The organism is Candidatus Hydrogenedentota bacterium (assembly GCA_012730045.1).
In the GTDB taxonomy this organism is placed as follows: domain Bacteria; phylum Hydrogenedentota; class Hydrogenedentia; order Hydrogenedentales; family CAITNO01; genus JAAYBR01.
Window position 1 is genome coordinate 1 of record JAAYBR010000062.1, and the last position, 57,671, is coordinate 57,671.

General features: G+C 68.5%; 48 protein-coding genes (1 of these 48 running past the window's edge). 27 read left to right on the top strand and 21 right to left on the bottom strand.

The window, feature by feature from the left end:
* Positions 1-197: 197 nt before the first annotated feature.
* The 7 genes from GXY15_06190 (at position 198) to GXY15_06220 (ending at position 12,675) form a co-directional block, all read left to right on the top strand.
* On the top strand, positions 198-884 hold the full coding sequence (locus tag GXY15_06190) for a hypothetical protein (GenBank protein ID NLV40801.1): 687 nt from the start codon (positions 198-200) through the stop codon (positions 882-884).
* A gap of 227 nt (positions 885-1,111) precedes the next feature.
* A complete protein-coding gene (locus GXY15_06195) occupies positions 1,112-2,098 on the top strand; it encodes a glycosyltransferase family 2 protein (protein NLV40802.1) in 987 nt (328 codons plus the stop codon).
* A gap of 33 nt (positions 2,099-2,131) precedes the next feature.
* Positions 2,132-3,226: a hypothetical protein gene (locus GXY15_06200; GenBank protein NLV40803.1), complete on the top strand. Its 1,095-nt coding sequence runs from the start codon at positions 2,132-2,134 to the stop codon at positions 3,224-3,226.
* 4 nt (positions 3,227-3,230) lie between these two features.
* On the top strand, positions 3,231-4,325 hold the full coding sequence (locus GXY15_06205) for a metallophosphoesterase (GenBank protein NLV40804.1): 1,095 nt from the start codon (positions 3,231-3,233) through the stop codon (positions 4,323-4,325).
* 199 nt (positions 4,326-4,524) lie between these two features.
* Positions 4,525-6,624, top strand: coding sequence for a CoA-binding protein (locus GXY15_06210; protein ID NLV40805.1), 2,100 nt, complete (start codon positions 4,525-4,527; stop codon positions 6,622-6,624).
* Between the two features lies 1 nt (position 6,625).
* On the top strand, positions 6,626-8,506 hold the full coding sequence (locus GXY15_06215; protein NLV40806.1) for a GNAT family N-acetyltransferase: 1,881 nt from the start codon (positions 6,626-6,628) through the stop codon (positions 8,504-8,506).
* Between the two features lie 395 nt (positions 8,507-8,901).
* Entirely contained in the window at positions 8,902-12,675 is a 3,774-nt protein-coding gene (locus tag GXY15_06220; protein NLV40807.1) for a hypothetical protein, read from the top strand.
* 60 nt (positions 12,676-12,735) lie between these two features.
* Here GXY15_06220 and GXY15_06225 read toward each other — a convergent pair whose 3' ends face one another.
* Genes GXY15_06225 through GXY15_06235 form a run of 3 tightly spaced genes read right to left on the bottom strand, consistent with a single transcriptional unit; the run spans position 12,736 to position 15,182 of the window.
* Entirely contained in the window at positions 12,736-13,440 is a 705-nt protein-coding gene (locus tag GXY15_06225) for an HAD family phosphatase (GenBank protein ID NLV40808.1), read from the bottom strand.
* Positions 13,441-13,486: 46 nt separating this feature from the next.
* A complete protein-coding gene (locus tag GXY15_06230) occupies positions 13,487-14,653 on the bottom strand; it encodes a hypothetical protein (GenBank protein ID NLV40809.1) in 1,167 nt (388 codons plus the stop codon).
* A 4-nt stretch (positions 14,654-14,657) separates the two neighbouring features.
* On the bottom strand, positions 14,658-15,182 hold the full coding sequence (locus tag GXY15_06235) for a hypothetical protein (protein ID NLV40810.1): 525 nt from the start codon (positions 15,180-15,182) through the stop codon (positions 14,658-14,660).
* 220 nt (positions 15,183-15,402) lie between these two features.
* On the opposite strand from GXY15_06235, the gene GXY15_06240 reads away from it, so the two are divergent.
* From GXY15_06240 to GXY15_06275, 8 genes are all read left to right on the top strand, one after another.
* Positions 15,403-15,606: a hypothetical protein gene (locus tag GXY15_06240; GenBank protein NLV40811.1), complete on the top strand. Its 204-nt coding sequence runs from the start codon at positions 15,403-15,405 to the stop codon at positions 15,604-15,606.
* A 78-nt stretch (positions 15,607-15,684) separates the two neighbouring features.
* Positions 15,685-16,911, top strand: coding sequence for an MFS transporter (locus GXY15_06245; protein NLV40812.1), 1,227 nt, complete (start codon positions 15,685-15,687; stop codon positions 16,909-16,911).
* Between the two features lie 113 nt (positions 16,912-17,024).
* Positions 17,025-19,550, top strand: coding sequence for a hypothetical protein (locus tag GXY15_06250; protein ID NLV40813.1), 2,526 nt, complete (start codon positions 17,025-17,027; stop codon positions 19,548-19,550).
* Positions 19,551-19,791: 241 nt separating this feature from the next.
* Positions 19,792-20,673: a lipoyl synthase gene (lipA, locus tag GXY15_06255; protein NLV40814.1), complete on the top strand. Its 882-nt coding sequence runs from the start codon at positions 19,792-19,794 to the stop codon at positions 20,671-20,673.
* Between the two features lie 3 nt (positions 20,674-20,676).
* Positions 20,677-20,934: a hypothetical protein gene (locus tag GXY15_06260; GenBank protein ID NLV40815.1), complete on the top strand. Its 258-nt coding sequence runs from the start codon at positions 20,677-20,679 to the stop codon at positions 20,932-20,934.
* 24 nt (positions 20,935-20,958) lie between these two features.
* A complete protein-coding gene (locus GXY15_06265; GenBank protein NLV40816.1) occupies positions 20,959-22,233 on the top strand; it encodes a homoserine dehydrogenase in 1,275 nt (424 codons plus the stop codon).
* Positions 22,234-22,258: 25 nt separating this feature from the next.
* Positions 22,259-23,080 (top strand): endonuclease, encoded by an 822-nt coding sequence (locus tag GXY15_06270; GenBank protein NLV40817.1) that lies wholly within the window; start codon positions 22,259-22,261, stop codon positions 23,078-23,080.
* Positions 23,081-23,123: 43 nt separating this feature from the next.
* Complete coding sequence (locus tag GXY15_06275; protein NLV40818.1) at positions 23,124-24,812, top strand: alpha-L-fucosidase; 1,689 nt, start codon at positions 23,124-23,126, stop codon at positions 24,810-24,812.
* A gap of 49 nt (positions 24,813-24,861) precedes the next feature.
* Here GXY15_06275 and GXY15_06280 read toward each other — a convergent pair whose 3' ends face one another.
* Together GXY15_06280 and GXY15_06285 are read right to left on the bottom strand one after the other, a co-directional pair.
* Positions 24,862-25,800, bottom strand: coding sequence for a DUF1559 domain-containing protein (locus GXY15_06280; GenBank protein ID NLV40819.1), 939 nt, complete (start codon positions 25,798-25,800; stop codon positions 24,862-24,864).
* A 192-nt stretch (positions 25,801-25,992) separates the two neighbouring features.
* Positions 25,993-26,316: a hypothetical protein gene (locus GXY15_06285; protein ID NLV40820.1), complete on the bottom strand. Its 324-nt coding sequence runs from the start codon at positions 26,314-26,316 to the stop codon at positions 25,993-25,995.
* 241 nt (positions 26,317-26,557) lie between these two features.
* Between GXY15_06285 and GXY15_06290 the strand changes: the two genes are divergently transcribed.
* The 3 genes from GXY15_06290 to GXY15_06300 all read left to right on the top strand — a co-directional run bounded on the left by GXY15_06290 (position 26,558) and on the right by GXY15_06300 (position 28,902).
* Positions 26,558-27,193 carry an adenylate kinase gene (locus GXY15_06290; GenBank protein ID NLV40821.1) on the top strand — a complete coding sequence of 212 codons (636 nt, stop codon included), beginning with the start codon at positions 26,558-26,560 and terminating at the stop codon, positions 27,191-27,193.
* A gap of 105 nt (positions 27,194-27,298) precedes the next feature.
* Entirely contained in the window at positions 27,299-27,745 is a 447-nt protein-coding gene (locus GXY15_06295) for a hypothetical protein (protein NLV40822.1), read from the top strand.
* 26 nt (positions 27,746-27,771) lie between these two features.
* Entirely contained in the window at positions 27,772-28,902 is a 1,131-nt protein-coding gene (locus GXY15_06300) for a lactonase family protein (GenBank protein ID NLV40823.1), read from the top strand.
* 15 nt (positions 28,903-28,917) lie between these two features.
* On the opposite strand, the gene GXY15_06305 is transcribed toward GXY15_06300, so the two are convergent.
* From GXY15_06305 to GXY15_06340, 8 genes are all read right to left on the bottom strand, one after another.
* Positions 28,918-29,163 carry a hypothetical protein gene (locus tag GXY15_06305; protein NLV40824.1) on the bottom strand — a complete coding sequence of 82 codons (246 nt, stop codon included), beginning with the start codon at positions 29,161-29,163 and terminating at the stop codon, positions 28,918-28,920.
* A gap of 16 nt (positions 29,164-29,179) precedes the next feature.
* A complete protein-coding gene (locus tag GXY15_06310) occupies positions 29,180-29,971 on the bottom strand; it encodes a hypothetical protein (protein ID NLV40825.1) in 792 nt (263 codons plus the stop codon).
* Positions 29,972-29,974: 3 nt separating this feature from the next.
* A complete protein-coding gene (locus tag GXY15_06315; protein NLV40826.1) occupies positions 29,975-30,994 on the bottom strand; it encodes a transketolase family protein in 1,020 nt (339 codons plus the stop codon).
* 3 nt (positions 30,995-30,997) lie between these two features.
* On the bottom strand, positions 30,998-31,828 hold the full coding sequence (locus tag GXY15_06320) for a transketolase (GenBank protein ID NLV40827.1): 831 nt from the start codon (positions 31,826-31,828) through the stop codon (positions 30,998-31,000).
* A 16-nt stretch (positions 31,829-31,844) separates the two neighbouring features.
* The gene (locus tag GXY15_06325) at positions 31,845-33,095 is read right to left on the bottom strand and encodes an aminotransferase class III-fold pyridoxal phosphate-dependent enzyme (GenBank protein ID NLV40828.1); all 1,251 of its coding nucleotides are present in this window, start codon (positions 33,093-33,095) and stop codon (positions 31,845-31,847) included.
* A gap of 18 nt (positions 33,096-33,113) precedes the next feature.
* On the bottom strand, positions 33,114-33,875 hold the full coding sequence (locus GXY15_06330; GenBank protein ID NLV40829.1) for a hypothetical protein: 762 nt from the start codon (positions 33,873-33,875) through the stop codon (positions 33,114-33,116).
* A gap of 262 nt (positions 33,876-34,137) precedes the next feature.
* A complete protein-coding gene (locus GXY15_06335) occupies positions 34,138-36,096 on the bottom strand; it encodes an ABC-F family ATP-binding cassette domain-containing protein (protein NLV40830.1) in 1,959 nt (652 codons plus the stop codon).
* Positions 36,097-36,481: 385 nt separating this feature from the next.
* Complete coding sequence (locus GXY15_06340) at positions 36,482-37,456, bottom strand: alpha/beta hydrolase (GenBank protein ID NLV40831.1); 975 nt, start codon at positions 37,454-37,456, stop codon at positions 36,482-36,484.
* Positions 37,457-37,641: 185 nt separating this feature from the next.
* On the opposite strand from GXY15_06340, the gene ligA reads away from it, so the two are divergent.
* Genes ligA through GXY15_06365 form a run of 5 tightly spaced genes read left to right on the top strand, consistent with a single transcriptional unit; the run spans position 37,642 to position 43,237 of the window.
* Entirely contained in the window at positions 37,642-39,681 is a 2,040-nt protein-coding gene (gene ligA, locus GXY15_06345) for an NAD-dependent DNA ligase LigA (GenBank protein ID NLV40832.1), read from the top strand.
* Positions 39,678-40,763, top strand: a complete 1,086-nt coding sequence (locus GXY15_06350) for an STAS domain-containing protein (GenBank protein ID NLV40833.1) — start codon at positions 39,678-39,680, stop codon at positions 40,761-40,763. The genes ligA and GXY15_06350 overlap by 4 nt, the downstream gene beginning before the upstream one ends.
* A 3-nt stretch (positions 40,764-40,766) precedes the next feature.
* The gene (locus GXY15_06355) at positions 40,767-41,552 is read left to right on the top strand and encodes an ATP-binding cassette domain-containing protein (GenBank protein NLV40834.1); all 786 of its coding nucleotides are present in this window, start codon (positions 40,767-40,769) and stop codon (positions 41,550-41,552) included.
* A gap of 24 nt (positions 41,553-41,576) precedes the next feature.
* Complete coding sequence (locus GXY15_06360) at positions 41,577-42,569, top strand: MCE family protein (protein NLV40835.1); 993 nt, start codon at positions 41,577-41,579, stop codon at positions 42,567-42,569.
* Between the two features lie 41 nt (positions 42,570-42,610).
* Complete coding sequence (locus GXY15_06365; protein NLV40836.1) at positions 42,611-43,237, top strand: hypothetical protein; 627 nt, start codon at positions 42,611-42,613, stop codon at positions 43,235-43,237.
* Between the two features lie 4 nt (positions 43,238-43,241).
* Here GXY15_06365 and GXY15_06370 read toward each other — a convergent pair whose 3' ends face one another.
* The 7 genes from GXY15_06370 to GXY15_06400 are packed head-to-tail and all read right to left on the bottom strand — an operon-like array spanning position 43,242 to position 51,297.
* Positions 43,242-44,006 (bottom strand): 4Fe-4S binding protein, encoded by a 765-nt coding sequence (locus GXY15_06370; protein NLV40837.1) that lies wholly within the window; start codon positions 44,004-44,006, stop codon positions 43,242-43,244.
* A 16-nt stretch (positions 44,007-44,022) separates the two neighbouring features.
* Entirely contained in the window at positions 44,023-45,555 is a 1,533-nt protein-coding gene (locus tag GXY15_06375; protein NLV40838.1) for a hydrogenase, read from the bottom strand.
* On the bottom strand, positions 45,545-47,035 hold the full coding sequence (locus GXY15_06380; GenBank protein ID NLV40839.1) for a hydrogenase 4 subunit F: 1,491 nt from the start codon (positions 47,033-47,035) through the stop codon (positions 45,545-45,547). Before GXY15_06380 ends, GXY15_06375 begins: the two co-directional genes overlap by 11 nt.
* Before the next feature lie 6 nt (positions 47,036-47,041).
* Entirely contained in the window at positions 47,042-47,686 is a 645-nt protein-coding gene (locus tag GXY15_06385) for a hydrogenase (protein NLV40840.1), read from the bottom strand.
* A 4-nt stretch (positions 47,687-47,690) separates the two neighbouring features.
* Positions 47,691-48,599, bottom strand: a complete 909-nt coding sequence (locus tag GXY15_06390) for a hydrogenase (protein ID NLV40841.1) — start codon at positions 48,597-48,599, stop codon at positions 47,691-47,693.
* An 8-nt stretch (positions 48,600-48,607) separates the two neighbouring features.
* Positions 48,608-50,584: a hypothetical protein gene (locus GXY15_06395; protein ID NLV40842.1), complete on the bottom strand. Its 1,977-nt coding sequence runs from the start codon at positions 50,582-50,584 to the stop codon at positions 48,608-48,610.
* Positions 50,585-50,595: 11 nt separating this feature from the next.
* Positions 50,596-51,297, bottom strand: a complete 702-nt coding sequence (locus GXY15_06400; protein NLV40843.1) for a PTS transporter subunit EIIA — start codon at positions 51,295-51,297, stop codon at positions 50,596-50,598.
* 354 nt (positions 51,298-51,651) lie between these two features.
* Between GXY15_06400 and GXY15_06405 the strand changes: the two genes are divergently transcribed.
* Together GXY15_06405 and GXY15_06410 are read left to right on the top strand one after the other, a co-directional pair.
* Entirely contained in the window at positions 51,652-52,866 is a 1,215-nt protein-coding gene (locus tag GXY15_06405; GenBank protein ID NLV40844.1) for an aminotransferase class I/II-fold pyridoxal phosphate-dependent enzyme, read from the top strand.
* Positions 52,867-52,890: 24 nt separating this feature from the next.
* Complete coding sequence (locus tag GXY15_06410; protein NLV40845.1) at positions 52,891-54,153, top strand: ADP-ribosylglycohydrolase family protein; 1,263 nt, start codon at positions 52,891-52,893, stop codon at positions 54,151-54,153.
* A 156-nt stretch (positions 54,154-54,309) separates the two neighbouring features.
* Here GXY15_06410 and GXY15_06415 read toward each other — a convergent pair whose 3' ends face one another.
* Positions 54,310-54,825 (bottom strand): PaaI family thioesterase, encoded by a 516-nt coding sequence (locus GXY15_06415; GenBank protein NLV40846.1) that lies wholly within the window; start codon positions 54,823-54,825, stop codon positions 54,310-54,312.
* 879 nt (positions 54,826-55,704) lie between these two features.
* On the opposite strand from GXY15_06415, the gene GXY15_06420 reads away from it, so the two are divergent.
* Positions 55,705-56,703 (top strand): DUF1559 domain-containing protein, encoded by a 999-nt coding sequence (locus GXY15_06420; GenBank protein NLV40847.1) that lies wholly within the window; start codon positions 55,705-55,707, stop codon positions 56,701-56,703.
* Positions 56,704-56,808: 105 nt separating this feature from the next.
* Positions 56,809-57,671, top strand: partial view of an MFS transporter gene (locus GXY15_06425; protein NLV40848.1) — the 5' portion only. It continues 358 nt past the right edge of the window; the window shows 863 of its 1,221 coding nt (coding positions 1-863); it begins with the start codon at positions 56,809-56,811; its stop codon lies beyond the right edge, outside the window.

Genomic DNA, 57,671 nt, shown 5'->3' on the forward strand with positions numbered 1-57,671 from the left:
CGGCGGCCTTGTCTTTGGGTTTCGCGCCGGCCCGGTGTTTGAAAGGAAGACAAGGCCAGCGGGACGCTGGCGGTACGGGGGGCAGAAGACAGGGCCAGCGGGACGCTGGCGGTACGGGGGGCAGAAGACAGGGCCAGCGGGACGCTGGCGGTACGGGGGCGGTCAGGCGGGGGGTTATACTATGCGGGAGGGCGCTTATGGACGACAATCTGGACATCGCGTATCCCAGAGACAGTGAAGACGCCTCGAAACGCGGGCGCAAGAAACTGCCGCATTGGGAGTTGGAAGGGGGCTGTTACGCAGTCACGTTCCGGCTGGGGGACTCGTTGCCACGGGCGGTGCTGGACTCTTTTCTTCAGGAGCGGAACGCCCTCGCCGCAGCCCTGCAGGAGAAGGGGGAACTGACCCGCGCCGAAGAACTGTCTCTGGCGCGCGTGATGAATGACAAGGTGGAGTCCTGGCTGGACGCGGGGCGCGGGGCCTGTCCCCTCCGGAAGCCGGAGGTCGCCGCCGTGGTGGCGGAGGCGCTACGTTCCTTTCACGGAGAGCGATACCGGCTTGTGGCCTGGTGTGTCATGCCGAACCATGTGCACGCCGTGGTGCAGCCGCTCGGACAGATCACCCTTGAGCGGGTGATGCACTCGTGGAAGTCGTATACCGCACACAGGTGCAACAAGGTCCTCGGGAAGTCCGGCGGTTTTTGGCAGCGGGAGAGTTATGACCGACTGCTGCGAAATGCCGAAGAGTTGGAGCATGCCGTTGAATACGCGCTCACCAATCCGGAGCATGCCGGATTGACGGGGTGGCCGTGGCGGGGGCTGATGAGGGGGCTGGAATTGAGGATGGGGCTGCGGCCTTGGCCGACGCCGCTGCAGCGGTATTGATTGGTGCGGAGAAGACGAGGCCAGCGGGACGCTGGCGGTACGGCAGGGCGAAGACGAGGCCAGCGGGACGCTGGCGGTACGGTAAGGCGGAAGACAGGGCCAGCGGGACGCTGGCGGTACGGGGGTGGGCAGGCGGGGCTGTTCCGTACCGCCGCCGTCCCGGCGGCCTTGTCTTTGCCTTTCTTTCGGGCTTTCGCCCGTGGGGGCGCGCTGGTATAATGCCTCCCATGAAACTGATCATCCAGATTCCGTGCTACAACGAGGAGGAGACCCTCGGCGTCACGCTGGACGCGCTGCCGCACAGCCTGCCGGGGGTGGACACGGTGGAGTGGCTGGTGGTGGATGACGGGTCCACGGACCGGACGGCGGAGGTGGCGCGGGCGCGCGGGGTGGACCATGTCATCCGGTTCCGCACGAACCGGGGACTGGCGCGGGCGTTCATGGCGGGGCTGGACGCCTGCATCGCCCGGGGGGCGGACATCATTGTCAACACGGACGCGGACAACCAGTACAACGCGGCGGACATCCCCGCGCTGATCGCGCCGATCCTGCGGAACGAGGCGGAGATTGTGGTGGGGGCGCGGCCGATTGACGAGGTGGCGCACTGGTCGCCGCTGAAGAAGCTGCTGCAGAAGGCCGGGTCGTGGGTGGTGCGGGTGGCCAGCAAGACCAGCATCCCCGACGCGCCCAGCGGATTCCGCGCCATGAGCCGCGACGCGGCGCTGCGGCTGAACGTCTTCGGCGACTACACGTACACGCTGGAGACGATCATCCAGGCGGGCCGGAAGAACATGGCCATCACCTCGGTGCCCGTGCGGACGAACCCCGACCTGCGCCCGTCCCGGCTGGTCCGCAACATCCCGTCCTATGTCCAGCGCTCGCTGTTCACCATCGTGCGCATCCTGATGACCTACCGGCCCTTCCGGTTCTTCGCCTTTCCGGGCGTCTTTCTGTTCTTCGTGGGCACCCTGCCCGCCGTCCGGTTCCTCTTTCTCTACTGGCAGGGCCGGGGCTTTGGAAACATCCAGTCCCTGCTGTTCGGGGTGCTGTTCATGGGCACGGGCGCGGCGCTGGTGGTGGTCGGGCTGCTGGCCGACCTCATCGGGATCAACCGGCAGCTCATGGAGGAGATCCGGTGGCGGCTGCGCCAGATGCAGTTGAACGAGCGGACCGGCGCGCCGGAGGAGGTTCCGCCGTCCCGGCGCGGTGACTGAGTTGCGGCGGGTGCGCCCGCCGATGGAGGACACATGGGCTTTTCCTCTTCCTGCCTGGTTGCCGCGCTGCTTCTCGGCGCGGTTTCCGGCGAGATGGCGTTTCTTTCCGGATCGGACCCCGCGACCCGGCGCGCGGCGGTGCTCGACACGGCGACCGGCGCGGTCGCGCCCGTGGGGCCGGGGGCCAGCGACGGCGCGCCGGTGTGGGCCCCCGGCGGGGCGCGGCTGGCGTTTTCAACGAAGGGGGAGGAGGGGCTGGAAATCTGGGTGACCGGCCCTGACGGCGGCGACCGGCGCCTTCTCCGCATGGGGGAGGAGAGCCTTTCCGCGCCCCGGTGGTCCGCCGACGGCGCCAAGATCGCCTGCATCGCCGAGGGCCCCGGAACGGGCGGGCGCGTGGTGGTGTTTGATGTTGCGTCCGGGGAGTCCGCGTTCTGGGGGGGCGAGGGCGTGCGCGCGGCGCGGCCCGTGTGGCTGCCCTCCACGGATCTGATGCAGGCGCTGGATCCGGAAAGCCAGTCGGAGACGGCGGAGAAACTGGCCCCCCTGAAGGAGGAGGCCCTGCGCGACGGCGCGCTGCTGGCCGCGGGCATCTTCGGCGAAAAGCGGATCAGCACCGAGCTGGTGCTGGTCACGCGCACGCAGACCGTGCCCCTGCTTCCCCTGCTGGTGAAGGACTCCGCGCGTTTCGCCGAGTGGTCCGTGGAGTCCGACCGCAAGGGCCGGCAGCTCGCCTACGAGTCCAACGACGGCGGCGACCGGGAACTCTACGTCCTGGGCCGCCGCGGCATCACCAACGTGAGCAACCACCGCGCCGCCGACTGGAACCCCGTGTGGTCGGATGACTACCAGTGGCTCGCCTTCGAGTCGTTCCGCGGCGGCCGCCGGGGGGTCTACCGCGTGCTGGTGGGCACGGGCAACGTGCTGCCCGTGGCCGTGCGGGAGGCCGCCGACTGCTGGGCCCCCGCCTGGTCGCCCGATGACGAGTGGATCGCCTTTGTTTCCGACGAGGAGGGCGCTCCCCAGATATTCGCCGTCGGGCCGGCGGGCGGCGAGGCCGTGCGTCTCACGGACGGCAAAGAGGGAGCGCTCGCCCCGGCATGGCGTCCCAAGCCGGAGAAGGACTGACAGGATGACCAAGCAATCCACCATGGCCGTCCGGCATGCGTTCCGCACCGCACTCTGCGCGGGGGTGCTTTGCCTTCTGATGCTGGGGTCCGCCCCCGCATCCGCGCGCGAGGCCGACGGCACGCTCGGATTGATCCGCCGCCCGAACAACGGCATGCCCGCCCTGGTCACCCCCGGGGGCTCCTTTGAGGCCGTGCTGCTGGGCGAGGCGGAGCTGCGGCTCGCGCAGGGGGACCGGGAATGGCCCCTTTCCCCGTCGTGGACCGCCCTGCCCGGAGGCCGACACGCGGCGACCTGCGCGGTGCCCGCAGATGTCCCCCCCGGCCCCTGCGTGCTGCGCGCGGCCGCCGAAGGCGTCACCGACGAGAACGCACGCGCCGTGTGGGTTCTCGCCGAGTTCCCGAAGGAATACTACGTTGCGGCGCACCTCAGCGACACGCATATCGGCAAAGAGCGCTACGAGCGGTCCTCCGATGACATTAACCGTGACCTCTTCGCCGAGGTGAACCGGAGCGACGCGGCGTTTGTGGCCGTGACCGGCGACCTCACCGAGAACGGGGATCCCGACCAGTTCCGGCGTTTTCTCGCCGTGCTGGACACGGCGACCCTGCCGTCCTTCGTCTGCGCGGGCAACCACGACCGCGACGCCGACGCCTACGAGCGATTCTTCGACACATCCACCTACCTGTTCACTTTTGGGCGGGACGGGTATCTCGTCTACGACACGCGGGAATACCTCGTGGCCGACGACGAGGGCCCGCAGAACGGGCTGCTGCACCAATTCCGCCGGGCGCTCAAGCCGTCGCGGTGGACCGTGGGGCTCACGCACCGCCACGAGGACGGCATGGGCATGCGGGCCCAGTTGCTGCTCTATGTGGACGAACCGCTCGATTTTCTGCTTCAAGGCCACACCCATACGGAGAATGAGCCCGGACAACGGGTTCCCTGGGGCACCACAATGCAGTACATTGTGCCCGCCGCCATAGACGGACATCTCCGGCTGCTGGATGTCACCGAACAGGGGGTGATCCCCCGCGCCGTGGCGCGTCCCGTGGAGACGGGGGCGCGCAGGGACGGCCGGCAGGGACCGCCCCGCTGAGCGTTGAGAAAGGCGTTTTTTGCGATGTGTGCGGTTTTTGCGGTTGGAAATGGGCGCACCGGAAATGGTATAAGAGACGCGGCGGGCGCGGGTGCGCCCGTTCTTTTCACCCCCACAGTACTCCGCGCCGGGGTTTCCCCGGCGTGAAAAACAAAGAAACCGCGATTTTGCGGGTTTTCTTGACAGTAAGGCGTACGTCATGTTGGAAGCGTTACTCTATCCGGAAAGCATCGCCGTTATCGGTGCGTCAAAAAGTCCCGGCAAGGTCGGCTATGCCGTGCTGGACAACCTGATCAAGGCCGGCTTCAAGGGCCCGCTGATTCCGGTGAACCCCACGGCCGACGAAATCTTGGGCTTGCGCTGCCATAAAGATGTCCGCGACGCGGGCGTCAAGGTGGACCACAGCATCATTGTGGTGCCGAACAAGGCGGTGCTGGCGGCGGTGGAGGCGTCGGTGGCCGCCGGGGCGAGGGCCGTCACGGTGATCACGGCGGGGTTCAAAGAGGTGGGCGCCGAGGGCGCGGCGATGGAGCGCGAGGTGGCGGAGTACTGCCGCAAGCGCGGCGTGCGGATGCTCGGGCCGAACTGCCTGGGCCTGCTCAACACGCAGAACCATATGAACGCGTCCTTCGCGGCGCAGTTTCCGAAACCGGGCAGCATCTCGGTGCTGTCGCAGTCGGGCGCCCTGTGCACGGCGATTCTGGACTGGAGCGAGGGCCGCGGCGTCGGGCTGGCCAAGCTGCTGAGCATCGGGAACAAGGCGGATCTCTGCGAGACGGACCTGCTGGAGTGCCTGGCGGACGACGACCAGACGCGGGTGATCGTGGCCTATCTTGAGAGCATCGCCTCCGGGCCGGAGTTCATCAAGGTGGCCGAGGCGGTCTCCGCGAAGAAGCCGGTTGTGGTGCTCAAGGCGGGCACCACGGCGGCGGGCGGCAAGGCGGCCTCCTCCCACACGGGCAGCCTGGCGGGCGCGGACATCGCCTACGGCGCGGCGTTCAAGCGCGCGGGCGTGGTGCGCGCGGAGAACTTCGAGGCGCTGTTCGACTACGCGCAGGCCTTCGCGACGCAGCCCCTTCCCAAGGGCGACCGGATCGTGGTGATCACCAACGCGGGCGGCCCCGGCATCATGGCGGCCGACGCGGTGGAAACCCTCGGCATGAAAATGGAGCCCCTCACCCCCGAGGTGGCCGAGCATGTGAAGAAGAACCTGGCGGCGGCGGCGAGCGTGGCGAACCCGGTGGACGTGCTGGGCGACGCGCCGCCGGAGAAATACGCCATGGCGCTCGAGGCGGTGCTGGCGGACCCGAAGACGGACGGCGTGGTGGTCATCCTGACGCCGCAGGCCATGTCCGATCCGGACGCCACGGCGGACGCGATCATCCAGGCGGCGGCGGCGTGCGACAAGCCGGTGCTCGCGTGCTTCATGGGCGGGTCCAACGTGCTCGGCGCGCGCGCGAAGTTTGTGGCGGGCGGGGTGCCGGACTACACCTCCCCCGAGCGGGCCGTGGCGGCGATGAAGGCCATGGTGGGCTACAGCGCATGGCGGAACCGCCCGCCGCGCATCGTGACGCGGTTCCCCGTGAACCGGCACCGGGTCGAGCGTGTGCTGGCGCGGCAGGCCCGGTCCAACCGCAAGGAGATGGGCGAGGTCGAGGCGAAGGAAATCCTGAAGGCCTACGACTTCAACGTGCTTCCCGGCGCGCTGGCGCGCACGGCGGAGGAGGCGGTGGCCATCGCGGAGCGCGCGGGCTACCCCGTGGCGATGAAGATCGTCTCGCCGGACATCCTGCACAAGTCCGACATGGGCGGCGTGAAGCTGAACCTTTCCAAACCGTCGGAGGTGATGGACGCCTTCGATCTCATGATGCTCCGCATCAGCCGCCGGGCGCCCGGCGCCCTGCTCCGCGGCGTCTACGTCGAGAAGATGGGGAAGCCCGGCCGCGAGGTCATCCTCGGGATGCACCGCGACCCGCAGTTCGGCCCCATGCTCATGTTCGGCCTCGGCGGCATCTTCGTCGAGGTGATGAAGGACGTGAGCTTCTATCTGGCCCCGCTGACCAGGTCGGAGGCCATGGAGATGCTGAAGCGGACCCGGTCCTACGCGCTGCTGCGCGGCGCGCGGGGCCAGGCGGGCGTGGATCTGGACGTCATCGCGGGCGCGCTCCAGCGCATCAGCCAGCTGGTGACGGACTTCCCGCAGATAGAAGAGATGGACATCAACCCGTTCATCGTGGGTGAAGCCGGCACCCTCCCCGTGGTGGCCGACGCGCGCATGATCATTTCCGGAGTCGAGTAACATGAGCACCGAGACCAAGAAGCCGAGTTACAACGTGAATTGGCAGCAGGACTACGCGGAGATGGTTGTCACCTCCGCCGAGGCGGTCCGCAGCATCCAGCCGGGCATGCGCGTCTTTCTGGGCACCGGCTGCGCCACGCCGCTGGAGCTGGTGCGCGCCCTGGTCGCCCGGGCGGGCGAGCTGGCCGACATCGAGATCGTGCAGCTGCTGACCCGCGGCGACGCCCCCTACGCCACCAGCGATCTGGCGAGCTGCTTCCCCGTGAACAGCTTTTTCATCTCCGCCAACGTGCGCGGCATCATCCAGCAGGGCATGGGCGACTACACCCCCATCTTCCTGTCGGACATCCCGCGCCTCTTCCGGTCGGGCCGCCTCCCCCTCGATGTGGCGATGATCCAGGTCACCCCGCCCGACGAGAACGGCCTGTGCAGCCTGGGCGTGTCGGTGGACATCACGCGCAGCGCCGCCGAAAACGCGCGCATCGTGATCGCGCAGGTCAACCCGCAGATGCCGCGCACCCTGGGCAACGCCAGCGTGCACGTCTATGACCTGGACTACATGGTCCCCGTGGACGCCCCGATCATCGAGGAGCCCGCACCCGCCTACCGGGAGGGCACCGAGGAGATCGGCGAATTCCTCGCCGGCCTTGTCGAGGACGGGTCCACGGTCCAGCTGGGCATCGGCCGCGTCCCGCAGGCCGTCGCCAAGTTTCTCCGGGACAAGAAGGAGCTCGGCATCCACACCGAGATGCTCACGGACGCCATCATTGACCTGGTGGAGTCCGGCGTCATCACGGGCGCGAAAAAGACCCTCGACCGCGGCAAGATCGTCGCCAGTTTCGTCATGGGCTCCCAGCGCCTCTACGACCTGGTGGACAACAACCCCGTCTTCTCCTTCAACCCCACCGAGTATGTGAACGACCCGCACGTGATCAGCCGCCAGAACAAGATGGTCGCCATCAATGTGGGCCTCGAGGTGGACCTCACCGGCCAGGTCTGCGCCGACTCCATCGGGCACCAGTTCTACTCCGGCATCGGCGGCCAGGTGGATTTCAACCGCGGCGCCGCGCGCTCGGAGAACGGCAAGGCCGTCATCGCCCTGCACTCCACCACGGGCGAGGGCAAGTCCCGCATCGTCTCCACCCTGACCCACGGGGCGGGCGTGGTCACCACCCGCGGCGACGTCCACTACGTGGTCACGGAGCACGGCGTGGCTTACCTCCACGGCAAGAGCATCCAGGAGCGCGCCCTGGCCCTCATCAGCATCGCGCACCCGGACTACCGCGAGCAGCTGCTCAAGGACGCCATCGGGATGCGCTATGTGCGCGCCGAGATGCAGGACTACAGCGGAAAGATCACCGTGGGCCCCAAGGAAACCCGGACGACCATGCTGCTCGACGACGGCGCGCAGCTCACCATCCGGCCGATCCACCCCACCGACGAGCTCGCTCTCCGCGAGCTGTTCTACGCCCTCTCCCAGAAGTCCATCTACACCCGCTTCATGAGCCGCATGAAATGGGTCCCCCGCAAGCAGGTCAAGGACTTCGTCTACATTGACCACCGCAACGAGGTCTCCATCGTGGCGACCGTCCCGTCTGCGGACGGCGGCGACATCGTGGCCCTTGGCGGCTACTATCTCAACCCGCGCACCAACCGGGCCGAGGTCGCCTTCACGGTTCACGACGATTACCAGAACCGGCACATTGGCACCTTCCTCTTCAAGCAGCTGGTCACCATTGCCCGCAGAAACGGCATCGCCGGGTTCACCGCCGAGGTCCTCGACGAGAACAAGGCCATGCAGGCCGTGTTCAACAACTGCGGCCTCAAGACCGAGAGCAAGCTCGTTGAGGGCGTTTTCCACTACACCATGCAGTTTGACTGATTGACGCCCCCTGCCGGGAGTCCCATCGCGAAGACCACTAGTCGCATTTTTCGCCTTTTGCGCGGAAAATGCGACAAATTTTCCCTTGACATTCTTTTCAGCCTTGGTCTATAACAATACAAGATGGCCCGGAGTCCGTCCGCCCGTGATGCGGGGGGATGGACGGTTGGGCTAGTAAAAATGGACGGGATTGGCCGCCGGAGCCTTCCCCCCGGGCGGATTGCGCCGCCGAAGCGGGGGGTGAGAGGCCGCAACGGGCGCTCCCGTTGGTAGTTTGTTGACAACGGACTGCGGGGCCTCCGCAACACTGCGGATTCCCCGCGGGACCGGGACAGCGAATGGGCAAGGCGGGGCCGTCGGGCAGCTCCGGCGATTCCGTCAAAGGAGACAGGCGTATGCGCGCACGAACAGCGGCGGGCTGGATGCGGAAGGGGTCGGGGATCGCGGCGGCGGTGATGGCCGTGGCATGCGCCGCGGGGTTCGCCCAGGCGCAGGCCACCGACCAGGACATTGCCGGGGTGCTCGAATCCATGCGGGCCCCCGCGTCCGCGGAGCTTCCCGTCGTTCACCGCGATGACGCGGGCTACCTCCATTTTCTGGCCGCCCCGGCGGGTGGGCAGTTTGCCCTGCCCGGCGGCGCCGCAAAAAGCGGCGCGCCGGAGACCGCGGCGCGCGGGTATGTGGACGCGCACAAGGGCGCCTTCGGTCTTGCCTCGCCCGGCGCGGACCTGCGGGTGAAGAAGACCAAGGACCGCCCCAACGGCGCCGTGGTGCGTTTCTCCCAGACCCATGCGGGCCTTCCCGTCATCGGGGCCGAGATGGTGGTGCGCCTGTCCGCCGACGGCGGCGTGGCGATGGTGCTGAACGACATCATGACCGACGCGTCCGCGCTGGACGCGGACCCGTCGCTGCTGGCCCCCGATCTCACACCAGAGCAGGCGAAAGCGGCCGCGCTGCGCGCCGAATGCGCCCTTTCCCAGACGGAGAAGAACGCCTACACCGTTGGCGACACGCCCCTGCTGGCGGTGTTTTCCCCGCCGGTGTTCGGCATGAAGGGGGCTCCCGTGCTGGTGTACGAGGTGACCCTGAAGGACAAGACGCGGGCGAACGCCTCCGTGGCGGTGAGTGTGGACGCCAAGAGCGGGGAGATGGTTTTTCGCCGGGGGCTCGGCGCCGCGGCGCTCAGCCGCGAGATCTACGACGCCCAGGGCAAGCTCGACCCGCTGGCCGACCCCAAGCTTGTGCGCGAGGAGGGCAGCGACCCCACAGGCGACAAGTACGCCGACGCGCTGTATGACTACTTCGGCGACGTCTACAACTGGTACAAGGACAGCTTTGGCCGCGACAGCTACGATGACAACGGCGCCATGCTCAAGGGGTATGTCAACTGCCCGATGTACAACGCCTACTGGGACTCCTCGGAAGAGATCATGGTGTTCGACAACCGCCTGCTCGCTGACGACGTCGCCGGGCACGAGCTGACCCACGCGGTGACGGACGCCGAGGTGAGTTTCACCTATTTCGGCTTCTCGGGCGCCCTGTCCGAGATGTACTCCGACTGGGGCGGCGAGCTGGTGGACCTTTCCAACGGCCGGGGCGACGACAGCCCCGAGTTCCGCTGGTGGATCGGCGAGGACATGGAGCTGCTGATCCCCGACTCCCGCGGGCGCGACCGCGCCGACCCGGTCACGGAATACCCCGGGTTGCGCTACATGAAGGACCCGACGGTTTTCGGCGACCCGGACCGTCTCGGCAGCCCCTACCTGAAGAACCCCTACTCCATGACGGATCTGGGCGGGGTGCACGCCAACAACGGCATCGGCAACAAGCTGGTCTACCTGCTGACGGACGGCGACACCTTCAACGGCGAGACCGTCACCGGCATGGGTGAGGAGGTGGTCGGCCAGCTGTTCTACGCGGCATTGGACTCCCTTTCCACATCGGCCGACTACTATGACTTTTATTTCGCCCTTGGGGCCGCCGCCACCGACATAGGCCTTTCCTTCGATGGCAAACTTAATGTTGCCGCCGCGGCCCGCGCGGTCGAGATCGTTCCGCCGGAGGTGGCCCTGCTGGGGCTGCGCGACTTCCGGGCGGTGTCCGCAGTGGACGGCGACGGCCAGATTGCCGTCGCCCTCACCTGGACGAACCCCGCGATAGAGGACCTTTCCAACCTCACCGTGCTCCGCAATGTCGGCCGGTTTGCCCAGCGCCTTGGCGAGGGGACCATCCTGCCCGTGCAGCGGGGCGAGGACAAGTATCTCGACCGCGCGGTGGAGGAGGGCGTGGAGTATTACTACACCCTGATCGCCGACGTCACCGAGAGCTTCCCACAGATCGCCTATGCGCGCGTGGTGGCCGGCGCGCCCGCGCCCAGCGTGCTCAGCCAGCCCTTCGGTTACGACGCGATTCTCGGGCAGTCCGACCCGATGGACCTTTCCTTCTCCCAGCTGACCTTTACCCCCGTGGGGGCGCCCTCCGGGGGCGTCTCGGGCGACATGCCCGGCATCAGCTACTCGAACTACGAGGGCACCTTCCGCAAGAGTGTGTACGCGCTCCCGGTGGCCCGCGCCGACGCGGACGGCGGGGCCTACCGCCTCACCTTCACCGACGACAACGCGGTCTCCTATGTCGGGAGCGAGGTGCCCTTCCCCTTCTTCGGCAAGAAATACACGCAGCTGCATGTCGGCGCGAACGGGTACATCTCCTTTGCGGACGTGACGCCCATTCCCGAGCTGAACTTCCCCAGCCTGGCCGCGCATTTCGCCATCCCGCGCATCTCCTTCATGTTCAACGATTTCTCGCCCAGCATGGGCGGCGACGCCTGGTTCCGCCAGCTGGCCGACCGCATGGTGCTGACCTTTGAGGACATGCCCTCCTGGCCGTACTCTTTGCCCACGAACATGGTCGGCCGGACCACGGTCCAGGTGGAGCTGTTCTACAGCGGGCTGATCCGGTTCACCTATCTGGGTGTCGGCGCCGAGGATGCGCTTGTCGGCCTTTCAGACGGTGCGGGCTTCCCGCGCGACCCGTCCGAGGCCTTCCCCGACGAGGGCCTCCAGCAGGCCTACACCATTCCCGACCTGAGCGCGCTGCCCTCCGTGCAGACCCGTCTGGCCTTCCTCCCGACGCCTCCGGTGTCCGCCGCCGTCGGCGAGCAGATCACCTTCGACATGTCCGTGTACCGCCCCGCCGGTCTCGCGGGCGTTCCGGTGCTCTTCGGGGAGTGGAATGGTCCGGGCGCGGTGCCCTTTGCCGACCTTGGCAACGGCACGGGCCGCTTCTCCTGGACACCGCAGCCGGACCAGAAGGGACTGTTCACCCTGCGCGCGCGCACGCGGCTGGGCGGCCAGGAGGCCTTCCAGGACGTGAGCATCTATGTGGGCCGCTCCTTTGCGCGGCCTTCGGCGACGGATCTGGCCGTGTCCGCCGACACGCCCTTTGAGAACCCGACGCAGAGCCGGGTGGTGCCGCTCGGCCGCGCGCTGACGGCGTCGTATGTGTACGCGCACCCCGAAAAGGACGCCGACCCGGAGTATTACGCCGAGGGCGGCTCCCTGATCTACTGGTACCGGAACGGCCAGGTGGTCATCTCGCTGATTGGGCGGGCCGTGGTGCCGTCCACCGCGACCCGTGCCAGCGACCGCTGGTGGTTCGGCGTGGTTCCCGTCACGCGGTCGGGCATTGCGGGCGAAATGGTCATGTCCCCCGTGGTCACCATCGCCGGGTTCCCCGTCATCACCTCCGTCACGCCGCCTTACGGCCTGACGCTGGGGGGCGACCGGGTCACCCTGCTGGGCGAGCGCCTGAGCGGCGTCAGCCGGGTCACCTTCGGCGGCGTGGCCGGGTCAAACATCACCGTTATCAGCGACGGCGAGCTTAGGGTGACCACCCCGCTGCACGCCGCGGGCGTGGTGGACGTGGTGGCGGAGTCCATTGACGGCGTCGGCCTGGCCGCGGGCGCGTTCCGCTTCATCGGCGACGCGACCGGCGTCCCCGTGACGGACGTGAACAAGGACGGGAAGGTGGACGCGGCGGACGTGCAGCTGGTGACGGCGGACGTCCTGCGCCGGATCACCAAGTCCGTCTGGGTGACCGACGTGAACAACGACGGCCTGGTCAACACGCTGGACGTGCAGCTGGTGGTGAACTCCGCGCTCCTCCGGTAGGCGCGGCGAGAAGGAAAGTCACGCGGGCCCGTCCCTTCGGGGGCGGGCCCGCTTTTCCTTTCAGCGCGGCGGGAAGAGGGCCCGCTCCAGGGTGGCCGCGTCGAGGCCGGTGAAATCGGGGGACTTGACCAGGGCCTTCTCCGCAAAGGGCAGGCTCACGGGGTTCGCTCCGAGGAGAATGGCAACGAAGGGCATGCCCGCGGCCTCGGCCGCGAGAAACCCCGAGTAGCTGTCCTCGAAAACCACGCATGACGCGGGCGGAAGCCCCAGGCCCGCGGCGGCGGCGAGGAAGAGGTCGGGGGCGGGCTTTCCGGGCAGGCCCGCGTCCGGAGTGAGCACAACGGGAAACAGGTCACGCACGCCGAGCTGGTCGAGGACCAGCCGGGCGTTGGGTTCCGGGGCGTTTGAGGCCACGGCGCAGGGAATCCCCGCCGCGCGAAGCTGGCCGAGGAAGGCGGGCAGTCCGGGCATGGGCCGCACCTGCGGCCCGTAGAGTTCCCGGTAAATTCCCTCCTTCTCCTCGGCGATGTCGTTCCCCAGGTCCCCGCGTCCGAAATTGCGGCGCATGTTCTCCATGATGGCCGTGTTGTCCTTGGAGTGGATGTGGCTCCGGTAGTACTCCGCGTCGAGGGGCAGCCCCCTCCGCACGCCGAGCTCGATCCAGGCGGCCTGGTGGAAGGCGTGGTTGTTTACCATGGTGCCGTCCACATCGAAGATGGCGCCCCAGACGGGACGCGGGGTTTCTTGGGGGGCTCTTGCGGACATGGGAGTCTTTCCGGGTGGGCTGGGTGCGCGCTGCTGGTTTCGGTTTTTATTCTGAAAGGAGTTCCTGGAAATACCGCGCCCGGGCCGCCGCCACAGACAGGGCGGTGCGCCCGGCGCCCCGTGCCAGGCACAGGTGCGCCGCCTGCGTCTCCGCCAGGGCGCGCGCCATGCGGCCGGGGGCCGCGCCGGGGATCAGTTCCAGGGCGCGCCCTACGCGCAGCGTGGAGAGCAGGGCGAGCCCCTCGCGGAACCCCAGCAGCCGCGCGCCCCGGGCCAGGGCCAGGGCCCGCGCAACGCGGTCCTCCAGGCGTTCCCGGTCGTGGGCGAGGGTTTGCCGCGCCTGCTCCTCCAGTCCGGCCGCCTGCCTCGCCGCGTGGCCCACCCGCAGGACCAGTTCCTCCTCCGGAACCCCCAGCGCGTCGGTGTTGTGCAGCACATACAGGTCCCCGGGGGCCGTTGTTCCGGAGCCGGAACACACGCCGTCCTCCGTGCAGAGAAGGCACTGGGCGTGCAGCGGTTCGATTTCCGCCGCCGTCAGGCAGAACTGGCCGCCCCGCGTCCTCAGGGCCGCCCCCTGCTCCGGGGGATTGCCCAGGGCGGCGGGCGCCAGGGCCAGGCGGCGCGTGTGCAGCTCGCGGACGAGCCCGCCGAGCCCGTCGCAGGCGGCGAGCGCGGGAAGGTGGAGCAGCACCCCCGCCCGGAGGCCCGTGCCCGCCATGTCGAGGCGCGAGGTGAGGAACCCCAGCCGGTCATCGCAGGCGTAGTTGAGGACGGCGGCCAGCGCGTCGTCCGTGCGGCTGACCCGCGCCCACGCGTCCTCCAGGCGGTTGCCCGGGACGGAGGCGCGCAGCAGCAGGTGGTCCCCGGCGTTGGTGAGCACCGACAGGTCCTGGGAGGGCGAAAGGTGGAGGCCGCGCGCGCGGTCGGGCAGGGCGGCCCAGGCCGCGGTGGCCAGCCAGCGCTCGGCCAGGGCCTGGGTCTCAAGCGTGTCGGAGGTTTGGGGCGCGGCCGCCAGTCCGGCGAGGGCGCTTTCCACGGCCGCGCGCACCCGCGCGGCCACCGCGCACAGCTCCCCCTCGTTGCACCGCGCGGGAAACACGAAATCCGAAAAATTGCGCGCGAGGGTGCAGTGGGAGGCAAGAACCGCCCAGTCTCCGTCCTGCCCGTCTTCCGCCCAGGGCGGGGGGGTCTGTAAGAGGCTGCTGACGGGCATTGTGCTAGTCGAGCTCCCTTCCGGGGTGTCTGAGGGCCGCGTCAAGCCGTTTGATTTCATCCCTGATCACGGCGGCCTGCTCGTAGTCCTCCAGGCGGAGCACGCTGCGCAGCAGGGTCCGCTTGTGCTGAAGCTGGGCGTGCAGCTGCGCGCGCCCGTCATCCACCCGGGGCGTCTTTCCCTGGTGCCGCATGCCCCGGTGCAGCCCCTCCATCACCGCCTCCACCTCCGCGCCGAAATGCCGGTAGCAGGCCGGACATCCCACGGTGGCCCCCTCCAGCACCCGGGCCAGTGTGTCGCCGCACGAGGGGCACGCGCGGGCCGCACCGCCGCTTCGCGGCGGCGCCCCCGGACTGCGGGCGGGCGCACGCACGGTCGGCTGGGATTCCCCGAGCGAGAAGGCGGACGAGGCGTCCCGCTGGTAGCTGTCCAGGCACTCCGCGCACAGGTCTTGATGAACCACCGTGCCGTCCACCACCTCGGCGTACTTCACCGTCGCTGGGTTTCTATGGCATTTCTGGCAAAGCATGGCGTCAACTCCGCCCTGAGTATATCACCGCGCGCCCCGGGGGGGCACGGGGGACAATGGATGTGCCGGACACGTGCGGGCCTTTCGTTCGAGGCATGACGGTCCCCCCCGCGACTGCGGGAACTGCCGCCCGCGATTGACAGCGCGGTGCCGCACGCGCTATTTTTTGAGGCAGGGCAGTACCAAATCTCGGGTTGAAATCGTCATGGAGGGCTTTGTGATGCGGGAAAAAGACTTTGTCCTGTCGTTGATGGTTCCGGGGGGCTGGCTGGCGGGCATCTTGGGGCTGGTGGCCGGGGTGATCGGCTTCGTGGTCTACACGGTGGCCTCTCCCGTGCTGTTTTTTGTCGCCCTGTTTTATCCCGGCGGGCCGGAGGACCTTTTTAACGCCCTGATCAACGAGGACGGGGGCGGGGAGGAGTAGTCCGGCGGGGGCGCGCGGGGCCCCCGGCGGCGGATGGGGCGGAGGGAACCCCGCGTCCGGGGTCCCCGGAGGACACCTTTGGCCCGGGACACAACGACAAGCCTGCACCCCAAGGCGGGGCTGGTGCTTTCGCTGAACGCGCTCTACAACGTGGCCGAGGCCCTGTGCTCGGTCTTCGTGGGCGTCTATTTCTACGTCAACAGCCTCGATTTCCGGGTGGTTTGCCTGCACTACGCGACGCTCTATGCGGTGACCCCGGTGGTGTTCCTTCTGGCGGGGTGGTACGCGAAAACCCGGGACCGGGTGCATGTCTTCCGCATCGGGCTGGTGCTGCACGCGGCGTACTACGGGGCGCTCCTCTGGCTTCAGGAGGACTCGGCGGACCACGCTGTGGCGCTGGGCGTCCTGCTGGGGGTGACCTGGGGGTTTTTCTGGGCGGGGAACAACACCTTCACCTTCGACTACAGCACCCTCGAGCGCCGGGACTACTTCCTGGGGATGCTCTCCACGGTGAGCGCCGTGGCGCGGCTGGCGGGTCCGCTGATCGCCGGTCTCATCATCGGCCTGGCACCCCATGCCGAAACGGGTTACCGCGCCGTGTTCACCCTGGCGTTGTTGCTGTATCTGGCGGCCATCGCGGCAAGCATGCGGATCCCGCACGACGGGGTCCGCCGCCCCTTTCATCCGCGCCCGGCGTTCTTTCCGCCGTCCGGCGACTGGCGCCTGGTCATGGCCGCCTCGGCGACCCTTGCCGGTTCCTTCCATATCCTCCAGTTCGTGCTTGCCGTGATCCTGTTCCTGCGCACGGGCAGCGAGATCAGCGTGGGCGGGTTTGCCTCGGCCCAGGGGCTCATCGGGGTGGCGGCGGCCTGGCTGGTGGGGCGCACGGTCACGGTCCACACCCGGAAGCCCTTCATGCTGGCGGGCACGCTGGTGATGGTTGCGGCGGGCTGCCTGGTCGCCTGGCGGCTGGACCTGGTGACCCTGGTGCTCTTCGGGTTCCTGCGCAGCGTGTCCGAGCCGCTCTTCGGCATCCCGCACACGGGCATCCGCTTCGACGTCATGTCCCGCACCGCCGCCCCCGGCGACCGCATCGAGTACCTGGCCGCGTGGGAGCTTCCCCTGGCGGCGGGCCGCCTGTTCACCATGACCCTCGTGGTGCTCCTGTACACCTTTTTCGGCGAGACGGGGCTTCGCGCCGCCATCGCCCTGGTCAGCCTGTACCGCGTGGGCACCTATCTCCTTCTCCGCCGGGTGTCCATCGTGGCCCGCCCGGAACTCCTGGAGGAGCGGGCGCGCGGCTGATCCGCGCCCCGCGCCCGGTCTCGCGCGGGTTGCGCTGGCGTGCCGCGGGGGAATATCATCCCGTCAGGCAGGACCATGTGCGGCGGAACCGTTGACTCTTGGAGGGATGTGTCATGGGCAGGCGTCTTTGTTTCACCCTTTCTCTCGCGGCGTTGGTGTTTGGATGCTGTGTTGCGCCGCCCGCGCGGGCGCAGCTGACCGACAGCGACCTGGAGGCGCTGCGCGCCGAGGGCACCGCGCAGGGCTGGACCTTTGAGATCCGGCGGACCACCGCGTCCACCCTCCCGGAGGAGGCGCTGTCCGGGCTCCGCCTGCCGCCGCCCGATGATCCCCACTGGAAGAACGCCCCCGCCATGCCCGCGCCTGCGGACAAGGCCGATCCGCCGTCCTCCTGGGACTGGCGCGCCCTGGGCGGGGTGACTTCCGCCAAGGACCAGGGGTCCTGCGGGAGCTGCTGGGCCTTCTCCACCATGGGCGTGGTCGAGAGCGCCATCCTCCGCGCCGACGGCGTGGTCGTGGACCTGTCGGAGCAGCACCTGCTGAGCTGCAACACGTCCAACTGGGGCTGTTCCGGCGCGACCTGGGGATACTCCTGGCTGATTGACCAGCCGGACACCTGCGGCCGCGTGGGTGCGGTGCTGGAGACAGACTACCCCTACAGCGCCGCGCGGTCAGAGTGCCTGTGCGACGCGCCGCGGCAGTACCGCGTCCGGGAATGGGGCTACGTCAACGGGCTGCGCCCCTCGGTGGACGACATCAAGCAGGCGCTCATGCTCCACGGCCCCCTCGGCATCTCCATCTACACCAACGCGCCCTTCAGCGCCTACGGCGGCGGCGTCTACAACGCCTGCGACCCCGAAGCCACCATGTTCGACATAGACCACGCCATCATGATCGTGGGCTGGGACGACGCGCTGGGCGACGGCGGTGCCTGGATCATCAAGAACTCCTGGGGCGGGGACTGGGGGGAGAACGGCTTCGGCTATGTGGCCTACGGCTGCAACCTGGTCGGCTTCGCCGCCAACTACGTCGTCTATGACGGGCTTGATGCCCGCCTGTCCGTCTCCCCCGCCACGGGCACCCACCTTTCCGGACCCGCCGGCGGCCCCTACACCCCCGACGCGGCCTCCTACACCGTGACCAACAACGGCGCCGCTGCGGTGAACTGGCAGGTGACCGTCCCCGCGTGGATCTCCGCGGCGCCCGCGAACGGCGCGCTTTCCCCCGGCGGGTCGGTGCAGGTGACCGTCACCGTCAACCCGGCCGGCGTGCCGGCCACCGGCGGCCTGTTCACCGGGGACCTCGTCTTCGCCCTGCCGTCCCTGGCGGTGGAGGAGCGGCGGCAGGTGTCCCTGTCCCTGCCCAAAGAGGTGCTCTACAGTTTCCCGCTGGACACGGACCCCGGATGGGGCGTCACGGGCAGCTGGGCCTTCGGCGCGCCGCTGGGGTTTTCCGGAGGCAACGGCGCGGACCCCGCCGCCGCCTTCACGGGCGACAACGTCTACGGCTACAACCTCGCGGGCTACTACGAGAACAGCATGACGGCGCGCTACCTGACCACGGCCGCCCTGGACTTCACGGGCCGTCAGGACATTGAGCTGCGCTTCATGCGCTGGCTGGGCGTGGAGTCCTCCCGCTACGACCACGCGCAGATTCAGATGAGCGTGGACGGGGGGGCCTGGGTTCCCGTCTGGGACCATGAGGGTGGAAACCTCGCCGAGTCCGCGTGGACCGAGCGGGTGGTGGCGCTGCCGGCCTCGGCCGCCAACAAGGCCTCCGTGCGCGTGCGCTGGGTCATGGGGCCCACGGACGGCTCGTACGTCTACGCGGGCTGGAATCTGGACGATATCGAGTTCCGGGGCAACCCGTACACCCCCTCCGGGGATCCGCAGCCCTGCGACATAGACTCCCTGCCGGCGCTCTTCCAGACCCTTCTCATGATCGGTGACACGGACAACGACCAGATGCTCGCCCAGGCGGAGATCGTGGTCTATGTCCCCGAGGCCGCCGCGTTCTGGCACATGTTCGACCCGAACGCGGACGGCAAGGTGGACTATGACGAGTTCGTCACCAACGCGCTGATCGCGGAGGTGCTTCCGGAGCTCGACACCGACGGGGACAACGCGCTCACCCAGCAGGAGATCAGCGCCCTCACGGACATCATCACCCCCGGTCTCTTCGCCCTGGTGGACGCGGACAACAGCGGCGGCATTGACTGCGGCGACCTGGGCCTCGTGCCCCCCGCGCCCTGCGAGGACTGCGCCGCCCCGTCCCCCGGTGTCTACGAGGCGGGGCAGGACGCCTGTCTGATGGTCCCCGGCACCTTCACGGAAGACGCCGCGTTCCTCTGGCACAAAGAGGGCATCGGCGAGCTGCTCGAGGGCCGTTGGACCGGTGTCCACTGCAAGAGTCTGCGAATCCCCAACCTTCAGGTCGAGGACGCCGGCACCTATTATTGCCACTATACCGACGGCGCGGGCAAGGGCATCCCCGACGTCTACACCATTACCATCCGTGTCGCGGAGGACCTCCCCGCCTCGTCGGCGGCAACGCTTGCCCTGGCGGTCTTGCTGGCGGCGGCGTGTGGGGCGCGGTGCCTGGGATGGAAGAGGAAATCTCCCCCCGCAGTCGCCGGATAACAGACGGTCCCCGCGTCCGCACTTGCGCGGAAAGCAGTGCCTCCACGGGTGGGCTTCTCGGCGTTTCCCCGGGGCGGCAGGGGCCATTCCCGCCGGGCCGTTGCTTGCTTCGCCCGGGCGGGCGCAGAAGCCATCCCTCGCTTGTCACTTCGCCCGGACGGCGCCCTTCTTGGGCGTGCCCGCCGCAGCGTGGTATACTTCGCACGCCGTTTAATGAGGCGCATTTCGCGGAATTATTCGCATGAACTCCAGCAAACAGCGGTTTCCGGTGTGGATTCGCCGGGCGTGGCCGTCCGGCCGGGCCCACGAGGAGGTCAGGTCCCTTCTCAGCGACCTCAATCTGCACACCGTCTGCCAGAGCGCGCACTGCCCCAACCAGGGGGAGTGCTGGGCGCGCCGCACCGCCACGTTCCTGATTCTGGGGAACGTCTGCACGCGCCACTGCGCCTTCTGCGGGGTCCATTCCGGCGCGCCGCTACCCGTGGACCCGGATGAGCCGGAGAACATCGCGGAGGCGGTGGCCCGGCTGGGCGTCCGACACACAGTCATCACCTCGGTCACGCGGGACGACCTGCCGGACGGCGGCGCGGCGCATTTCGCGCGCGTGATCCGCGCGGTCCGCGCCCGGACGCCGGGGGTCACCGTGGAGGCGCTGACGCCGGATTTCGGGGCGGACCCCGAGGCCCTGGGCCTCGTGGCGGGGGCGGCCCCGGAAATCCACAGCCACAATATCGAGACCGTGCGGCGGCTGCATCCCGCGCTGCGGGACGCCCGCTACCGCTACGACACCTCCCTCGAAACCCTGCGCGCCGCACGGCGGCTCATGCCGGAGGCGGTGGTGAAGTCCGGGTTCATGCTGGGCTGCGGCGAGACGGAGGACGAGGCGCTGGAGACGCTTGCCGACCTGCGCGGGGCGGGCTGCGACGCCGTGGCCGTGGGCCAGTACCTGCGCCCGCGGACGGAGAACGCCCCCGTGGCGGAGTTCGCGCCGCCGGAGCGCTTTGAAAGGCTGCGGGCGGCGGCGCTGGACCTGGGGTTCGCCTTTGCCGTGGCCGGACCCTTCGTGAGAAGCTCGTACCATTCGGAGGACGCGCTGCGCGCGCGGTCCTGTGGGGAGGACTGAGGCATGCCGAAGACTCTTGAGGTGGCCCTGCCCAGCCTGGGCGACGACGGGGACGCGGTTTCCGCCGCCGTGGTGTCCATGTGGCTGGTGGGGATCGGCGCCACCCTGCGCGCGGGCGATGACCTGCTGGAGGTGAACACGGACAAGGCGGCCTTTGTGGTGCCGTGCCCGGCGGACGGGGTGCTGTGCGAGATGCGCGTGCGGCCGGACGACGAGGTCCGGCCCGGCGACGTGCTGGCCGTGCTGGAAATCGCGGACTGAAACACAACAGTGAAGGAATCACACATGCCGATCGGAGTGGGCGTCATCGGGGCGGGCACCGTGGGCGGCGGGGTCATTGACATTCTGCTGGCGAACACCGGGGTGATCCGGGACAAGACCGGGGCCGAAGTGGCGCTGAAGCATGTTGCGGAACTGCGCCAGGAGCTGCTGTCCGACTTCGACCTGTCGGGGGTCCAGGTGAGCCCGGACGCGGCGGACCTCATCGCGGACCCGGAGGTCCAGGTGGTCTGCGAGCTGATCGGCGGTGTCAAGGCCGCGCGCACGCTCATCCTCCAGGCGCTGGAGGCGGGCAAGCATGTGGTCACGGCGAACAAGATGCTGCTGGCCATGCACGGTCGCGAGCTGGCCGAAGCCGCCGCGCGCAACGGCGTGGAGCTGCGCTACGAGGCGGCCGTCGCGGGGACCATCCCCATTATCAAGGCCCTCCGCGAGGGGCTGGTGGCGAACCACATCCACGCGGTCTACGGCATTCTGAACGGCACCTGCAACTACATCCTCAGCCGGATGACCTATGAGGGAAAGGAGTTTGGCGAGGTCCTGAAGCAGGCCCAGGCGCTGGGCTTCGCCGAGACCCCGCCGGACCTCGACGTGGAGGGCCACGACACGGCCCACAAGTGCCAGATCCTCGCCTCGCTTTGCCACAGCACGCATGTCCCCCTGGAGCGCGTCTACGTCGAGGGCATCACCCGGATCACCCACCTCGACGTCGCCTACGCCCGCGAGATGGGCTGCGTCATCAAGCTGCTCGCCGTGGTCCGCCGCATCGAGGGCGAGATCGAGGCCCGGGTCCACCCCATGCTCGTGCCCGAGACGCACCTGCTGGCCGCCGTGCGCAACGAGTTCAACGCGGTCTACGTGGAGAGCGACTGCGCCGACGCGACCCTGTACTACGGGCGCGGCGCGGGCCGGCTCCCCACCGCCAGCGCCGTGGTCTCCGACATCGTGGACATCGCCGTCCGCGGCGGCGCCGCCGCCCGCGCGCCGTTCCAGTACACCCACGAGATTCCCGTGCGCGACATCGGCCTGCTGGAGGGGCGGTACTATCTGCGCCTGACCACCCGCGACCACCCCGGCGTGCTGGGAAGGGTCTGCACGGTCCTCGGCACCCACGGGGTGAGCATCGCCTCGTGCATCCAGAAGGACACCGCGCCGGGCGAGCCGGTGCATGTCGTCCTGATGACCCATGAAAGCGTTGAGTCGAGTGTGGCGGCCGCGGTCGCCGAAATTGACGGCCTGGAGTTCATCGAGGCCCCCACGCAGCTTATCCGGGCGCTCTAAAGGCGCCGGAAACCGAAGTGACGGAATGAAGTTCGTCCTGTACAACATCCGCTACGGCACCGGCACGGGCATCCGCTACCACCTGCCCGTTCCCTTCTCGGGCTACTTCCGGCCCACGCGGCGGAACCTGTCGCGGATTGTGGAGTTCCTCCGCCGCGAGGCCCCGGACATTGTCGGGCTGGTCGAGGTGGACGAGGGGTCCTACCGCTCGCGCAACCTGAACCAGGCGGAGCACATCGCGCGGGAGCTGGGCTACAGCCACGTCTACGAGTCCAAGTACGGCCGTCACTCGCTGGTCCGCCAGATGCCCGTGCTGCGCCGCCAGGGCAACGCCTTCATCACCAACCAGGCCATTGAGGCGCAGAAGTTCCACTTTTTCGAGCACGGCATGAAGCGGCTGGTGATCGAGCTGGAGCTGGAGACCTTCTCCCTGTTCCTGGTCCACCTGTCCCTGGCCTACCGCCACCGGCAGTACCAGCTCTCGGACCTCCACGGACTCTTCGCCAAGGTCACCAAGCCGATCCTCGTGGCGGGGGACTTCAACGCCTTCTGGGGCGACCGGGAGCTGCGGCTGTTCATGGCCGCCGCCGGACTGGTCAACCCGAACACCCAGGGCACCCCCACCTTCCCGAGCCTCGCCCCGAAGCGCCAGCTGGACTTTATCCTGCACAGCCCCGAAATCCAGATTACCGGCTTCCGCGTGCCCGGCATCCACCTGTCGGACCACATGCCTCTTGTCTGCGAGTTCATCCCGCCCGTCCCCGGCACCCGCCGCCGGGTGGACCCCGGGGCCGCCCTGCTCCTCCCGCCCAGCCCCGACGGCGGCGGGGAGCATCACGTTGCCTGAATGCGCCGCCAGGCGCTGAGTCCGGAACATGGAGGGTTTCCCGATGCCGTGCGCGTTTCTCCCGGCTTTGTTTGTCCTGCTCGCCGCGTCTGGCCCGGGGGCGGAACCGCCCCCGCGCGGCGTCCCGACACCCGGCCAGCTCGCCTGGCATGCCATGGAGCAGCAGATGTTCCTGTGTCTCGATCCCTGCACCTGGCAGGGCCGGGAGTATGACGACCACTCCACGCCGCTGTCGGAGATCAACCCCGCGGCCCTCGACACGGAGCAGTGGTGCGAGGCGGCCAAATCCTTCGGCGCGAAGCAGATTCTTTTTGTCGCCAAGCACACCGGCGGCTTCTGCTGGTGGCCCACGCAGACCACGGAGTACTGCGTCCGCAACATCCCCTGGAAAGACGGGAAGGGCGACGTCCTCGGCGAGCTCGCCGGGAGCTGCCGCCGCCACGGCCTGAAACTGGGTGTCTACATCTACCCCGGCGACGACCAGTGGGGCGCGGGCATCGGCAGCGGCGGAAAAACCGCCGACCCCGCCAAACAGGCCGAGTACAACGAGGTGCTCCGCCGCCAGTGGACGGAGGTCCTCACGAACTACGGCGAGATATCCGAGCTGTGGTTTGACGGGAGCTGCGTCGTGGACCTGTCCGATGTTCTCAAAACGCACGCCCCAAACGCGATGGTCTTCCAGGGCCCCCACGCCACCCTGCGCTGGCCGGGAAACGAGGCGGGGGTCTGCCCCGACCCCGCCTGGCAGTCTGTCCGCAGCGCGGACGCCGACTCCGGCGTGGCCACGGGCACCCTGTCGGACCCCGACGGCGAAACGTGGCTGCCCATGGAGATGGACACCCCACTGCTGGACCACAAATGGTTCTGGGGGCCGGACACGGATCCCATGCTGAAGTCCGTGGACAAGCTCATGGACATCTACTGCCAGTCCGTGGGGCGCGGCGGCGTGCTGCTGCTGAACGCCACGCCGGACACGACGGGTCGGATTCCAGAGTCGCACATGCGGCGCTATCGGGATTTCGGCAAGGCCATTCAGGCGCTTTACGCGGGAAAGGCCGGGGAGACGGCGGGGATCGGGACCGAACTGGTCCTGCGTCTGGAGAAGCCCGCCGAGATCACCCATGTGGTGATCCGGGAGAACATTGAAAAGGGGCATGTCGTCCGCGCGTTCACCGTGGAGGGGCTGTCGGACGGCAAATGGCAGCGGCTGGCGGGGGCGCAGTCGCTCGGCTACAAACGGATCGAGCGGTTCGCGCCCGCAACGGTCGAGGCCCTGCGTCTGCGCGTGACGGAGGCGGCGGACACTCCGGAGATTCTCCAGTTCGCCGCATACGGGGGCGGGGTCGCTTCTGAGACGCCGGACGCCCCGTCGGAAACCGGGTGGGCCCCCGTTCCGGGATTCGGAGACTTGTCCCCCACGGACCAGTGGCAGACGGTGGAGGCGGACCTCAGCTTCGTGATCCCCCGGCCCGGGGAATACCGCCTGGAAATCGTCCGCACCTCGGGCGGCGGCAGTCTGGAGACGGAGGGGGCCACCCTGCTGATCGCCGGGGTGGAGGCCCCCCGGCTGATCACGCCGGGAACCCAACCGAACGCCTGGATCCTCCGGCGCACCGACCAGGTGACGGATGATGAGAAAGGGAAGACGGCGTTCCGGCTTCGCGTGCGGCGCATCGGCGGCGAATGGACCGGGGAAGTGCGAATCCGCCCGGGGACGGACGTCGGCCTCTGAAACGTTCGGGCGGGGGACCCGCAAGGCCCCCCGCCCGCGGTTTCAGGGCTCAGTGCTCGTGCTCGTCATGGCCGCCGTGGGTGGCCTCGTGGATGACGAGTCCGCCGCCGTTCACCGGGAAGGCGTTCCCCGTGTTCGGCTCCGTCTGCATGGGGTTAAACCGCAGAAACTCCACATGGCCGTCCATGTAGAGCACGTTGCACCCCCCGGGCACATGGTTGAAATGGCCCGCCTCGTGGCCGAGGCTGTCCCACATCACCGCCAGGGTGGACTGCGCCTGGGCCGCCCCGCCCGGATTGTTGATGTCCGTGATGAGGAAGCGCTCAATGCCCTCGCGCAGGCGGTACACCGTGTCCGGCGTGCCGGGAAGTAGCGGCGCGGGAAGCCGCCAGTCCTCATGCGCTGCGGCAGGATTCGCCTCCAGCCGGTGGATGAGCCCGTCCGGCTCCTCCAGCAGGGCGACATGGAAGGCCTCGATGGCCTCGGCGCGGCCGAGGAGCCCCGCGTCCAGCGCCCAGCCGAAGTAGATGTACGGGTGGTCGTAGACCTCGCAGGGCTCCACACGGCCGTTCCCGGCCAGCGGCAGGTGTCCCTCCCCGCGCGCGTGCTCCCATGCCGTCGAGGGGTTGTTGCCCTCGTCCCACAGATCCTCCGGCGCGCCGGCGAAAGAGGCGCTCGGGCACACCAGCACGTTGAAGTCCGACAAATACTCCGGGTACACCGCCGTCATGTCGGGAACGGCGGCCATCCCCTCGGTGGGTGTGCCGTCGCAGTTGGTGGATTTTACGGCGGGGAAGGCCCCCTGCGCCTCCCCGGCGTACATCTTGAAGGTCAGGCCGAGCTGTTTCAGGTTGTTCTGGCACGATGCCCGCCGCGCGGACTCGCGCGCCCGCGCCAGCGCGGGCAGCAGGATCGCCGCCAATATGCCGATGATCGCGATGACCACCAGCAGTTCGATCAGGGTAAACCCCCGAATGCTTCTTTTCATGAATGAAAACTCCTTTGGTATGAACTGAAAAAACGAGAATGACGTTCACGGCCCAGGCAGGGCACCGTCCCCTCCGCCGTCACCCCCGCGAAAGCGGGGGCCCATGCCTTAACCTTGAGGCAAGTCCGTTGACCCGGTATGGATTCCCGCGTTCGCGGGAATGACGAAAAAAAAGGACGGCCAGTGCGCCCGTCAGACGGCGCAGGCGGGCGGGGCGCGGGTGGGACGGTGGCGCGGCAGGAGGAAGTCCGGCACCGTCTCGGAAAGGCAGGGGATGACGGGGGCCGCCCACCGCACGCGCGGAAGGACCAGGGCCGCCGTCACAAGGAAGGTGTTCACCAGCAGGACGAAGAAGGGACAATGCTCCTCGTCGTCGCCGCAGCAGGGGGAATGGTGGTGGAATGCGTGAACCCAGACCGTCATGCCCCCCCAGCACAGCGCCACGGCCAAACACAGCCCCAGCCGCCAAAGGGGGGAGTGCCCGCTGCCGCGCGTCTGGAACATCCACCGGTTCACGGTTCTTTTCCTTATTGATAACATTTTATCATCAAGAGACGCGGTTGTCAAGGACAGAAGGGTGCGCGGACCGGGCGAAGCGTTCCCGCCCGCCCGCTTGGATTTCGGCACTATTCGCCGATTTGGCCGCCCGGGCATTGCCCCCCGTCCCTTTGGTATACTGGCGCGGGTGCCGTCCCCCGGGGACAGCAACCGCCATCCAGAACCAGTCCAACACACCAGGAGGAACCGTTCGATGAGTCTGAGAATCGTGATGCTGGGCGCGCCCGGCGCGGGAAAAGGGACGCAGGCCATCCGCCTTGCGGAGAAGCTCGGCAGCCTGCACATCTCCACCGGGGACATTTTCCGGAAGAACCTGCGCGAGGGCACCCCGCTGGGCAAGCAGGTGCAGGGCTATCTGGACAGCGGCGCGCTGGTGCCGGACTCGCTGACCTGCGACATCGTGGCGGACCGCCTGGCGCAGCCGGACTGCGAAAAGGGCTACATCCTGGACGGGTTCCCCCGCTCCATCCCGCAGGCCGAGATGCTCAAGGCCTTCCTGGAGAAGCGCGGCGAGAAGATTGACGTGGCGATCAACGTGGACGTGCCGGACGAGGAGATCGTCGCCCGGCTCAGCTCGCGCCGCAGCGACCCGGAGACGGGCGCGGTGTACAACCTTCTGTTCAGCCCGCCGCCGGCCGACATCGCCCCGCGGCTGATTCAGCGCGAGGACGACAAGCCGGAGACGGTCCAGTACCGTCTGAAGACCTACCACGAGACGACCGAGCCGATCATCGCGTGGTACGGGAAAGAGGGCGTGCTGCGCACGGTCGAGAGCTCCAAGGCGGGCCCGGACGAGGTCTACGCGCGCGTCGTCGCCGTGGTTGAGTCGCTCTGATCCGCCTTTTCCGCGCCCCGGACGGTTCCGCCGCCCGGGGCGCGTCTTCTTTCGCGCGGTGCGCGCGGACGGATCGTGCTACACTGGAGGCGGGAGAACCCGGGCATGGAAACCGAAAAACTGGTCAAGCTGCTCATCGGGCTGGGCGTGGTCCTGGCGGCCCTGCCCTTCGCCCTGAAGCTCATGCCGAAGCCGATGACCTTCGAGCGCGTGCAGGCGGGCCTCACGAAGGCGGGGCTTCCCGTGGAGTCCTTTGAGATGACCACGCCGTCCAACGAGTCCGCGGCCACGGCGGGTGCGCGGATCGGCGGCGCGGGCGTGACCATCTACCAGTACGACGACGAGGGCAAGATCGCCCGGTACACGGAGTACCAGAAGACGGACCCGGGCACGGCCATTGTGGCGCAGTGGAACCTGGCGGAGTCGCTCGGGGCCGCCAAACCCAAACAGACCCCCACGCGGTACGCGCGGCGCGGCATGTTCCTCATCGTGGCGATGGGGGAGGATGTGGCGCTGCTGGAACGCATCATCGCCGCGTTCAAGGCGGCCTGACCCCCCGAACGAAAGGAAGACACCCCATGACACACCGCGCGGCGATTTTTCTCCTTCTGTGCGCGCTGGCGGGCGCGGCGGCCGCGGCCCCCTCCGGCGCGTACTGGGTCCACATCGGCACCTCCACCGGAAAAGACGGCGGCGGCATCCACCTGCTCCGGCTGGACACCGCCGAGGGCACCCTTGCCCTGCACGGGCTGGCCTGCGAGACGCGCAACCCCGGGTTCCAGGCCCTGCACCCGTCCAAGCCCGTGATGTACTCCGTGGAGGACGACCAGACGGGCGGCGTGGTGGTGGCCTATGCGCTCGACCCCGCCACCGGCAAACTGACGGAGATCAACCGCCAGTCCACGGTGGGCGCCGGGCCGTGCCATGTGTCCGTGACGCCGAAGGGCGACCGGGTGCTGGCGGCAAATTACAGCGGCGGCAGCGTGGTCTCGTTTCCGGCGGGGGAGGACGGCGCGCTGGGCAAGGCCTGCGGCTTCATGCAGCACATGGGGTCCAGCATCAATCCCAAGCGTCAGGAGGGGCCGCATGCGCACTCGATCTTCCCGTCGCCGGACGGCGTGTTCGCCCTGGTGCCGGACCTCGGGCTGGACAAGGTGATGATCTACCGGATTGACGCCGCCTCGGGGCGGCTGCTGCCGAACGAGCCGGCCTTCGGGCAGACCGACCCGGGCGCGGGCCCGCGCCACATGAAGTTTTCCCCGGACGGGAAGTTCGCCTACGTGCTCAACGAGCTGGCCAACACCGTGGCGGTGTTTTCATGGGACGCCAAGGCGGGGCGGCTTGACCCCGTGCAGACGATCAGCACCCTTCCCGAGGGGTATGACAAGGAAAGCACCTCGGCCGAAATCCGCATCCACCCCAACGGCAGGCACGTGTACACGTCCAACCGGGGTCATGACAGCATCGCGGTGTTCGATGTGGACGCGGCGACGGGCAGACTCACCGCGAGGGGCCAGGTGCCGACAAGCGGCAAGACGCCCCGCAACTTCGCGCTGGACCCCACGGGCGCCTTCCTGCTGGCGGCGAACCAGGCGTCAGGCACGGTGGTGCTGTTCCGGGTGGACCCGGAGACGGGCATGCCCGCCGCCACCTCCGAGGTGGCCGTCGTGCCGGTGGCCGTGTGTGTGACCTTCTCCCCCGCACCGTGACGCGGGGCCGCCGCGTCAGCTCAGTTCATCAAGGTCGGAACAGTGCGCGCGCCAGAACGACGCGCCGCAGTCCACGCAGACCCAGTTGGGGTCGTCCACATCCATGATGTCCTTGCCGCGGACGGCCTCGCCCCGTTCGAGACGGGCGAAATCCCCCATTTCGGGAACCCCGTAGAGCACGTCGTGGACGCGCCCCCCGCCGCAGGCGGAACACCGCCGTGGCCTCGCCATGTAGTGCGTCTTGCGCCCCTGCTCAGTCATGGCACCCCCTATCCCGTCAAGTTAGCAGTCCGGCGATCCTCAGCATGAAATCGCCCACTTTCGCCCCGTATTCCGGCGACCCCTCGCTCACCACGAGCCCGCGGGCCATGGCCTGGAGGGAGTCCACCTCGTTGTTCAGCACCGGTATCGCGCCCTCGACCCCCGCGAAGCGCATGTGGATGAAGGGCTTGCGCCGCGTGTACACGCCGCGCCCCGCCTTGGTCTTGCCCGCCTTGACCCGCAGGTGGCACGCGATGTCCGTGCCGTCCACGGACCACTGGTAGATGCGGTCCGGCTGCTTCGCGGTCCACTTGTTCATCTCGGCGTCGCCCGCCTTGTTCAATTGGCTGAGGGCCGTCGAGATCATGTACAGGGTCATCTTGACCTTGAGCCGCGCCTTGACGGGGTCCTTTGGCGACGCGGTGGGCATGAGCAGTTTCAGGCCCAGCATCAGCTTCACCGTGTTGACCACGAGTCCGAAACGCCCGAAGGCGCCCTTCATCAGGGGCCCCAGGGCGGGTACTACGGGCTTGCCCGCGAAAAACGCGTTCATCTTTGCGACACTGGAGAAGGCGAAGGTCACGTCCGCGTCCGGCACGATCTCCTGGGCCACGGTGAAGGTGCCCCTGTCAAAGCACAGGCAGGCGCCCACCCGCCCGGCGGGGTCGTCGGCGACAAACTGGACCCTGCCGACGGTGTCCTGGAAGGCGGCGGCGGTCTTGGGGGCGTCCTCGATCATGACCTTGATGACGGGCAGGACGGCGCGGCAGACGATCCTGGCGGTGAGCAGTTCCTCGCTGGTGGCCATCGGTTAAACCTCGTCTTCCCAGTCTTCGTCCTCTTCAAACTCGCGCCCCAGCAGCTCGCGGACCTTGGCGATGATGCCGTCGGTGTCCGTGCCGAAGAGGTTCATCAGATCCTCGGGGTACCCGTGGGGGGTGAAGGTGTCGGGGATGCCGACCTTGGTGAAGGCGCAGCCCTTGCCGCTGGCGGCGATGACGTCGGCCACTGCGGTGCCCAGTCCGCCGACGACGTTGTGGTCCTCGACGGTGAGGATGCGCCGCGTCTCGGCGACGGCCCGCAGGACGGCCTCTTCGTCAATGGGCTTGATGGTGTGCATGTTGAGCACGCGCACGCTCAGGCCGTCGTTCTCCGCGAGCACCCTGGACGCCTCGACGGCGTGGAAGACCGTGGGGCCGCAGGCGATGATGGTGATGTCCGTGCCGGGGCGCATCTCCACGGCCTTGCCGATCTGGAAGCTCTCGTCCTCGCGGTCGTAGACCGTCGGCTCGAAGCCGCGGCCGATGCGGATGTACACCGGCCCGGCGATGTCGAGGCACTTCTTGACGGCCTGGGCCGTTTCGAAGCCGTCGGCGGGCACGATCACCGTGAGGTTGGCGAAGGCCCGCACGATGGACAGGTCCTCCGTGGCGTGGTGGGTCGTGCCCGCGGAGCCGAAGGAGGTGCCGCCGTGGGTGGCGATGACCTTCACGTTGAGGTTCTGGTAGCAGACGTCCGTGCGCAGGAACTCGCAGGCGCGCATGGACGCGAAGGCGGAGAAGGTGCTGACGAAGGGCGTGAGGCCCATCTTCGCCAGGCCCGCCGCCGCGCCGAACATGTTCTGCTCGGCGATGCCGAAGTTGAAGAAGCGGTCGGGGAACCGCTCGCCGAAGGCGCCGATCTGCGTGGACTTGGCGAGGTCGGCGGACAGGCCGACGATGTCGGGCCGGGCCGCGCCCAGGTCCGACAGGACCACGCCGTAGATCTCACGCGCGCTCAGCTTGGTGGCGTCGTAGACGGTCCAGCTTGTGCTGCTTTCCACACCGGCCATCGCTCAACCCTCCCCTATGGACTGCTTGGCCTTGGCCACCATCTCGGCGCTGAGTCCGCCGTAGTGCCATTTCGCCTTGGCTTCCATGAAATCCACGCCCTTGCCCTTGACCGTTTCGCACAGGAGCATCACGGGGCCCTGGTCCCACGCGATGGCGAACTCGACCGCCTCGGCGAGGGCCGCCAGGTCGTGGCCGTCCACGACCCGGGTCTCCCAGCCGAAGGCCCGCCACTTGTCGGCGAGCGGCTCCAGGGACATGACGTCCTCCGTGTACCCGTCAATCATGTAGTGGTTGCGGTCGAGGAAGGCGACGAGGTTCGGGGTCTTGTAGTGGGCCGCGGCCATGGCCGCCTCCCAGATGGACCCCTCGTTGCTTTCGCCGTCGCCGATGATGCAGAAGACACGCGTGTCCTTCTTGAGCACGCGGGCGCCCAGCGCCATGCCGAGGGCCTGGCAGAGCCCGTGGCCCATGGAGCCCGTGGAGGCGTCCACGCCCTTCGCCTTCGCGCCGTCCAGGTGCATCCCCAGCTTGGACCCCGTCTCGTTGAAGGTCTTGAGGTCCTCCATGGGGAAATAGCCCCTGTTGGCCAGCACGACCGCGTGGCCGACGCCGCCGTGGCCCTTGCTCAGGACGAAGCGGTCGCGGTCCTCCCAGTCGGGCCGGGCCGGGTCCACGCGCAGGTACTTCCAGTAAAGGAGCACCAGCATGTCCACCATGCTGAGGGACCCGCCCACGTGGGCGCCGCCGGACCAGCCGGTGACGTCCACAATGTCCCGGCGGATTTTCGCCGCCGTCCTCTTGAGTTCGCCCAGTTCCTGTTGACTGAGGGGCATGCGCCGGACTCCTTTCCTAGATGCCGCTCCCGTAGAACGCGCGCACCGCCTTGAACGCCTCGTCGCAGACGGCGACGGTGTCTTCTATGTCTTTGCGCGTGTGCGCCGTGCTCACGAACCAGTTGTGGTGCGACGTGATGAAGACCCCGCGCCGCGCGCACTCGCCGCACCACCGCTGCTGCATCTCCAGCGTCGGGTCGTCGGTGATGCGCGCGTAGAGCATGGACGGCTCGCCGCTGATGCGCAGGTCGAAGCCGTTGCTCCGGGCCGCGTCCACCATGCCCGCCGCCAGCAGCCCGCCGGTCTCGCTCAGGAGGCGCGGGCCGTTGATCCGCCGCAGCTCCTGCAGGTTGGCCAGCGCGGCCGCCATGGGCCCCGCGCCGTACCAGTAGCTGCCCGTGTGGAAGACCTTCGACACGTCGCCGCGCAGGGCGTCGCCGCCCACGAGCGCGGAGATGGGGTATCCGTTGCCGATGGCCTTGCAGAAGCAGATGAGGTCCGGGGTGAACCCGTAGTGCTCGCAGGACCCGCCCATGTGGAGCCGGAACCCCGCCCGCACGTCGTCAATGATGAAGACGATGCCGTTGGCGCGCAGCAGCGCCTCGACCCGCTCCCAGTAGTGCGGCGCCGGCAGCTCGTTGTCCGTGAAGATGGGGTGGTGGAGGGGCGACGAGATGAACCCGGCGATCTGGCCGGGGCTGTCCGCCACGACACGCTCCAGGGCCTCCACATCGTTCCACGGGATGCGGATGATGTTGGCCGTGTCCTCCTCGATCACCCCGTGGTGGCCCGGCCCCTGCATCCACGGCGAGGTGCCGTGGTAGCCGCCCTTGATGGCGACGATCTTCTTGCGGCCCGTGGCGGCCCGCGCCGTCATCACGGCCAGGTTGGTCACGTCCGCGCCGTTCTTCGCGAAAAAGGCCCAGTCGGCCGCGGGAACCAGCTCTGTCAGATATTCCGCCAGCTCCACCATCACGGGCGCGCACACGCTGTTCACGTCGCACTTTTCCATCTGCGCCCGGTACGCCGCGTCCACCACGGGGTTCCGGTACCCCTGGATCATGGGGCCGTAGGCGCACATGTAGTCAATGAAGCGGTTGCCGTCCACGTCCCAGAAATACGCGCCCTCGGCGCGGTCGGAAAAGAAGGGGTACGCCGACACGGGGACGTAGGGCGCCGGGCCGAAATGTCCGTAGATGCCGCCGGGAATGACCCGCGACGCCCGCTCCATCCACGCCGCCGTCTTGTCAAACGTGTAGGGATCCATCCTGCCTTCCTCCGGTCGTCAGTCGAGAAACCGCGCCACCCGGTCCATGATGAGGGTCGCGCTGTCCACCAGGGGCAGCATCCCCCACACCTCCACGTCGCCCTGGCCAATGGCCGACATGCCGTCGCGCTTCCCGCCCAGCACTTCATGGGCGGTCTGGACGTCCTTGAAGGTCATCCGCGCCGCGGGCGCTCCGGCGAGGCCGCGCCCCGCGTGCACCCCGTCCTTCCCGAAGCTCACCCAGGCCGCCGGGCCGTCCGGGAGCACCTGAAGCTGGAGCGTGCCCGCGGGCGCGCCCGCCGCGAGGCCCGCGCTCACGGGGTCCGTCGCCGCCAGCGCCCGTACCGCAAAGGCCCCCGTGTACAGCGTCAGCGCCGTGTTCGCCGCCAGCAGCGCCGGATCCTCCAGCGGGTCCGTCTTCGGCTTCAGCACGGCCTCCAGCCGCGCCGTCGCCTTGGGAAACTCGTCCTTAAGAAAGCCCAGGCGCGTGAAGCCCGTCAGGGGGATGGGGAGGGCGGTGCCGTCGAACATCCGGTTCAGATGGCGGGGCGTCGCAAAGAGGAGGCGGACGTCGGGGTTCATGTGGCGGCCCAAATCCTGCCGGCAGCCCGTCGCTGAATACTCCAGCCACGCCTCCGGCCCGAAGGCCACCGTGAACTGCACCGCGATCCGCCACGGCTCGGAAAGCCGCGCCGCCTCCGGGTCCACGTCCCCCAACACCTCAAGATTCTTGAGGACCGCCCCAAGGTTTAGATGCGCCCGGACCAACTCGCTGCTCATAACGACCGTCCCTCATACGCCTGTTCGCGACCGAAGGTTGAAAATAGCAGAAGCCCCGCGAGAATTCAAGAAAAACGGGGCGGCGGACAAGAGACGGCTTTCGCGCCAGCCCTAGGGCGCGGCAAGCAGCGCCCCTATCTGGGGGTCGTCCCAGGCGTCTTCTTGCAGGCCCAAGGCACGCGCCCGTAGGGGCGCCGCTTGCCGCGCCCTCTTTCTCGCGGTTTGACCGTCTTTCCCGCTCAGACCTCCGTGCCGCAAACCCCTATCCCGCGCCGCCCTTCTCCAGGGCTTCGAGCTCCTGCCAGCGCCGGTAGAGGGTCTCTATGCGGGCGCGGGCGGCCTCGAGCTCGGCGAGGACGGGGGCGGTGTCCTCGCGGGGGCCGGCGTAGAAGGCGGGGGCCTGCACGGCGGCTTCGAGGCGGGCGGCCTTCTCCTCGGCGGCGAGGATTTCCCCCTCCATCCGGGCGAGTTCGCGCTTCTCGTTGTAGTTGAGGCGGCGGGGGCCGGAGGGGGGCGGGGCGGGGGACGCCTGCCGCACCGCGCGCTCGCGGACCGCGTCGGCGCGGCGGACCTCGCGGGCCTCGCCCTCGCGGCGCTCGCGGTGGAGGAGGTAGTCGTCGTAGCCGCCGGTGATCTGGGTGATGCGGCCATCCTCCTCGAAGACGAGGAGGTGGGTGCAGACGCGGTTGAGGAAGTAGCGGTCGTGGCTGACGATGAGGGCGCAGCCGTCGAAGGCGAGGACGGTCTCCTCGAGCAGGCGCAGGGTGAAGAGGTCGAGGTCGTTGGTGGGCTCGTCGAGGACGAGGAAATTGCCGCCGCGCAGGAGCCTGCGGACGAGGTCGAGGCGGTTGCGCTCGCCGCCGGAGAGGTTGCCCATGGGCATGTCCACGCTCTCGCGGTCGTAGAGGAACTTTTCGATGTAGGCGGGGACGAAGAGGCGGTGGTTGCCCACGTCCCAGAACCGCGCGCCGCCCGCCACGAAGTCGAGGATGCTCTGGGCGGGGTCCACGTCCGCGTGGGCCTGGTCGAGGTAGAGGAAGCGGGTGGCGTCGCCGAGGAGGACCTCGCCGTCGGCGGGCCGCTCCAGCCCCATGAGCACGCGCAGCAGCGTGCTCTTGCCGCAGCCGTTGGGGCCGATGATCCCGACGCGCATGCCCTTCTGCATGAAGAGGGAGAACTGGCGGAAGAGCGGCGCGCCGCCGTAGCCGTGGGTGGCCTGGCGCACCTCGAGGATGTTCTTCCCCAGGCGCTCGGGCTCGGGAATCTCGAAGAGGAACTCGCGGTGGACCGGCGGCGGGCCGTCCTCCACCGTCTCCAGGAGGCGGCCGATGCGGGCCTTCTGCTTCGTGCTGCGGGCCTGGGCGCCCCGGCGGTACCAGGCCAGCTCGCGCCGGAGGAAGGCCAGGCGGTTGTCCTCCGTGCGGGCGCGGGTCTCGTCCACGGCGCACTTGTACTCCAGAAAGCGCGAGTAGCCGCCGGGGAAGGTGTATACCTTCCCGAACTCCAGCTCGGCGATGCGCGTGACCACGCGGTCGAGGAAGTAGCGGTCGTGCGTCACGAGGACGCAGGTGCCCTCGTAGGACTCCAGGAACGACTCGATCCACGCGATGCTGTCCGTGTCAATGTGGTTCGTCGGCTCGTCGAGCAGCAGCACGTCGGGGCGCGACGCGATTTTGTGGGCGAGGTCCACCCGGCGCAGCTCGCCGCCGGACAGGCTGGAGAGGGGGCGGTCCTCCGGCGGCAGCCGCAGGGCCGTGGCCACGCGGCGCGCCTCCTGCTCGGGGGTCCAGCCGCCGCCCACGTCCAGCGCGTGGTGGATCCGGTCGCACTCCTCCTGCAGCTCGCGGTGCTCCCAGCAGTCGCCCGGTGTCTCCGACAGCCGCCGCACGGCGTCATGATAGGCCGCCAGCAGGTCGTTGGCCTCCTCCGCGGCGTTGCGCAGGGCGTCGCCCACGGTCCACGAGAGGTCCAGCAGGCAGTCCTGGCGGAGCAGCGCCGCGCGCAGGCCGCGCGCCCGCGTGACCTCGCCCGCGTCCACGGCCTCCACCCCCGCCATGATCCGCATGAGGGTGGACTTGCCGCAGCCGTTCCGGCCGATGAGCCCGAGGCGGTCGCCCTCGTTCACCGTGAGGGAGACGCCCTTGAGGATGAGCTGCGCGCCGTACCATTTCTCGGCGTCAATGACGCCCAGCACGGGTTTCTGCGGGGGGACGGCGCTCATGCCCGATGCTCCGGTGATTCCGGGCTAAGAGGGTGGGCATGGGGCGCGCGCGCGGTCCGGGTCCCCCCTTCAGGGGGGTGATTCGCGGGAGCGAACCGGGGGATGTTCCGAGTTCCGGGGCGTTGGCGGGCAAGAGATTGCTTCGCTTCGCTCGCAATGACGCGTGTTTTTCCGGTCATTGCGAGCGAAGCGAAGCAATCTCGTGCTCGCGAAGACGCGTCCACCCCCCTGAAGGGGGGACCAAGAGGCCCCGGCCCCTTAGCAAACACAGAAACCTTTCGGTTCCAAAGGTGCGCTGAACCGGGGAACATTCCCGCCCTGCGGTCCTTTGCGCCTCTGCGTCTCTGCGTTAAGGGGGCCCGCCGCTGTCCGTCCCTACGGGGCATCAAAGCCAGCGCTCGAACCACTCGTCGGCCACCTCGAGGGTGGTCTCCGTCAGGTCCCGCCCGTCGTAGTTGGTGTAATGGTCCAGGGCGCTCTCCGCGCCGAGCATCTTGTAGATTTTTCCGGCCGTGGCGACGGCCTTCTGGCAGCTCTTGGGGTTCGCCTGGATCGCGTTCGACAGCGACGTGATGATCTGCACCGCCGTCGGGGCGGCCAGCGACAGGATGTGCTCCCAGTCCACGGGGAAGTCGCCGCCCGCCGCGCCGATTTCCACGGCCTTCGGCAGCAGCACCAGCCCCTCGTCCTCCGGCCAGACCCCCGGCGTCTTGTCCGTGGCGAAGCGGGTGAACCCGCAGCTCGCCACGCACGCCTGCACCCGGCTGTCCAGCCCCGCCAGCAGCAGCGCGTTGAACGCGCCCAGGCCGTGGCCGATCACGCCGATGCGCGCCGGGTCCACCCGCTTCAGGTCGCCGAACACCGCGACGGCCTGCATGTGGTCCGAGAGCGCCTTGCCCGCCAGGCTGAGCTTCGGGTTGTCCCTGTGGAACTGCTCCCCGTCATAGGGCTTCCGCTTCGCGCCCGCCCGCTCCCCGGCCGTCGGCATGTCCACCGCCAGCGTGGCATAGCCCCGCTCCGCGTAATGCTGGGCCAGCGCCAGATGCATGTCGCCCTCCAGCCCCGCCGGCTCGTCCTTGCCATAGGGCGTGTACCCGTGGCAGCACAGGATGCCCGGCACCTCCTCCTTGCTCCCCTCCGGCACGAACAGCCAGCCCGTGACCAGCTCATCGTCCGCCGCATAGAAGCCGATCCGGCGCCGCGCCGCCTTGCCCTTCGACTCGTACTCCTCCAGAATCTTGAACTGCCGGTCCTTCGGCGGCTTCGGAAGATCGCCCAGCAGGTCCGTCACCTGCTTCACGATCTCCTCCTTCACCCCGGGCCAAGCCGAAAGTTTTATGCTCTTTGACAGGTCTGTCATCGTGTGGTTGAACTCCATGTCGTGGGCCGAAGCCGGGTACATGGTATGAAACGCACTGGGCCGAATCAACTTTGTCGCGCCGTTTGGTGAAATGTGCCCGCGCCCGGTAATTCCGCTATAATCTGCAAGAGGTTTCGCGGCCCGGAAGTTTGGGGGGCGGCGGACCGCAGAGACACCACGCGACCATGCAGCAGCGCAGCAACAGCACCCCGGGGGTGTCCCCCGCCGAACGGCACGCCCGGCTCCGGGCGGAGGTCGAGCGGCACAACCGTCTGTATTATCAGGACGCGCGGCCGGAAATCTCGGATTTTGAGTTTGACGCGCTGCTGAGGGAGCTGGAGGCGCTGGAGGCGGCGCATCCGGAGCTGGCGGCGGAGGATTCGCCCACGAAACAGGTGGGCGGCGCGCCGCAGGAGGGCTTTGAGCCGGTCTTCCACAGCGTGCCGATGCTGTCCATAGAGAACACCTACAACGAGGGAGAGTTGCGGGCCTTTGACCAGCGGGTGAAGAAGGGCCTGGAGGGCGCGGAACCCGCGTATTTTGTGGAGCTGAAGCTGGACGGGGTTTCGCTCAGCGTGCGCTATGAGGGCGGGCGGCTAATCCGCGCGGCGACGCGCGGCGACGGCAAACGCGGGGACAATGTGACGGCGAACGCCCGCACGCTGGCGGGGCTGCCGGAGGAGATTGCCGGCGCCCCGGCGGAAATGGAGCTGCGGGGCGAGGTCTACATGCGCTGGTCCATCCTGGAACGCCTGAACCGCGCCCGGGAGGAGGAGGGGCTGGAGCCGTTCCGCAACCCGCGCAACACGACGGCGGGCACGCTGAAACTGCTGGACCCGCGGGCCGTGGCGGCGCGTTCCCTGGATATTTTCCTCTACGATGCGGCGGAGGTGTCGGAACCGTTGGCGGACACGCATGACGGCGTTCTGGACCGCCTGCGCGGTTTCGGCCTGCCGGTGAACCCCCATGGGCGGCGCTGCGCGGACATCGAGGAGGTCGTCGCGCACTGCGCGGCCTGGCGCGCGAAACGCTTTGAGCTGGACTACGCGACCGACGGCATGGTGGTTAAGGTGGACAGCCTGGCCCAGCGCCGGGTGCTGGGCAGCACCAGCAAGGCCCCGCGCTGGGTGATTGCCTACAAGTTTCCCGCCGAAACCGCAAAAACCCGCCTGCTGGGCGTCACGGTGCAGGTGGGCAAGTCGGGCGCCCTGACGCCGGTGGCCGAGCTGGCGCCCGTGCTCCTTGCGGGCACGGTGGTCAAGCGGGCGTCCCTGCACAATTTCGACGACCTCGCCGCGAAGGATTTCCGGCCCGGCGACCTGGTGGAGGTGCAGAAGGCGGGGGAGATCATCCCGCAGCTCGTGCGCTATCTGCCGGAGGAGCGCCCGGAAAACGCCGCGCCGTTCCCCCTGCCGGAACGCTGCCCCGACTGCGGGAGCGCGGTCCACCGCGACCCGGCGGGCGTCTACCTGCGCTGCCTGAACCTGGCCTGTCCGGCCCAGGTGCGCGGGCGTCTGGAGCATTTCGCCAGCCGCCGGGCGATGGACATCGAGGGCATGGGCCCCGCGCTCGTGGAGCAGCTCGTGTCGCGCGGCCTGGTCCACACGCCCGCCGACCTCTTCCTGCTCACGAAGGAGCAATTGCTGGGGCTGGAGCGCATGGGCGACAAGTCGGCGGAGAACCTGCTGGCGGCGCTGGAAAAGGCGAAGGACCGCCCCCTGGGCCGACTGCTCCACGGTCTCGGCATCCGCGAGGTGGGCGAGCATATCGCCGAGAACCTCGCGGTGGGCTTCAACACCATGGAAGCCCTCGCCGCCGCAACGGAGGCGGAGCTGCTGGCGGTGGACGAGGTGGGCGGGGTCATCGCGGCGAGCGTGCGCGAGTTTTTTACTGTTCCCGAGAACCTCGCTCTTATAGACCGGCTGCGTGAAGCCGGGGTGCGGCTGCACCAGCGCGGCGCGGACGAGGCGGCCGAGTCCGGTCCGCGCCCCTTCGAGGGGATGACCTTTGTGGTGACCGGGGCGCTGGAGGGGTGGTCGCGCGATGAGGCGCACGCCCTGATCAAACGCCTTGGCGGCCGCCCCGCGGGCAGCGTCAGCAAGAAGACCTCCTATGTGCTGGCGGGGTCCGACGCGGGATCCAAGCTGGACAAGGCGCTGGCCCTCGGCGTGCCCGTGCTCACCGAGGCGCAGTTCCGCGAGATGACCGGGGGGGACGGCGCATGAGCGAGCACACCGTTCCCTGCCCCGAAACGCTGGACCAGAATACGGGCCGGGAGCTGTTCCAGTCCGTGCGGGAGTCCGCGCCGAAGAGGGGGGAGGAGGTCGTGCTGGACCTGGCGGGCACGCGGTCCATGGACTCGCAGGGCGGTGCCTGGCTCATCCAGACGGCGCGGCTCCTGCGCCGGCGCGGGGCGGCCGTGTCCTGGCGGGGTCAGTCCGGGGGTGTGGAGGACTTCATCGGCATCCTGGAGCCGGCGCTGGTCATGGACGAGCCGCCGAAGCGGCCCGAGCCGTGGTTTCTCGAGGACCTGGGGGACAAGACCATCAGCTTCTTCACGGAGCTGCGCCAGTTCGGCGGGCTCTGCGTGGACGCGCTCTACTGGACCCTGATCGCGCCCTTCGAGGGGCGCGGGTTCCGGTTTGGCGCCTTTGTGGACGAGCTGTACGAGATGGGCGTGCGGGCCGTGGGCATCGTGTGCCTCATGAACTTCCTCATGGGCCTGATCATCGCCATGCTCTCGGCGAAGCAGGTGGAGGCCTTCGGCATCCAGATCTACGTGGCGAACCTCATCATCATCGCCTTCGCCCGCGAACTGGGCGCGGTGACGACGGCCGTGGTGGTTTCCGCGCGCACCGGCGCGGCCATCGCCGCCGAAATCGCCACCATGAAGGTGCAGGAGGAGATAGACGCCCTGCGCGGCATGGGCATCAATGTGGCGCAGTACCTCGTGTCTCCCAAGCTGCTGGGGCTCCTGGTGGCGCTGCCCTGCCTGACGGCGCTGGGCATGCTCTCGGGCACCCTGGGCGGCGCGCTCTGGGGTGTGGGCATCCTGGGGTTCCGCCCATACATCTGGTACAACCAGACCCTGGGCGCGGCGGAGCTGAACGACTTCGTGCAGGGCATGCTCAAGGCGCTGTCCTTCGCGGTGGCGATCTCGCTCATCGGCTGTCATAATGGTTTCCGGGTCACGGGCGGGTCGCGCGGCGTCGGCCGCATGACGACCCGCGCCGTGGTCATGGACATCTTCATGCTGATCACCATTGACATCGTCTTCGCGGCGATCTTCTACTATGTGCTGGACTGACCCATGGCTGAGGGCAACGACAACGGCGTGATCATCGAGGTGCGGGACCTGGTGACCCATTACGGGGACACCCGGGTGCTCGACGGGATCACGTTTGACGTGCGGCGCGGCGAGATCTTCATGATCGTCGGCGCGAGCGGCTGCGGCAAGACCACGCTGCTCAAGCACCTGTGCGGCCTGCTGCGCCCCACGTCCGGGAGCATCCTCTTCCAGAACCGGGACGTCGCCGCGATGGACGAGGACGAGCTGGCGGTCATGCAGCGGTCCATCGGCATCGCGTTCCAGTCGAGCGGCCTGTTCAACTCCATGACCGTCGGCGAGAACGTCGCCATGCCCATGGCGGAGTACAACGCCGTGACGCCCGACCTGGTGGACTCGCTGGTGCGGATGAAGCTCAGCCTCGTCGGGCTGTCGGCGGCGCAGAACACCATGCCCAGCGACCTGTCCGGCGGCATGCGCAAGCGGGCGGGGCTCGCCCGCGCCATGGCCGTGGACCCCGACCTCGTGTACTTTGACGAGCCCTCCGCCGGGCTGGACCCGATCATGGCGGCCGGGCTCGACGAGCTGGTGGTCAAGCTGAACCGGCTGCTGGGCATGACCTTCGTCATCGTGACCCACGAGCTGGACTCGATCCGGCTGGCCGCCCACCGGGTGCTCATGCTGGACCGGGGCCGGATCATCTTTCTCGGGACCGTGGAGGAGGCGGAGAAGAGCGGCGTGGAGCGGGTGCGGCAGTTCTTCGAGCGGCGGCCCGACGACCACATTACCCAGACCATGCTGGCGGGATAGGAACAGCGCAAGGAACAGGACAAAGTGGCCACGCGAAAACAGAAAGTGAAGGTGGGCGTCTTCCTCATCGCCTGCCTGGCCCTCATCGTGGGCGGCGCCATGCTCATCAAGGGCATGTACCACGACCCCGGCGAGGAGTACACCCTCGAGTTCGACGAGTCGGTCCTCGGCCTCTACGAGGGCGGGATGGTCGAGTACCTAGGCGTGCCCGTGGGCAAGGTGCGGAACATCCGGGTCACCGAGAGTCAGAAGGCCCTCGTCGAGATCCTCATCAACCCCGAGAAGGTGACGCTGCGCAAGGGCGTGGAGGGCCAGCTCGTCCTGTACAGCATCGCCGCGGGCACCATGGCCATCAGCCTCAGCGGCGGCGAGTCCGACGGCCCCGTGCTCCCCGGGATGAGCCGCATCCCCACCAAGACCTCGACCATCGAGGCCATCAGCTCGCAGATCACCGACATCATGGCCCAGCTTAATGACATTGCGGGAAAGGTCAGCGACCGGCTCGACGCGCTGCCCGAGGAGGACATTCGGGAGGTCGTGGAGCGGGTCAAGAACCTGCTGAAGAAGGGCGAGGGGGTCATGGACGAGGGCGGGAAACTCGCCACGGAGACCACCGAGACGGTCAAGGCCCTCCGCGAGGACGCCCGCCGCGTGGTGGACGCCCTGGAGGCGCGCAGCGCCGACCTCCAGAGCCTCGCGAAGGAGATGGAGTCCCTGGTCAGGACGGCGAATGAGAAGATGGGCGCCGTGGACGTGGCGGACACCCAGGCGCGCGTCCAGAAGGCCCTCGACGCCGTCACCTCCCTCTCGGCCTCGGTCGAGGCCTCCATGGAGCAGCTCGACACCGTCACCAAGGACGTGCTGCACGAGACGGACAACGTGGAGCACAGCCTGCGCTCCACGATGAAGGAACTGACCGAGGCCTTTGAAAGCCTGCGCCTCCTGATGGACCAGCTCAAGGCCGACCCGTCCCAGCTGGTGCGCGGCAAGTCCGTTTTCCGGCAGGCCCCGAAATGAGAGCGCAACCGACAGGACAGGGAACCATGGCGGAGAGACACATGCTACGGACAATGGCGGTCCTGCTGGCCGCGGCGGCGCTGGGGACTCTCCCGGCCGGGTGCCTCGGCCCCCGCACCCTGATGGAAACCCGCCAGTTCCTGCTGGCGCCGGCGCCGGGGGAGGCCCCCGCCCTGGCCGATTCCGGGAACACCCTGGGCATCCGCCCCCTGGCCGCGGCCCTGCCCTACGACCTGCGCATGGCCGTTCTGGCGGAGGACGGGACCCTGGGCTATCTGCCCCATGACAAATGGGCGGAGCGGCCCGAGACGGCCCTCACGCGCTCGCTCTCCGACATGCTGCGGGCCACCGCGCGCTATGCGGACGTCGGCGACGCCGCCGAGATGGTGCGCCCCTCCCTGATTCTCACGGGCGAGCTGCGCGCCCTGCGGCTGAACCGCGCCGTCTCCCCCGCCACCGCCGAGGTGGAGGTCCGCATGGAGCTGCGCGCGTCGCGCGAGCCGAAGGCGGTCTGGACGGGCACCCTGGTGGAAACGGAGCCCCTCGACGAGGACAGCGGCGCGGGCTTTGCGCGCGCCGCAAACCGCGCCGCCGGGCGCCTCGTGACCCGGGCGGCCGCGGAAATGGCGAAGGCCACGCCGGACGCGCCCGCGCCCCCGGCGAAGTAGGGCCCTACCGGACGCGGCCAATCAGCCGCAGCAGGCCGTCGAGAATCGTGAGCGGATGCGGCGGGCACCCGGGCACCCAAAGGTCCACCGGCAGCAGCGCGCCGACGCCCCCCGGCACCACCTCGTCGTGCCCGGCATACGCCCCGCCCGACACCGCGCAGGCCCCCACGGCGATGACCACTTTGGGGTCCGGCACCGCCTCGTAAGTCTTCAGCAGCGCCCCCTCCATGTTGCGGGAGACCGGCCCCGTGACCAGAATGCCGTCGGCGTGCCGGGGCGACGCGACAAACTGGATGCCGAAGCGGCCCAGGTCAAACACCAGCGTGCCCAGCACATTCGTGTCCGCCTCGCAGGCGTTGCAGCCCCCGGCGCTCACCTGCCGCAGGCGGAACGAGCGCCCGAAAAGCCGCCGCAGCTCCTCGCCGCGCCGTCCGGCGTCCTGCCGCCAGTCCGCGCCGGCGACGGTCAGTCCTTCGCGCCCGTGGGACGCCAGGCGGTGTTCCCGCGTGAACGTCAGCGCCCGGGGCGGGCAGGCCGCGGCGCATTCCCCGCAGAAGAGGCACCGTCCCATGTCGAGCGCGGCCTTTCCGGAGGCGGTGGAAACCGCGCCGGTCGGGCAGACGTCGGCGCACGCGCCGCAGCCGGCCGCGCACTTTTCGGGGTCGAGGGCGGGCAGCCCCCGGTAGCGTTCCGGGAGCTCCGGCACCGTTTCGGGGTAATTCCCCGTCCGGTACCCCTGGCTGAGTCTGGCTCTGAGTGGTCCGATCATTGTTCCGAAGCCTCCATCACAGGTCCGCCCCGCAGTACGAGAGGTTGAAACTCTTGTTGCACAGGGGGAAGTCGGAAATCTGCTGCCCGCGCATCGCCATGGCCAGCCCGGCCCAGTTGTGGAACGAGGGGTCCACCACCTTGTATGCGGCGAACCGTCCCGCCCCGTCCGTGAGGACGGTGTGGCAGATTTCCCCGCGCCATCCCTCCACCACGGAGACGGTGAGCGAATCGGCCGCCAGGGGGGCGGCGGCCGCGCTGAGCACCGGGCCCTCCGAAAGGTTCTCCAGCCGCTCCCGCACAAAGGCCGCGGAATGGACCATCTCGCGCCACCGGACCTGGGCCCGCGCGAAGACGTCCCCGCTGGCCCAGGTGGCCGTGGGGATGCCGGTGAACTGGTAGATGCCCGAGGGATATTCAAACCGCGCGTCGCGCCGGATGCCGCAGGCGCGCGCGGGAACGCCGACCAGCCCCAGGGCCGCGCACAGGTCGGGGGTGATCCGGCCCGTCTCCTCGAAGCGGGCCATGACCGACGCGGTGTTCCATAGGAGGCTCACCGCGTCCCGGGTGTCGCGGAAGACCGCGTCAAGGCGCTTTAGAATCTCCCTGCGGAGCTCCGGCGTGAGGTCAAAGGCGACCCCGCCCGGCCGCACCCAGCCGCGCCCGAAACGGCTGCCGCAGGCGAGTCCGGTCATGTTCAGGTAGTCGCCCCGCAGCCGTCCGCAGAAAGAGGCCGTGGGCAGAAAGCCGACATCCCCCGACAGCGCGCCCAGGTCGCCCGTGTGGTTCGCCAGGCGCTCCAGTTCCAGGGCGATTCCCCGAAGCTCCAGCGCGCGGAACGGGGCGGCCGTTCCCGTGATCGCCTCGATGCCCTGGCAGTACGCCAGCGCGTGGCCGACGGTCGTGTCCCCGGCCAGCGTCTCCATGTGGTGGATGGCGCGCCGGCCGGGGCCGCCAATCAGGGCGTCCTCGACGCCGCGGTGCTGGTATCCCAGCGAAATCTCCAGATGCATCACATTCTCGCCGTGGCACTGAAACCGGAAATGTCCCGGCTCGATGATGCCTGCATGCACCGGCCCCACGGCGACCTCGTGGACCTCCTCGCCCTCCACCCGGTAGAAGTCCGTCACGCCGACGACCGGCGGCTCTTCCCCGCCGCGGCCCCAGGCGTCGTGTCCCGGGCGGCGGGAGCGGTGGAAGCGGAGCGGCTTGAGCCAGGGATGGCCCTCGGGCCGGAGGCCCCACTGCTCCGCGATCTCGCGCTCAAACCAGTGCGCCTGGGCGCATTCCGGCGTCAGGGCCGGGTAGCCGTCCCCGGAGACATCCGCCGAAAGCACCAGGAAGCCGCCCGTGTCCGCCGCGCCGAGCACCGCATGCAGGCGCACCCTGCCGCCGCCGGGGGCCGGGGCGCCGAACAGGCTGACGATCCGCCCGCCGTCCGCCGTGTGCATCAGAATCTCCTCGCGGAAATCCTCCACCGGCAGCACGGGCACGCGGTCCAGGGGGACGCGCTCACAGTTGAACACGGGAAGCGGAGAATCACAGCTCATGGGGGGCTCCCTCCACGATGTGGACAGCGGCCCCGAGCATGTCCGTCAGCGGGCCGGGCAGCCAGACTCCCAGCAGCAGCAGGGCGCCCACGCACACGGCGACCAGCAGCTTCTCGGTCACGCCCGCGCGCTCGGGCCGGGGAACGCCCGCGGGATCGCCCCAGGCCAGGGGAATCGCGTTCCGCAGGATGCCCACGAAGACGGCGGCCGCCCCCGCGAGAAACAGGCCGAGGGTCCAATAGGCGCCCTGGCCGGCCGCCACCACCAGGAGAATCAGCTCGCTCAGGAACACCGCAAACGGCGCCGCGCCGACCAGCACCAGCAGGCTCACCAGCAGCGCCCCGCCCCACACGGGGGCCGTCTTCAGCGAGCCCGCCAGACGCCGCATGTCGTGCGTTCCGTGCATCTGGCCGAGGCGGCCGGCGGCGAAGAAGGCCAGCGACTTGGCGAGGGAGTGGTTGAGCGTGTGCAGCAGGGCGGCGAAGACGCCGAACCCGCCCAGTCCCAGCCCGATGGCGATGATGCCGATGTGCTCGATGCTGCAGTAGGCCAGGAGCCGCTTCAGGTCGCGCTGGGAGCCGATGAACGCCGCGGCGGTCAGGAGCGAGGCCAGGCCGAAGAACAGCAGCAGCCGGTGGCTCCAGCCCGTGTTTCCTGTGGCTGTCTCCACCAGGGGCATGTACCGCATGACCGCGTAGAGGGCGGCGTTCAGCATGAAGCCGGAGAACAGGGCGGACACCGGCGCGGGCGCCTGGCTGTGCGCGTCCGGCAGCCAGCTGTGCATCGGGGCGATGCCCGCCTTCGTGCCGTAGCCCACGAGCAGAAACAGGAAGGCCGCCTTCATCAGCACCGGGTCCAAACGCGCCGCGTTTTCATTGAGGCAGGTCCAAAGCAGCGCCTGCGACCCCGGATAGTGCAGCCCGCTGGCCGCCGCGCCGGCGAAGAGGGTGCCCATGAAGGCGAAGGCCACGCCCACGGAGCAGATGATGAGGTATTTCCACATCGCCTCCATGGACTCCGGGGTCCGGTGGGTGCAGATGAGGAACGCGGTCACCAGCGTGGTCGCCTCGATGCCCACCCACAGAATGCCGATGTTGTCGGAGAGCAGCACCAGCGCCATGGCCGCCAGCGCCCCGAACCAGAGCGCGCCGAAGCGCCGCATCCCCGCCGAGTCCGTCCGGTGCTCCGCGGGCTCCCCCCGGAAATAGGCGGGCAGATACAGGGAGCTCAGTGTGAAGACTGCCGTCATCACCAGCAGGTGGTACGCCGAGAGCGCGTCGAGGTGGAGCCAGCCCCACCCGGCCGACAGCGAACCCTCCGCGCGGACCCCCCGGACAAAGACGAGGGCCGCGGCGGCCCACAACAGCACCCCCGCGCGGATGACCGCCATGACCCCGCCGCGCGACCGGCAGGCGAGGCACGCCCCGGCCCCCAGCAGGGGCAGGGCGATCAGAATCCAAAGGAATCCGGCGGCGTTCATTCCGTTTCAGCCTTTCAGCGTGTCCAGCTGGTCCACGTCCATGTGGTCAAATTCGCGGGTGATGTGGTGGACCGCCACGCCCATCACAAAGACCGCGGCAAAGGCGTCCAGCAGGACGCCCAGGTCCACCAGCAGCGGCATGTCGCGCAGGACGACCACGCCGAAGACGTACATGCCGTTTTCCATGACGAGATAGCCGAGAATCTGGCTGACCGCCTTTTTCCGGCTCACAATGATGAAGAGCCCCACAAACACCATGAAGAAGGACACGGGCACCACCAGCGGCGGAGGATTCCCGGGAAACACCGGGAACCGCGAGCACATCCACACGGAACCGGCCAGGGAGAGGAACCCGACCAGCACGGAGGCGGCGTGCCCCACGAAGGGCTCCACCTCCCGGCGGACATCGGCCTCCCGGAGGAAGCGGAACAGCACCCGGGGGAAGACGACCCCTTTCAGCGCGACGGTCACCGCGCTCAGCAGCAGGGTCGAGACCACCAGCCCGCTCCCGTGCGCGACCAGCGGGAGCGCCCCCAGCACGAAGCCCTGAACCGCGACGGCGCGGATGCACGACCGGATCTGACTGAACCCCAGCAGCAGCATGCTGGAGACGATCAGCGCGAGCAGGGCGGTGTCTATGACGATGTTCACGCGGTCACCTCAGCAGCAGGACAAAGGCCAGTCCGGACACCACAACGGCCCCCACGAGAAGCTGGGGAACCCTCAGCAGGCGCACCCGCGCCATGCACGACTCGATGACCCCCACCAGCACGGCCAGGCAGAGCATGCCCGCCAGCGCGGCGGCCAGGTCCAGCGCCGCGCTGCCCGTGCGGACGGGCAGGACCACGTTGACCAGCAGCGAGCCCAGCACCCAGAGCTTGAGCGCCGCGCCGTACAGGATGAAGGCGAAATCCGGGCCGCTGTGGTCCAGCACCATGACCTCGTGGATCATGGTGAGTTCCAGATGCGTGTTGGGGTCGTCCACCGGAATCCGGGAGTTCTCGGCGAGCACCACCACGAGGAAGGAGACGCCCACCAGCGCCAGCACGGGCCCCGACGCCGCATAGGCGGCGGGGGACAGGGCCGCGAACATGCCGGAGAGCGAGAGCTCCCCCGTGAGCCGCGCGACCACCGCGAGCCCCAGCAGGAGCGCGGGCTCCGCCAGCGCGGAAAACTGCACCTCGCGGCTGGCCCCCATGCCCTCGAAACTGGACCCGGTGTCCAGCGCCGCCACCACGGTGAAAAAGCGCATCACGCCGAAAAGGTAGGCCAGGAGAATCAGGTCGCAGGGGAAGGAGATCAGCCCGCGCGCGCCCCCCAGCGGCGCGAGGGCCGCCGCGGTCAGGGCGCAGGCCAGCCCCACCACCGGCCCCGCGCGGAACACCCAGGTGGTCGTGCGGCTGTACACCGCGTCCTTGCGCAGCAGCTTCGCCAGGTCGTAATACGCCTGCAACAGCGGCTGTCCCCGGCGTCCCGCAAAGAACGCCTTCGTCCGGTTGATCACGCCCAGAAGCAGCGGGGCCGCCAGGAGCGCAAGGACAACGTTTGTCAGGGAAAGAAACATCATGGTTCCTACTCGACGCAGAAGAGAAGAAGGGCCAGCAGCGTGAGGGCAATGTAGAGGACATACAGCTGGACGCGTCCCTGCTGCGCCCAGCGGAACCAGGCCAGCGCCGCGCCCGTCATCCGGAACAGCGGCGCGTACAGGTTCCGCTGGAACAGGTCGTCCGTCTCCGTCGCAAACGTGGTTCCGGCGGGGAAGATGCCCTTCGGCGGCACGTGCTCCCGCCGTGTCCGCAGCAGCGGCGCGAAGAGGTCCGTGAGCGGCTGCGCGAACGACGACGCCGTGTACTGCATGCGGGGCGCGGGGGCCGCGTAGCCGCAGTCCCAGGTCACCGCCTGCCGTGCGCGCGCGCCGAGCAGCCGGAACCGCAGCGCGCTTAGCGCCGCCACCAGCAGCGCGAGCACCGCGGCCGCGGCGACAATCCAGGTCAGCGGCGTCGCGGCCGCCGCAAGACCGGCCGTCGCCGCCTCCGGGGCGCCTTTCATCACGACCGCCACCGCGGGCGCCAGAAGGGGCAGCACCGCCGGGGAGAATATCCCGATGGCGCCGCACAGGCACGCGAGCGCGGCCATGGGCCAGCGCATGGCCGGCCCCGCCTCCTGCGCGGCGGCGGCCTGCTCCGTGCGCGGCTCCCCGAGGAAGACCACCCCGAAGGCCTTGGTGAAGCACGCGGCCGCCAGCCCGCCGATCAGGGCCAGGCCGGCCAGGCCCGACAGCCCGGCCACCACCACGGCGGCGGACGGCGAAACCACGCCCCGGAAGGCCGACAGGTAGATCAGGAACTCGCTCACAAACCCGTTCAGCGGCGGCAGGCCGCAGATCGCCACCGCGCCCACCAGAAAGGCCGCGCCGGTTCCCGGCATCCGTTTGAGCAGCCCGCCCAGGCGGTCCAGCTCGCCCGTGCCCGCGCCGTGCAGCACCGCGCCCGCCCCGAGAAAGAGCAGCCCCTTGAACACCGCATGGTTCACCACATGGAGCAGCGCCCCGGCAAAGCCCAGCGCCGCCACGGCGGGCAGCCCGTGCGCCAACCCGAGATACCCCAGCCCGAGCCCGATGGCGATGATTCCGATGTTTTCCACGCTGTGGTAGGCGAGCAGCCGCTTGAGGTCGTGCTGGGCGAGGGCGAACAGCACCCCGAGCACCCCCGAAGTCACCCCCACCGCCAGCAGGCATCCCCCCCACCACGGCGCGGGCGCCCCCAGGAAGCCCAGCACCCGCATCAGCCCGTAGATGCCCGTCTTAATCATGATTCCCGACATCAGGGCGCTGACGTGGCTCGGCGCCGCCGGGTGCGCCTCGGGCAGCCAGACGTGGAACGGCATGAACCCCGCCTTGGTGCCGAAGCCGACCAGGGCGAACACAAACAGCACGGTGGCCAGCGGGGCGGGCAGCGCCGCGCCCGCGCGGGCCAGGGCGTCAAACCCGGCGGAACCGCGCGCGCAGAGAATCGCGAACATCGCCAGCAGGAAGGCGGTGCCCAGATGGGTGGCGACCATGTAGAGCCAGGCGGCCCGGCGCGCCTGCGCCTTCCCGTGGTCGTGGATCACCAGAAAAAAGGAGCTGAGCGCCATGGTTTCCCACGCGATCAGGAACACCACCGCGTCCCGGGCGAGCACCACGGCCATCATGCTCGCCACCAGCGTGTTGTAATGAAACCAGGAGGCGCGCCGCGCGCCCTTCCCCAGATAGGCCGCCCCGTACACCGCGCACAGCGCCCCCAGCAGCGTCATGGGAATCAGAAACACGGCCGACAGCGGGTCCAGGCCCAGCTCGAAGCCCCTCCCCGCAGGGGGTGGCCACGGAATCCGGACGGAAAGGGAAAGCCCGCCCACCAGCGTTCCCACAGCGGGGATCAAACCCAGGATGCAGCCCGCCACGGCCCCGCCGACCCCCAGACGCGCCGACCACGCCGCCGACCGCCCCGCGAGGGCGGATGCGCCGCCGCTGAGCATCAGGATTACCAGGCCTGCCAGGGTCAACTGCATGGGGTTCAAGTTCACTCCTGCTGCTGTTCGGCGCGCGCCCGCTCGTCGAGCGCGGTGTCCACCCGCCGGGCCTCTGTCAGAATGGCCTCCCGGGTGCCCGGCTCGGAGATGACCGCCTTGAACCCCGCGTCATGGAGGGCAAAGCCCAGGCGGGAGAGAAGCTGCAAATGCATGCGCACCGTCGGCGTGACCAGGGTGAGCAGCGCGCGCACGGGCTGCCCGTCCATCGCCCCGAAGGCCACCGGCCGCTCCAGAAAGCACAGCGCCAACAGCGGGCGCACAATGTGCAGAATCAGCGGGCTGCGCGGATGCGGAATCGCGATGCCGTCCCCCACCGCGGTGGAGCACACCTCCTCGCGGGAAAGCAGCACGCGGTACAGAAAATCCTGGTCCACCCCCTCGGGCAGGCGCATGCACTCCACCACCCCCCGGAGCACCGACGCCTTGTCGTTCCCCTCCACCCGGTAATGGCAGCCCCCCGCCTCGATGGCCTCGGCCAGCGACACTGCCTGTTTGGACTCCCGCGGCTCGCTGAAAATCTCGTCGGAAACGGGAATCTTGGAGACCGTCACCCACTCCAGCAGCTCGGTCCGGTCCACGCGGTACTGGTCCTGAATGCGGTAGGCCGGCAGCGTGCCGGCCTTGATCCACCGGTACACGGTCTTGTCGGAAACATTCAGCAGTTGCGCGACTTCTCGAATCTTGAGTTGCATTGCTTCCCTGGCCTGCCCAACCCTGCCCAGGCCGGGACATTTCGGACATAGTATGCGCTTTTCCGGCGCGGGGAGTCAAAAAGGACGGAGTGGACGGGGGAGGAATGGACAGTATGGACGATATGGACTGGATGGACTGAATGGAAATCCATCGCGTCCATCCAGTCCATCCAGTCCATCCAGTCCATACCGTCCATATCGTCCATATCGTCCATATCGTCCATACCGCCCATACCGCCCATACCGCCCATACTCCGCTTTCCGCAAGTGCGGACTGGTCTTTTTGATGTGGAAGGGAGTACTATTTTGGGCCTGACGCGCGGGCCCGTAAGGCCCGGGAAAGGTTTTGCAGAAATGTCGAAAAGCAAGCGCGTTCCGGAGTTCGGGAAGGCCGGCCTCTCCACCCGCTCCGTGCACGCGGGGGAGGACCGGTTCCGCTACGCCGACTCCATCACCACCCCCATCGTGCAGACGTCCACCTTCGCCTTCAAGGACACGGCGGACATCGAGGACTACACCAAGCACGGAAAGGAGCGCTACGAGTACGGGCGCTACGGCGGACCCACGGAGAAGGTGGCCGAAGGGCGCCTCTCCGCGCTCTGCGGCGCGGAGGACTGCGTTCTCTTCTCCTCCGGCATGAGCGCCATCACGACGACCATCCTCGCGCTGGTGCGCGGCGGCGACCACATCGTCATTACCGACGACGCCTACAAGAAGACCCTGGAGTTCTGCAACTCCTACCTCCAGCGCTTCGGCGTGGAGTGCACCGTCGTGCCCTTCGGCGACTACGCCGCCCTCGAGGCCGCCATCCGCAGAAACACCCGGTTCATCTTCTCCGAGTCGCCGACCAACCCCTATCTCAACATCTTTGACCTGGAGCGCCTGCGGGAAATCGCCCGGCGGCACGGCGTGCTCACGATCATTGACGCGACCTTCGCCACCCCGCTGAACCAGCGCCCGCTGGAGTTCGGCGTGGACCTGGAGATCCACAGCGCCACCAAGTACCTCGCCGGGCACAACGACATCCTCGCCGGGGCCGTGCTGGGCCGGACGGAGCTGGTGGAGGAGATCCGCGCCCTGCACAAGGCCATGGGCGGCGTCATTGACCCGCACTGCTGCTACCTGCTCCTGCGCGGACTCAAGACCTTCTCCGTGCGCATGGCCGCGCACAACGCCGCCGGCATGGCTCTCGCCCGCTTCCTGGAGGGGCACCCGCAGGTCCGGCGCGTGTACTACCCCGGCCTGGAGAGCCACCCGCACCACGCCATCGCCGCCGCCCAGATGACCGGATTCGGCGGCGTGGTCACCTTTGACATCAAGGGCACGCTGGACATGGCCAAGCGCTTCCTTGACGGGCTGAAGCTGTGCTACATTGCCCCCAGCCTGGGCGGCGTGGAGACCCTGATCACCCACCCGGCCCTCGTCAGCTACTACAACTACACCCGCAAGGAGCGCTACGCCCTCGGCATCACGGACACGCTCATCCGCGTGGCCGCCGGCATCGAGGACGCCGCGGACATCATCGCCGACATTGACAACGCCCTGCGCCGGAGCGCCAAAAAGGCCTGACAAGGCCCACACAGGAGAGAACCCATGAAACATGCCTGTATCTGCGCAATGACCCTTCTGGCCGCCGCCGCCGCCTCGGCGCAGTGCGCCGACCCCGGCGTCGAGTGCCGCCGCCTGCCCATGGACGAATACCGCGGCCGCATGCAGGCCGCCTGGATCGGCCAGATGGCCGGCGTCGGCTGGGGCGCCCCCACGGAGTTCAATTTCAACGGCGTCATCGTCCCCGAGGACAAGATGCCCGCCTGGACCCCGGACACGGTGAACCAGTTCGGCCAGGACGACATCTACGTGGAGATGACCTTCGTGCGCACCCTGGAGGAGCACGGCTGGGACGCCACGCCGAAGCAGGCGGGCATTGACTTCGCCAACAGCGGCTACGAGCTGTGGCACGCGAACAAGTTCGGGCGCAAGAACCTGCGCGCCGGCATCGCCCCGCCCGACTCCGGACACCCGAAGTTCAACAGCCACGCCGACGACATTGACTACCAGATCGAGGCCGACTTCAGCGGCATCCTGGCCCCCGGCATGCCCGGGCTGGTCCTGGAGCTGGGCGAGAAATTCGGCCGCCTCATGAACTACGGCGACGGCCTCTACGGCGGGGTCTTCATCGGCGGCATGTACAGCGCCGCCTTCTTCGAGAAGGACATCGCGAAAATCATCGAGGCCGGCCTCGCCTGCATCCCCTCCGGAAGCCAGTACCACGAGTGCATCAGCGACGTGGTGCGCTGGCACGCCGAGCACCCGGACGACTGGGAGGCCGCCTGGAAGAAGCTGGACGCCAAGTACCAGCGCAACCCGGAGTACCGCAAGGGCTCCTGCGGCACCGAGAACGGCTTCAACATTGACGCCAAGATGAACGGCGCGTGCATCGTCATGGGCCTGCTCTACGGCGCGGGCGACCCCGACCAGACCATCATCGTCTCCACCCGCTGCGGCCACGACTCCGACTGCAACCCGTCCAGCGCCGCAGGCGTCCTTTTCACCTCCCTCGGCATGGAGAACACCCCGAAGAAGTTTCACGAGGCCCTCAAGCGCGATGTCAAGTTCAGCCACACGGCCTACGATTTCGACGGGCTCATGCGGGTCTGTGAAAACCTCGTGCGCCAGGCCGTGGTCCGCGCCGGCGGCTGCGTGGAGAAGGACGACGCCGGCAACGAGGTTCTCGTGATCCCCGTCAAGGCCCCCGTGCCCGGGCCGCTGGAGCAGTGCTGGGCCCCCGGCCCCGTCGCCGACAGCAAATACACCCCCGAGGAAATGGCCAAGATCACGGCAAAAGAGGACAAGTAGCGGCATTTGGCAGGCTGGATGCGGGAAACGCTCGGAGAGGTGGCACGGGCTTCCAGCCCGTGATGCTTGGGCCGCATCCATGACCCAGACCACGGGCTGGAAGCCCGTGCCACCTCGGTGTTCCCGTGCGGGTCGTCCCCCGGTTCCCGGGGCTCCTCAGCCGTTCGCCGATACGTCCCCGCGCAGGCGCTCGAACACCCGCTCCTCGCCGCCCCGGTAGACCATGCCGTCGTCCACCGCCAGCGTGTGCTCCGCGTCCAAGGGGATGAACTTCCCCTCCGCGCGGGCGTACACCTCCCCGTCCGGGCCAATGAGCCGCGCCTCGCAGTGCGCCATGCGCCGGTGGGCCCGCGTGGTCCACGCCTCCACCACCAGCGACGGGTCCGGCGGCGCGGACTTGACATAGCGCACCATCAGCTCCGCCGTCACGCACATCAGCTTCAGCGACCGCGCCGCGGCCCAGCCCATGCTCTCGTCCAGCAGCGCCGCCACCACCCCGCCATGCACCACCCCCGGATACCCGCAATGCCGGTCATCCGCGCTCATCCGGATTTTCACCCGGTCGTCCTCCACATAGAACCGGCCCCGCAGGCCGACCGCGTTCTCCTCGCCGCAGACAAAACAGGTCTTCGAGACGGGCAGGGGCCGGACGCCGTTGTGCTGATCTTTCATGAAACATCCTTTCCCGGGACGCCGCCCCCTCCCAAGGGACGGCGGGTATTGTCCCCCGCCCCCCCCGCGCGATGCAAGCACGGACACGAAAAGAGGGCGCGTACTGCCTGCGCGAAGAGGGCGCGGGATAGCCGACCAGTCCCGCCCGTAGGGGCGCCGCTTGCCGCGCCCTCTTCGCGCGCGCGGGATAGCCGACCAGTCCCGTCCGTAGGGGCGCCGCTTGCCGCGCCCTCTTCGCGCGCGCGGGATAGCCGACCAGTCCCGCCCGTAGGGGTGCCGCTTGCCGCGCCCTCTTCGCGCGCGCGGGATAGCCGACCAGTCCCGCCCGTAGGGGCGCCGCTTGCCGCGCCCAGGAGCGGACATGGGGATCATCGCCTGCCCGGCAACGCGGCGGACGCGGACTGGTGCTCATGCCTGCCAGACCGCCTGAAGGCGGGGTGGTCATGGCAGCAAGACCCGTCTTCCCTGGGAAGATCCGGTGCTTTTGGCAGGATCCAGAGCGGTCCCCTGCGGGGAATCCAGATTCTCCGGGGTGGCCCGCCCCCGTGGGCGACCGGCCCAGGTGCGGGGACGCGCAAAAAACATGAGTCCATGTTGGGGGTAGTTGTTGCCAAGATGCTCTTTCGGCTGTCTGTTTGGCTTTTTTCCTGGCGTGTCTTGTGCTTCGAGATACTGCCCCAGAAAAATACATTGATTGACGGCACAACGCCTTATGCGCATTATTGAAGGTGGATACTGTCTGCCAGACGGGAAAAACAACTTGAAAAATCGGAGGATGTGGGGTATACTCAAAATGACCCAAGGCAATGGGCGCTTTGGGTCCGGCATTAATTGTTGTCAAGGTCGCGAGACCTGAAACCAACCGAAAAGGAATCTGTCATGCGCAAGAAAGGATTCACACTTATTGAGCTGCTTGTCGTGATTGCGATCATCGGTATCCTGGCGGCGATTCTGCTGCCGGCCCTGGCGCGCGCCCGCGAGTCCGCCCGCCGCGCCTCCTGCCAGAACAACCTCAAGCAATGGGGTCTGGTCTTGAAGATGTACAACAACGAGGCCAAGGGTGCTTTCCCCCCGATCCAGGTCATGCCGGGCGTCGGCCAGGATCCGACCAAGCCTGACGTGGCCGCCGGTCCGGCTGTCGCGGCCATTTACCCTGAGTATCTGACGGACCCCAACATCACCCTCTGCCCCTCCGACGCGGGGTTGAGCGATCATCAGGCAGACCTGTTCAATGCCGACGGTACGCCCCTTTTTTCCCATGAGCCCGGCATGATTGACGCGTCCTACGCCTACCTCGGCTGGTGTTTCGACAACGCCAAGCTGACGGCCACAGTCGGACAGTTCACGTATCTTGGGACCCTTCTTCCCCTGCTGGGCGACGATGCCAACTTGGACGCCAACACGAAGGTTCCGACACAGATCGCCGCCGCGCTTGACGGCATCGTGTATGACAACCTTTCCATCGCGACCGAGGTCATCGACGATCCGTACGCGCTGGCGCGCATCTTTGACGCGGATGTGGAGCTCCAGAACCCGTGGAACACCTCCGGCAACGGCGGCGGCGGCAAGATTTATCGTCTGCGGGAGGGCATTGAGCGCTTTCTGATCACGGACATCAACAATCCCGGCGCGGCCAATATGGCGCAGAGCACGCTGTGGATCATGCTCGACACCCTGACCACCGGCACGGGCGAGGCGCTCTTCAACCATGTGCCCGGCGGCTGCAACGTGCTGTTCATGGACGGCCATGTGGAGTTCATCCGGTATCAGGGCGTGCCGGGCTGGGACACGATTGACGTTGCCAGCGCCCAAGTCGGCATGGCCGGTGCCACCGCGCCCGTCCTTCCGTCGGTTGCCGCGTTGGTGGGCGCCTTCTAACAGGTATTTCCTGCGGCTTTTCTGCGATAATGTGACCGCCCCCCGGCAACGGGGGGCGGTTCTTTGCCAACCAGCCCCCCCTTTCCCCGAAATGACGGATAATCCATGCGCCTTTCCCCGCCTGTCCGGATGTGTCTCCTGGGGTTCATTTTGGACCTTGCGGTGATGATCGCCATCACCGTGGTGCCGTTCTATGTCTACCGGCAACTGGGGGGCGACGCGCGGATGTCGGGGTACTTTGGGGCGTTGCAGGCGGTGGTCTACATGGTCACCTGCCTGGTCACGTCGCGGTATGTGTCCCGCTCGCGGAACGGGCTGAACTGGGTGCGGTTTGGGCTGGTGTGGTTTGCGTGCGTTTTCACGCCCGTGGTGTTCTTCCGCGACACGGCGGTCTGCATCACCCTGGGGGTGGTCGCCTGGGCGGGGTTGGCGGTGATCTGGCCGGCCCTGTACTCGTGGTTTGGCGCGGACCCCGACCCGGAACGGCGCCAGAAGCATCTGGGCTGGTTTAACCTGTCCTGGAGTTCCGGGTTTGCGGCGGGGCCGCTGGTGGCCGGGCCGCTCTATGAGTACGACTACCGGCTGCCCTTCGCGGTGCTGGCGGTGTGCTGCGCGGCGGCGCTGGGGCTGGCACTGTCCATGCCCCATGAGCAGGTGCATTTCGGGCGGGGCAGGGAGGAGGAGGCGTCGGAGGAGGAGACGGGACACCGCCGGGACGCGGTGCGCTTCCTGCACGCGGCGTGGGTGGCGGTGATTCTGGCGAACTGGATGGTGGGCGTGCTGCGCTCCGTGTTTCCCAAGCGCGTGGAGGACCTGGTGCAGGCGGGCGGACTGGGGCTGTTTGCGGGCGACGGCGCGTCGTGGCCGTTCAGTGCCCCCCCGGCGACGGTGTTCTCGTGGGTTTCCTTTGCGTGCTCTGCGGGCACGGCGGCGCTGTTCTTCTGGCTCGGCCGCACCAAGGGGTGGCG

Bases quoted from the DNA above. Each gene is read 5' to 3' on its own strand.
- GXY15_06190 (NLV40801.1), top strand. From the start codon at position 198: ATGGACGACAATCTGGACATCGCGTATCCCAGAGACAGTGAAGACGCC.
- GXY15_06195 (NLV40802.1), top strand. From the start codon at position 1,112: ATGAAACTGATCATCCAGATTCCGTGCTACAACGAGGAGGAGACCCTC.
- GXY15_06200 (NLV40803.1), top strand. From the start codon at position 2,132: ATGGGCTTTTCCTCTTCCTGCCTGGTTGCCGCGCTGCTTCTCGGCGCG.
- GXY15_06205 (NLV40804.1), top strand. From the start codon at position 3,231: ATGACCAAGCAATCCACCATGGCCGTCCGGCATGCGTTCCGCACCGCA.
- GXY15_06210 (NLV40805.1), top strand. From the start codon at position 4,525: ATGTTGGAAGCGTTACTCTATCCGGAAAGCATCGCCGTTATCGGTGCG.
- GXY15_06215 (NLV40806.1), top strand. From the start codon at position 6,626: ATGAGCACCGAGACCAAGAAGCCGAGTTACAACGTGAATTGGCAGCAG.
- GXY15_06220 (NLV40807.1), top strand. From the start codon at position 8,902: ATGCGCGCACGAACAGCGGCGGGCTGGATGCGGAAGGGGTCGGGGATC.
- GXY15_06225 (NLV40808.1), bottom strand. From the start codon at position 13,440: ATGTCCGCAAGAGCCCCCCAAGAAACCCCGCGTCCCGTCTGGGGCGCC.
- GXY15_06230 (NLV40809.1), bottom strand. From the start codon at position 14,653: ATGCCCGTCAGCAGCCTCTTACAGACCCCCCCGCCCTGGGCGGAAGAC.
- GXY15_06235 (NLV40810.1), bottom strand. From the start codon at position 15,182: ATGCTTTGCCAGAAATGCCATAGAAACCCAGCGACGGTGAAGTACGCC.
- GXY15_06240 (NLV40811.1), top strand. From the start codon at position 15,403: ATGCGGGAAAAAGACTTTGTCCTGTCGTTGATGGTTCCGGGGGGCTGG.
- GXY15_06250 (NLV40813.1), top strand. From the start codon at position 17,025: ATGGGCAGGCGTCTTTGTTTCACCCTTTCTCTCGCGGCGTTGGTGTTT.
- lipA (NLV40814.1), top strand. From the start codon at position 19,792: ATGAACTCCAGCAAACAGCGGTTTCCGGTGTGGATTCGCCGGGCGTGG.
- GXY15_06260 (NLV40815.1), top strand. From the start codon at position 20,677: ATGCCGAAGACTCTTGAGGTGGCCCTGCCCAGCCTGGGCGACGACGGG.
- GXY15_06265 (NLV40816.1), top strand. From the start codon at position 20,959: ATGCCGATCGGAGTGGGCGTCATCGGGGCGGGCACCGTGGGCGGCGGG.
- GXY15_06270 (NLV40817.1), top strand. From the start codon at position 22,259: ATGAAGTTCGTCCTGTACAACATCCGCTACGGCACCGGCACGGGCATC.
- GXY15_06275 (NLV40818.1), top strand. From the start codon at position 23,124: ATGCCGTGCGCGTTTCTCCCGGCTTTGTTTGTCCTGCTCGCCGCGTCT.
- GXY15_06280 (NLV40819.1), bottom strand. From the start codon at position 25,800: ATGAAAAGAAGCATTCGGGGGTTTACCCTGATCGAACTGCTGGTGGTC.
- GXY15_06295 (NLV40822.1), top strand. From the start codon at position 27,299: ATGGAAACCGAAAAACTGGTCAAGCTGCTCATCGGGCTGGGCGTGGTC.
- GXY15_06300 (NLV40823.1), top strand. From the start codon at position 27,772: ATGACACACCGCGCGGCGATTTTTCTCCTTCTGTGCGCGCTGGCGGGC.
- GXY15_06305 (NLV40824.1), bottom strand. From the start codon at position 29,163: ATGACTGAGCAGGGGCGCAAGACGCACTACATGGCGAGGCCACGGCGG.
- GXY15_06310 (NLV40825.1), bottom strand. From the start codon at position 29,971: ATGGCCACCAGCGAGGAACTGCTCACCGCCAGGATCGTCTGCCGCGCC.
- GXY15_06315 (NLV40826.1), bottom strand. From the start codon at position 30,994: ATGGCCGGTGTGGAAAGCAGCACAAGCTGGACCGTCTACGACGCCACC.
- GXY15_06320 (NLV40827.1), bottom strand. From the start codon at position 31,828: ATGCCCCTCAGTCAACAGGAACTGGGCGAACTCAAGAGGACGGCGGCG.
- GXY15_06325 (NLV40828.1), bottom strand. From the start codon at position 33,095: ATGGATCCCTACACGTTTGACAAGACGGCGGCGTGGATGGAGCGGGCG.
- GXY15_06330 (NLV40829.1), bottom strand. From the start codon at position 33,875: ATGAGCAGCGAGTTGGTCCGGGCGCATCTAAACCTTGGGGCGGTCCTC.
- GXY15_06335 (NLV40830.1), bottom strand. From the start codon at position 36,096: ATGAGCGCCGTCCCCCCGCAGAAACCCGTGCTGGGCGTCATTGACGCC.
- GXY15_06340 (NLV40831.1), bottom strand. From the start codon at position 37,456: ATGACAGACCTGTCAAAGAGCATAAAACTTTCGGCTTGGCCCGGGGTG.
- ligA (NLV40832.1), top strand. From the start codon at position 37,642: ATGCAGCAGCGCAGCAACAGCACCCCGGGGGTGTCCCCCGCCGAACGG.
- GXY15_06350 (NLV40833.1), top strand. From the start codon at position 39,678: ATGAGCGAGCACACCGTTCCCTGCCCCGAAACGCTGGACCAGAATACG.
- GXY15_06355 (NLV40834.1), top strand. From the start codon at position 40,767: ATGGCTGAGGGCAACGACAACGGCGTGATCATCGAGGTGCGGGACCTG.
- GXY15_06365 (NLV40836.1), top strand. From the start codon at position 42,611: ATGCTACGGACAATGGCGGTCCTGCTGGCCGCGGCGGCGCTGGGGACT.
- GXY15_06370 (NLV40837.1), bottom strand. From the start codon at position 44,006: ATGATCGGACCACTCAGAGCCAGACTCAGCCAGGGGTACCGGACGGGG.
- GXY15_06375 (NLV40838.1), bottom strand. From the start codon at position 45,555: ATGAGCTGTGATTCTCCGCTTCCCGTGTTCAACTGTGAGCGCGTCCCC.
- GXY15_06380 (NLV40839.1), bottom strand. From the start codon at position 47,035: ATGAACGCCGCCGGATTCCTTTGGATTCTGATCGCCCTGCCCCTGCTG.
- GXY15_06390 (NLV40841.1), bottom strand. From the start codon at position 48,599: ATGTTTCTTTCCCTGACAAACGTTGTCCTTGCGCTCCTGGCGGCCCCG.
- GXY15_06395 (NLV40842.1), bottom strand. From the start codon at position 50,584: ATGCAGTTGACCCTGGCAGGCCTGGTAATCCTGATGCTCAGCGGCGGC.
- GXY15_06400 (NLV40843.1), bottom strand. From the start codon at position 51,297: ATGCAACTCAAGATTCGAGAAGTCGCGCAACTGCTGAATGTTTCCGAC.
- GXY15_06405 (NLV40844.1), top strand. From the start codon at position 51,652: ATGTCGAAAAGCAAGCGCGTTCCGGAGTTCGGGAAGGCCGGCCTCTCC.
- GXY15_06410 (NLV40845.1), top strand. From the start codon at position 52,891: ATGAAACATGCCTGTATCTGCGCAATGACCCTTCTGGCCGCCGCCGCC.
- GXY15_06415 (NLV40846.1), bottom strand. From the start codon at position 54,825: ATGAAAGATCAGCACAACGGCGTCCGGCCCCTGCCCGTCTCGAAGACC.
- GXY15_06420 (NLV40847.1), top strand. From the start codon at position 55,705: ATGCGCAAGAAAGGATTCACACTTATTGAGCTGCTTGTCGTGATTGCG.